The organism is Streptomyces sp. NPDC048290 (assembly GCF_040652095.1).
Taxonomy (GTDB): domain Bacteria; phylum Actinomycetota; class Actinomycetes; order Streptomycetales; family Streptomycetaceae; genus Streptomyces.
Map to the genome: position 1 here is coordinate 307,274 of NZ_JBEZLM010000009.1, position 53,473 is coordinate 360,746.

The 53,473-nt window shown below is 64.3% G+C and carries 48 protein-coding genes (1 of these 48 only partly in view); 27 read left to right on the plus strand and 21 right to left on the minus strand.

Translation table 11 applies throughout. From position 1 onward, the window contains the following. Both AB0D49_RS18415 and AB0D49_RS18420 read left to right on the plus strand, forming a co-directional pair. On the plus strand, window positions 1-156 hold the final stretch of the coding sequence (locus tag AB0D49_RS18415) for a terminase family protein (protein WP_362758277.1). It extends 1,275 nt beyond the left edge of the window; 156 of the gene's 1,431 nt are visible here — the last part of the coding sequence; its start codon lies beyond the left edge, outside the window; it ends in the stop codon at window positions 154-156. A gap of 224 nt (window positions 157-380) precedes the next feature. Continuing rightward, entirely contained in the window at window positions 381-2,147 is a 1,767-nt protein-coding gene (locus tag AB0D49_RS18420; protein WP_362758279.1) for a hypothetical protein, read from the plus strand. On the opposite strand, the gene AB0D49_RS18425 is transcribed toward AB0D49_RS18420, so the two are convergent. Beyond that, window positions 2,137-2,679 (minus strand): hypothetical protein, encoded by a 543-nt coding sequence (locus AB0D49_RS18425; protein ID WP_362758281.1) that lies wholly within the window; start codon window positions 2,677-2,679, stop codon window positions 2,137-2,139. The two genes, AB0D49_RS18420 and AB0D49_RS18425, sit on opposite strands and share 11 nt — an antisense overlap. A 63-nt stretch (window positions 2,680-2,742) precedes the next feature. After that, window positions 2,743-3,276, minus strand: a complete 534-nt coding sequence (locus AB0D49_RS18430; protein WP_362758283.1) for a VUT family protein — start codon at window positions 3,274-3,276, stop codon at window positions 2,743-2,745. A 484-nt stretch (window positions 3,277-3,760) separates the two neighbouring features. On the opposite strand from AB0D49_RS18430, the gene dpdE reads away from it, so the two are divergent. From dpdE to dpdD, 8 genes are read left to right on the plus strand one after another with little or no spacing between them, the layout of a single operon-like run. Further along, entirely contained in the window at window positions 3,761-7,045 is a 3,285-nt protein-coding gene (dpdE, locus tag AB0D49_RS18435; protein ID WP_362758285.1) for a protein DpdE, read from the plus strand. After that, window positions 7,035-9,635, plus strand: a complete 2,601-nt coding sequence (gene dpdF / locus AB0D49_RS18440) for a protein DpdF (RefSeq protein WP_362758288.1) — start codon at window positions 7,035-7,037, stop codon at window positions 9,633-9,635. Before dpdE ends, dpdF begins: the two co-directional genes overlap by 11 nt. Then, window positions 9,635-10,567, plus strand: a complete 933-nt coding sequence (gene dpdG / locus AB0D49_RS18445; protein ID WP_362758290.1) for a protein DpdG — start codon at window positions 9,635-9,637, stop codon at window positions 10,565-10,567. Before dpdF ends, dpdG begins: the two co-directional genes overlap by 1 nt. Next, window positions 10,560-13,655: a protein DpdH gene (gene dpdH / locus AB0D49_RS18450; RefSeq protein WP_362758292.1), complete on the plus strand. Its 3,096-nt coding sequence runs from the start codon at window positions 10,560-10,562 to the stop codon at window positions 13,653-13,655. The genes dpdG and dpdH overlap by 8 nt, the downstream gene beginning before the upstream one ends. Next, entirely contained in the window at window positions 13,652-14,338 is a 687-nt protein-coding gene (locus AB0D49_RS18455; RefSeq protein ID WP_362758294.1) for a hypothetical protein, read from the plus strand. The genes dpdH and AB0D49_RS18455 overlap by 4 nt, the downstream gene beginning before the upstream one ends. Further along, window positions 14,335-18,837 (plus strand): protein DpdJ, encoded by a 4,503-nt coding sequence (gene dpdJ / locus AB0D49_RS18460; RefSeq protein ID WP_362758296.1) that lies wholly within the window; start codon window positions 14,335-14,337, stop codon window positions 18,835-18,837. The genes AB0D49_RS18455 and dpdJ overlap by 4 nt, the downstream gene beginning before the upstream one ends. Further along, window positions 18,834-19,352 carry a phospholipase D-like domain-containing protein DpdK gene (gene dpdK, locus AB0D49_RS18465; RefSeq protein WP_362758298.1) on the plus strand — a complete coding sequence of 173 codons (519 nt, stop codon included), beginning with the start codon at window positions 18,834-18,836 and terminating at the stop codon, window positions 19,350-19,352. The genes dpdJ and dpdK overlap by 4 nt, the downstream gene beginning before the upstream one ends. Continuing rightward, window positions 19,349-21,388 carry a protein DpdD gene (gene dpdD, locus AB0D49_RS18470; protein WP_362758300.1) on the plus strand — a complete coding sequence of 680 codons (2,040 nt, stop codon included), beginning with the start codon at window positions 19,349-19,351 and terminating at the stop codon, window positions 21,386-21,388. The genes dpdK and dpdD overlap by 4 nt, the downstream gene beginning before the upstream one ends. Window positions 21,389-21,443: 55 nt before the next feature. On the opposite strand, the gene dbpB (AB0D49_RS18475) is transcribed toward dpdD, so the two are convergent. Genes dbpB (AB0D49_RS18475) through AB0D49_RS18490 form a run of 4 tightly spaced genes read right to left on the minus strand, consistent with a single transcriptional unit; the run spans window position 21,444 to window position 25,884 of the window. Further along, on the minus strand, window positions 21,444-22,541 hold the full coding sequence (dbpB, locus tag AB0D49_RS18475; protein WP_362758302.1) for a DGQHR domain-containing protein DpdB: 1,098 nt from the start codon (window positions 22,539-22,541) through the stop codon (window positions 21,444-21,446). Window positions 22,542-22,589: 48 nt separating this feature from the next. Then, a complete protein-coding gene (dpdA, locus tag AB0D49_RS18480) occupies window positions 22,590-23,834 on the minus strand; it encodes a tRNA-guanine transglycosylase DpdA (RefSeq protein ID WP_362758304.1) in 1,245 nt (414 codons plus the stop codon). Then, window positions 23,831-24,973: a DGQHR domain-containing protein DpdB gene (gene dbpB / locus AB0D49_RS18485; protein ID WP_362758307.1), complete on the minus strand. Its 1,143-nt coding sequence runs from the start codon at window positions 24,971-24,973 to the stop codon at window positions 23,831-23,833. Before dbpB (AB0D49_RS18485) ends, dpdA begins: the two co-directional genes overlap by 4 nt. Then, a complete protein-coding gene (locus AB0D49_RS18490) occupies window positions 24,970-25,884 on the minus strand; it encodes a hypothetical protein (protein WP_362758309.1) in 915 nt (304 codons plus the stop codon). The genes dbpB (AB0D49_RS18485) and AB0D49_RS18490 overlap by 4 nt, the downstream gene beginning before the upstream one ends. A gap of 109 nt (window positions 25,885-25,993) precedes the next feature. Here AB0D49_RS18490 and queC point away from each other — a divergent pair, with 109 nt between their 5' ends. The 14 genes from queC to AB0D49_RS18560 all read left to right on the plus strand — a co-directional run bounded on the left by queC (window position 25,994) and on the right by AB0D49_RS18560 (window position 36,628). Continuing rightward, on the plus strand, window positions 25,994-26,689 hold the full coding sequence (gene queC / locus AB0D49_RS18495; RefSeq protein ID WP_362758311.1) for a 7-cyano-7-deazaguanine synthase QueC: 696 nt from the start codon (window positions 25,994-25,996) through the stop codon (window positions 26,687-26,689). A gap of 2 nt (window positions 26,690-26,691) precedes the next feature. Then, a complete protein-coding gene (gene queE / locus AB0D49_RS18500; RefSeq protein ID WP_362758313.1) occupies window positions 26,692-27,327 on the plus strand; it encodes a 7-carboxy-7-deazaguanine synthase in 636 nt (211 codons plus the stop codon). Then, complete coding sequence (gene queD / locus AB0D49_RS18505; protein WP_362758315.1) at window positions 27,328-27,684, plus strand: 6-carboxytetrahydropterin synthase QueD; 357 nt, start codon at window positions 27,328-27,330, stop codon at window positions 27,682-27,684. It begins immediately after the preceding gene. A 2-nt stretch (window positions 27,685-27,686) separates the two neighbouring features. Then, on the plus strand, window positions 27,687-28,454 hold the full coding sequence (locus AB0D49_RS18510) for a GTP cyclohydrolase I FolE2 (protein WP_362758317.1): 768 nt from the start codon (window positions 27,687-27,689) through the stop codon (window positions 28,452-28,454). A gap of 176 nt (window positions 28,455-28,630) precedes the next feature. Then, window positions 28,631-29,308 (plus strand): hypothetical protein, encoded by a 678-nt coding sequence (locus tag AB0D49_RS18515; RefSeq protein ID WP_362758319.1) that lies wholly within the window; start codon window positions 28,631-28,633, stop codon window positions 29,306-29,308. Between the two features lie 109 nt (window positions 29,309-29,417). Next, window positions 29,418-29,849, plus strand: coding sequence for a head decoration protein (locus AB0D49_RS18520; RefSeq protein WP_362758321.1), 432 nt, complete (start codon window positions 29,418-29,420; stop codon window positions 29,847-29,849). Further along, on the plus strand, window positions 29,846-30,895 hold the full coding sequence (locus AB0D49_RS18525) for a major capsid protein (protein WP_362758323.1): 1,050 nt from the start codon (window positions 29,846-29,848) through the stop codon (window positions 30,893-30,895). The genes AB0D49_RS18520 and AB0D49_RS18525 overlap by 4 nt, the downstream gene beginning before the upstream one ends. Beyond that, entirely contained in the window at window positions 30,892-31,110 is a 219-nt protein-coding gene (locus AB0D49_RS18530) for a hypothetical protein (RefSeq protein ID WP_362758325.1), read from the plus strand. Before AB0D49_RS18525 ends, AB0D49_RS18530 begins: the two co-directional genes overlap by 4 nt. 67 nt (window positions 31,111-31,177) lie before the next feature. Further along, complete coding sequence (locus AB0D49_RS18535) at window positions 31,178-31,498, plus strand: hypothetical protein (protein WP_362758327.1); 321 nt, start codon at window positions 31,178-31,180, stop codon at window positions 31,496-31,498. 150 nt (window positions 31,499-31,648) lie between these two features. Continuing rightward, window positions 31,649-32,407 carry a methyltransferase domain-containing protein gene (locus AB0D49_RS18540; RefSeq protein ID WP_362758329.1) on the plus strand — a complete coding sequence of 253 codons (759 nt, stop codon included), beginning with the start codon at window positions 31,649-31,651 and terminating at the stop codon, window positions 32,405-32,407. 92 nt (window positions 32,408-32,499) lie between these two features. Next, window positions 32,500-34,224 (plus strand): arginine--tRNA ligase, encoded by a 1,725-nt coding sequence (argS, locus tag AB0D49_RS18545; protein ID WP_362758331.1) that lies wholly within the window; start codon window positions 32,500-32,502, stop codon window positions 34,222-34,224. Between the two features lie 61 nt (window positions 34,225-34,285). Then, a complete protein-coding gene (locus AB0D49_RS18550) occupies window positions 34,286-35,107 on the plus strand; it encodes a serine/threonine protein kinase (protein WP_362758335.1) in 822 nt (273 codons plus the stop codon). Between the two features lie 271 nt (window positions 35,108-35,378). Further along, entirely contained in the window at window positions 35,379-36,083 is a 705-nt protein-coding gene (locus AB0D49_RS18555; protein WP_362758337.1) for a nucleotidyltransferase domain-containing protein, read from the plus strand. 68 nt (window positions 36,084-36,151) lie between these two features. Continuing rightward, a complete protein-coding gene (locus tag AB0D49_RS18560; RefSeq protein WP_362758339.1) occupies window positions 36,152-36,628 on the plus strand; it encodes an NUDIX domain-containing protein in 477 nt (158 codons plus the stop codon). A gap of 86 nt (window positions 36,629-36,714) precedes the next feature. On the opposite strand, the gene gltX is transcribed toward AB0D49_RS18560, so the two are convergent. From gltX to AB0D49_RS18580, 4 genes are all read right to left on the minus strand, one after another. Continuing rightward, on the minus strand, window positions 36,715-38,094 hold the full coding sequence (gene gltX, locus AB0D49_RS18565; protein WP_362758404.1) for a glutamate--tRNA ligase: 1,380 nt from the start codon (window positions 38,092-38,094) through the stop codon (window positions 36,715-36,717). Window positions 38,095-38,193: 99 nt separating this feature from the next. Next, window positions 38,194-38,709 (minus strand): GNAT family N-acetyltransferase, encoded by a 516-nt coding sequence (locus AB0D49_RS18570; protein WP_362758341.1) that lies wholly within the window; start codon window positions 38,707-38,709, stop codon window positions 38,194-38,196. 124 nt (window positions 38,710-38,833) lie between these two features. Next, the gene (locus tag AB0D49_RS18575; protein WP_362758343.1) at window positions 38,834-39,820 is read right to left on the minus strand and encodes a phosphotransferase; all 987 of its coding nucleotides are present in this window, start codon (window positions 39,818-39,820) and stop codon (window positions 38,834-38,836) included. Window positions 39,821-39,824: 4 nt separating this feature from the next. After that, window positions 39,825-40,409 carry a hypothetical protein gene (locus AB0D49_RS18580; protein ID WP_362758345.1) on the minus strand — a complete coding sequence of 195 codons (585 nt, stop codon included), beginning with the start codon at window positions 40,407-40,409 and terminating at the stop codon, window positions 39,825-39,827. A 120-nt stretch (window positions 40,410-40,529) separates the two neighbouring features. Between AB0D49_RS18580 and AB0D49_RS18585 the strand changes: the two genes are divergently transcribed. Further along, on the plus strand, window positions 40,530-41,318 hold the full coding sequence (locus AB0D49_RS18585) for a phytanoyl-CoA dioxygenase family protein (protein WP_362758347.1): 789 nt from the start codon (window positions 40,530-40,532) through the stop codon (window positions 41,316-41,318). Between the two features lie 105 nt (window positions 41,319-41,423). Here AB0D49_RS18585 and AB0D49_RS18590 read toward each other — a convergent pair whose 3' ends face one another. The 3 genes from AB0D49_RS18590 to AB0D49_RS18600 all read right to left on the minus strand — a co-directional run bounded on the left by AB0D49_RS18590 (window position 41,424) and on the right by AB0D49_RS18600 (window position 43,937). After that, window positions 41,424-41,942, minus strand: a complete 519-nt coding sequence (locus AB0D49_RS18590; protein WP_362758349.1) for a helix-turn-helix domain-containing protein — start codon at window positions 41,940-41,942, stop codon at window positions 41,424-41,426. Window positions 41,943-42,144: 202 nt separating this feature from the next. Continuing rightward, on the minus strand, window positions 42,145-42,699 hold the full coding sequence (locus AB0D49_RS18595; protein ID WP_362758351.1) for a flavoprotein: 555 nt from the start codon (window positions 42,697-42,699) through the stop codon (window positions 42,145-42,147). 5 nt (window positions 42,700-42,704) lie between these two features. Then, window positions 42,705-43,937: a helix-turn-helix transcriptional regulator gene (locus tag AB0D49_RS18600; protein ID WP_362758353.1), complete on the minus strand. Its 1,233-nt coding sequence runs from the start codon at window positions 43,935-43,937 to the stop codon at window positions 42,705-42,707. A 452-nt stretch (window positions 43,938-44,389) separates the two neighbouring features. Between AB0D49_RS18600 and AB0D49_RS18605 the strand changes: the two genes are divergently transcribed. Further along, window positions 44,390-44,938, plus strand: coding sequence for a GNAT family protein (locus AB0D49_RS18605; RefSeq protein ID WP_362758355.1), 549 nt, complete (start codon window positions 44,390-44,392; stop codon window positions 44,936-44,938). Window positions 44,939-45,045: 107 nt separating this feature from the next. Here the strand turns inward: AB0D49_RS18605 and AB0D49_RS18610 are convergent, their stop codons facing one another. Then, window positions 45,046-45,606 carry a GNAT family N-acetyltransferase gene (locus AB0D49_RS18610; protein WP_362758357.1) on the minus strand — a complete coding sequence of 187 codons (561 nt, stop codon included), beginning with the start codon at window positions 45,604-45,606 and terminating at the stop codon, window positions 45,046-45,048. A 27-nt stretch (window positions 45,607-45,633) separates the two neighbouring features. Further along, window positions 45,634-46,533 (minus strand): hypothetical protein, encoded by a 900-nt coding sequence (locus tag AB0D49_RS18615; RefSeq protein ID WP_362758359.1) that lies wholly within the window; start codon window positions 46,531-46,533, stop codon window positions 45,634-45,636. Window positions 46,534-47,156: 623 nt separating this feature from the next. Between AB0D49_RS18615 and aspS the strand changes: the two genes are divergently transcribed. Then, entirely contained in the window at window positions 47,157-48,479 is a 1,323-nt protein-coding gene (gene aspS / locus AB0D49_RS18620; protein WP_362758361.1) for an aspartate--tRNA(Asn) ligase, read from the plus strand. Window positions 48,480-48,540: 61 nt separating this feature from the next. Here aspS and AB0D49_RS18625 read toward each other — a convergent pair whose 3' ends face one another. The 6 genes from AB0D49_RS18625 to AB0D49_RS18650 form a co-directional block, all read right to left on the minus strand. Beyond that, entirely contained in the window at window positions 48,541-49,281 is a 741-nt protein-coding gene (locus AB0D49_RS18625; RefSeq protein ID WP_362758363.1) for a restriction endonuclease, read from the minus strand. Window positions 49,282-49,357: 76 nt separating this feature from the next. Next, the gene (locus AB0D49_RS18630) at window positions 49,358-50,143 is read right to left on the minus strand and encodes a hypothetical protein (RefSeq protein ID WP_362758365.1); all 786 of its coding nucleotides are present in this window, start codon (window positions 50,141-50,143) and stop codon (window positions 49,358-49,360) included. Continuing rightward, on the minus strand, window positions 50,140-51,063 hold the full coding sequence (locus AB0D49_RS18635) for a radical SAM protein (protein ID WP_362758367.1): 924 nt from the start codon (window positions 51,061-51,063) through the stop codon (window positions 50,140-50,142). Before AB0D49_RS18635 ends, AB0D49_RS18630 begins: the two co-directional genes overlap by 4 nt. Continuing rightward, a complete protein-coding gene (locus AB0D49_RS18640) occupies window positions 51,060-52,361 on the minus strand; it encodes a radical SAM protein (protein ID WP_362758369.1) in 1,302 nt (433 codons plus the stop codon). Before AB0D49_RS18640 ends, AB0D49_RS18635 begins: the two co-directional genes overlap by 4 nt. A 5-nt stretch (window positions 52,362-52,366) precedes the next feature. Next, complete coding sequence (locus AB0D49_RS18645) at window positions 52,367-52,723, minus strand: hypothetical protein (protein WP_362758371.1); 357 nt, start codon at window positions 52,721-52,723, stop codon at window positions 52,367-52,369. Between the two features lie 186 nt (window positions 52,724-52,909). Then, window positions 52,910-53,146 carry a helix-turn-helix transcriptional regulator gene (locus tag AB0D49_RS18650; RefSeq protein ID WP_362758373.1) on the minus strand — a complete coding sequence of 79 codons (237 nt, stop codon included), beginning with the start codon at window positions 53,144-53,146 and terminating at the stop codon, window positions 52,910-52,912. Window positions 53,147-53,473: the final 327 nt, after the last annotated feature.

Genomic DNA, 53,473 nt, shown 5'->3' on the forward strand with positions numbered 1-53,473 from the left:
GCGCTGGAGCAGCAGATGGTGACGTGGGTCGCCGGCATGGACTCGCCGGACCGCATGGACGCCGCTGTCCACGCTCTCACGCAACTCGCGGCCCCCAGCGAGGCCGGTAGCACTCTGACCCCGTACGGCGACAATCGCCTGTCGGGTCGGCGATGAACACAGAAGGGTCGCATCGGGGAGTTCACGCCAGCACCCCACCGCAGGCAGCAGGTTCTGGGCGAGCATCACCGCCCACTGCTGGAAGGGCTCCGCAGCGTCCTCGATCCCGAGGCGGGTCTTGAGGAAGTACTGCGCCCCGGGCGATCCGACCGACGCAGGTCCTCGATCACCTAGGGTGAAGGAGGCGCGGGGCCGACGTTACGGACCTCAACCCTGTGGGCTTGCGCACCTTCCTGACCGACGCCTGGTCGTGGCTCAACTACAAGCCGATCATGTCCGCCGCGCACGACGGACGGCCTCACCGATCTCTGGCTCCTGAGCTCCACGCGACGTGGCTGCCCGATGAAGCAGTTCGGCGTCTCGCCGCGTACAAGCTCATGGCGGCCTACGACAACAACCAGGCCGGCGAGCTCGCCGCTCTCACAGGCAACGAAGCAGCCTCCGAACGGCGGGAGTTCGGTGATGCGTCGACGTTCGTCGACACGGCACTCGCACACTTGCTGGGCAAGTCTCAGCAGATCATCGTGCCCGGCGCCGAGCACGCCACCGATGACACCCCAGCGCCCGAGGCTGTGGCAGCCGCGGAAGTGCAGCAGCGCCTGCGAACGTGGGCGGAGGCCGAGCTGCTCCCGTTGCGTATGCAGGCCGCCGAGCGCAAGGCCGTGCTCCTCGGGGACGGCCTGTATCTCCTGGCCTGGGATCCGGACAAGCAGCGAGTACGCCTCAAGACGTATGACCCTGGCTTCTACTTCCCCGTGATCGAGGACGATGCCGACCCGGGCGACTATCCGCAGCGCGTGCACCTGGCTTGGGAGCTCCCTGAAGACCCCAAGAGGGGAATGAAGGCGCGGCTTCGGCGGATCACGTACGAGCTCGGCCCCATCACACCGTCCACACGCAGTCATGAGGGAGCAGATGGGCAGGGCATACGGCCGATCAGTGATGGGCCAGGAGGGCTCGTCGTGGAGCGCGGCGATCGCTACAACCCTGGCTCCGGCAGGATCGAACGGACGTACCCCTGGGCATCTGGGCAGACGTCGGCCGTTACGTGCCATCTGACCGATGCTGAGTGGCTCTTGGACGATCTGCGGCACGGCCAGTCTCTGGACGAGCTGCCGCTGGACAAGGCCCGCTTCCGTACCCGTGGGGACGGGGAGGTTCTACACCGGCTGGATCTGCGGCTGGACTTCATCCCGATCGTCCACATCAGCAACACGGTGTCCGACGGTGAGCATTTTGGGCAGCCGATGCTCGCGAAGGTCATGCAGGCCCTCGATGAACTGGCGGAGTCCGACACGGACTCCGCTCGTGCCTCCGCCACCACGGGCGCACCCATCATCGGCCTGGCCGGTGCACGCCCCGAGGTCGACCGTGTAACCGGCAGGCCCAAGCCTCTTGCGGTCGAGCCTGGAACGATCTTCGCGCTAGCCGACGGCGGCCGCATGGACGTCCTTGACACCTCACATCAACTCGCCGCACTTCGTGCCCGTGTTGAGGAAGTACGAGACAGGGCCGCCGTCAACGCCCGACTCCCGGCCGTCAGCTTGGGCACCGTCGATCCCTCCGACGTCCCCAGCGGATACGCCCTCCAGCTGTCCCTCGGCCCTCTCGACTCTCTGGTCGACTCCATGCGGCTCGCGCGCGCCCACAAGTACACGTTGCTGTTGAAGATGGTGCAACGGATTCACCAGGCTGGCCATGCCAAGGGCTGGGCTGCCGGAGCCCCGCTGTCAGCCCAGATCGTGTTCGGCCCGCACACCCCCACCGACCGGACGGCCATCTTGGAAGAGGTGGTGCGCGGCGTTACCGCGGGGGTCCTCTCGCTTGAGACTGGCATCCGCATGCTGCAAGACGCCGGATACCCCATCGAGGACGCCCGTCAGGAAGTCGAACGGATCAGAGCCGGGCGACAGTCCCAGGCGAAGACCAAGCCGAAGCCCATCGCGTCGGCTGCAGCCGAGGCGGAGGCGGGTGATGTCAGCGAGTAGATCCGGATTCCGTGTAGTACTTCTCTGACTTCACCTCTCGTATCTCCAGAGTGAAGTCCTTGCCCGTCGGACTGTCGACGTATGTCTCCTGCTCCGACGCCCCTGGCTCCCCGCTGCGTTCCCGCTGGGTGATTTCGTACTGGCCGCGGCTCCTGCTGTCGGGCTGCACCCCGGACAGAGTTATGGCATTACTGCTGGTGCGCACAGGGGCACCCGCTCGCGACACGTCGATTCTGATCGTGTACGTCTTCGCCTCGGTGGAATCGTTGTATGCCGTCACTGAGACGTGCGGCGTGTACGTGCGGTCCCCATAGTCCGGGATGTTCGACGACGCTTTATCTACGGATTGGTAGGTGACCTCGATGCGGCCGCCGTCGACAGGGATCGTCGTCTGCTCGGCGTAGGTGAGAGAGCGATCCCAGGTGCTGGTGGAGTCCCCCTTGGAGATCATCCACCAGCCACCCGAGGCCAGTGTGGCGGCGCACACGGCGCCGACACTGATGATCAGCTTCTTGTTCTGCAGGTTGCCCACGGTCCCCCCATGATCGTCTGGTCAAAGGGTAACGAACCGTCCACAGTTGTCGATCTTGCTGTGTTATGCGCGGGGCAAGGCTTCTGCAGTGGCGTTCTTCCGGCGACGCAGGAGCGCAAGGACCGCGACAGCGCCGAGGGTCATCCAGGCCTTTCCGAGGATCTGCCCGGGCAGGTAGTCGAAGGAGCCGAAGGCCATCCTGAGGAAGATCAGGCTGTCGGCGATTAGGCCTACCGCGTTCGAGGCGAGCATGGCGACAAGGAGCCCTCGTGTGCGGAGCGGCTCGTAAACGGCGAAGTCCATCAGTTCGGCGACGACGAACGCAGCGGCTGACGCGAAGGCCAGGGCAGGGTCGGCGAGGAAGTAGGAGACGACGGTGCCGACGGCGATCGCCGCGAGGATTGCCTTGCGGCCCGCGGCCTCACGGGCGAGGTCGCGGAGCACGAGGGCCAGGCCGACCATGTAGACGCCTGCTGGGGCGTCGTAGCCGAAGCCGACGGGCAGGGCCCCGATGTGCGTGACGGCCAGGTTGGCGGCCGGGATGGTGGCGATGTAGGCGACGAGCGTGGCTATACCGGCTGGAGCGGGGACCTTCACGATCTTCTTTCTGTCTTGGTGTGGCAGGAACTCGCCGTCCTGCGTTGAGCGGAACGAAGGCGGGAGGCGCCCAGACAGTACAGCTCACGCCACTGACACTTGCCGGGAGAACTAACAAACCGCAGGTCAGCACCTCTCTCCGGTTTCGGCTCGGGCTGGGCCAGACGGCCGGGATCGCTAGACCGAGACCTTGTGGGAGCGGTCAGTGGACTCGTCGGCCTCGGCGCGAGAGCCGGGTTCAGCCAAGAGCACGGAGGATTTCGGCCATCGTCGCGTGCAGTCCCGGTTTCCTCACACCTTCCACCTGCCCGTTTTGCCTGAGCTTGCACAGTTACGCCATACATCAACTGGCCGGCCAGCAGGCACCCCACGGCCATTCTCGAATGCTTATGCGAATCCAAGTCTGCCATCTTTGACGTTGTTGTCAGTGCCTCCGTTTAGGCTCATGAGGACTGTCATACGAGCAGGTGGGGGCGACCAGAAGATGGCTTCGGGCTTCGCAGTCGGACACCTCGTCGAGTTCCAGGGTGCCCCTGGAATCGGACGAGTCGGCGCGATCACCGACGGCTCGCTGCGCGTGGACTTCTTCGAGTCCATGGCCGAGCCCAAGATCGAATCCCAGACCGTCCCCGCTGTCGCATGCGCGCGTGTGCGGTTGAAACCTGAAACACGCGTGTTTCGCCACAACCCCAGCACCGACGAGTGGATGCCTGGTCGCGTCCTGGACGCGACCTCTGAGGGCTACTTCGTCCGGTTCCCTAACGCCGGTTACGACATGCCGGTCCGAGAATCCGAACTCCGTGTGCGTTGGAACAAGCCTGTACGTGACCCTCTTGAGGTTCTCGTGTCCGGCGGCAACGAGTCCGGGCACCTCTACAACGCGCGCATTCCCATGCTGCATAGCCTGGTCGCTCAACGCGCAGCGAGCGCGAGTACACCGGCCCTCCTGGCTGCCGCCGCCGAAATCTACCCGCATCAGGTCCGCGCCGCGCTGACCGTGCTCTCGGACCCCGTCCAGCGGTACCTACTCGCAGATGAGGTCGGGCTCGGCAAGACCATCGAGGCTGCATACGTGGCCCTGCAGACCTTGATCGACAGCCCGCAGGCACGCGTGACGTTCCTCGTTCCCGAGTCTCTGCGTCGGCAGTGGGTGGCCGAACTGCGCACGAAGTTCTTTACCGATGACTTCCCGAGTCGCGTAAAGGTCATCTCCCACGACGCTCCCGAGGTGTGGGAGCAGCACATCGGACGTGATCTCCTCGTGGTCGACGAAGCCCACCAGTTGGTCCAAGACCGCGATGACACTGACCCCACCTACTGCGCACTGCGCGATCTCGCGCACTCTGCGTCGAAGCTCTTGCTCCTGTCCGCGACGCCGGTCACCTCCCGGCACACCACACATCTGGGGCTCCTGCATCTACTTGATCCCGACGTATACAAGTGGAGCGAGCGGGAGGCGTTCGAGCAGCGGTACAACGACCGGGCTGAGTTGGCCAACCACGTCCTCGGCTTGAACGCAGACTTCTATCCGCTGCTGCCGTCCACGATCGGCATCATCGAGACGCTGTTGCCCCCAGAAGACGCCCGCTTCAAGCATCTGGCGGCCCAAGTGCGCGCCCTCTTCGGCGAGGAGGAGAACCTCCTCGACGAGTCGGAGGCGGGGGTGCGGGATCTCACGGCGCGCGTCGCTACTCTTCGGACACACATTAGCGAGACGTACCGACTGCACCGGCGCGTGATCAGGAACCGCCGGTTGAACGTAACCCGCCGCGACGACGACTCAGCGACCGTCCGTTACGAGGTGCGCGGTCGCGCGGAGCCGACAAAACTGACGGCCAAGTCCCACTCCCCGGCCGCAGATAGCCTCTTGGAATGGCAGACCCGGCTGTGGGGACATCTCCTTGATGAAGAGCTTGAGGGTCAGCGCGCCGACTACGCACTGGCCCTGGCCGTGCTCGCGTCCCGTCTCGGTGGCCCTTCCGCCGACCTTCTCGACGCTCTTCGCTGGCGGGTCCGCGGTGACGAAGCCGCCGCTCAGCGTGCCGGCCTGAGTGCCCGCGAGCGGGACCACCTCTCTAACGTGCCAGTGGCACCCCACGAAGCAGAGCGTCTGGACAGCCTCGAGTCAGAGATCACAGATGAGGGCCATGCGTCTGAAGTCGACGACCTCATCAACGATCTTCTCCCTGCCCTGCGCAAGGGCGGACACATTATTGTCTTCTGTGGCCCAGGTTCACTCGCTTCGGCGCTCACCGCGCGTCTGCGCGCACGGTTCGACAAGGTCGGCTTCTTTGAGCACACCCGCAGCGCGGGCCCCGACGCATCAGAGTCGGCCACTACTGCATGGCGGCAACCCAGCGGGAAGGCTGCCGTTCTCATTGCGGATGACTCTGCCGAGGACGGGCTGAATCTCCAGACTGCCCAGACCGTAATCCATGTGCGGTTGCCATGGTCGCCCAACCAACTCGAGCAGCGTCTCGGCCGAACCGACCGCTACGTCGAGTCCCGCAGGCAGCGCCAGGCACCACTCCAGTTCGTACTCACGGATGCTGAAGCGCACACCGAGGCGTGGCTGTTGCTGCTCACCGATGGATACCGCATCTTCGGCGGTTCGGTGTCCACGCTCCAGGACGCCATCGCGGAAGGTCTCCCTGACGTCTGGGCAGAGGCACTTGAGCACGGGCCAGAAGGCCTGCCTGGCTATTCCGAGACTGTGCAGGAGACGCTCGCCAAGGCCCTCCACGAGATCAACACCATGGACACCCTTGAGGCGATCTTCAGCACGTCCCCTCACGACATCGACTTCGCCGAGCGGCTGGCAGCGTTCGAAGCTGGCTGGGACGCCACCCGCAAAGCCATGCTCGGATACACCGGCGAAGAGAGTTCTGACGGGATCAAACTTCGCCACACCACCCGGAAGATCAAGGAGTGCATGTGCGAGGTCTTCGACCTCAAATCGCGCACCCTCATCTCCCCGCACCTCTACGACCGACGGAACCTCACCGAGGACGCGGCCAAGGGCACGTTCAGTAGATCCGAGGCGCTCAAAGCCCCCGGGACACGCCTGTTCCGTATCGGGAGTCCGCTCGTCGACATGCTCGCCAACGTTGTTTGGTGCGACGACCGCGGCCAGGCCACGGCCTTCTGGCGTGCAGACCCCAGCCACCAGGGCGAGCCGGAGCCCCACTTCGGCTTCGACTTCCTAGTCCAAGCCGACATCTCCTCGGCACTCGAACTGGCAGCGCCTCTCGTGCGGAGGCCCCGCGACGCTGAAGCAGCATTGAGGCGCCAAGCTGAACAGCTCCTCCCGCCCTTCACGCTGAAGGTGTGGGTGCCGGCAGGAGCAGCCGAGGCCCTGACCGACAAGAACACCCAGAAGTGGCTGGATGCCCCATACAGGACCACTGACCACAACTACAACTCTGGCAACATCCAGGAGTTGCTGGACCTGTTCGACGGCCAGCCCGGGTACGAAGCTTCCGCACGTGCCGCTGAGAAGGTCGCCCGAGCTGAACTCAGGCGAGTGACCAACTTGGCCGAACGGTCCGACCTGGCCCAGCAACAGGGGCAGGAACGCCTCGCCGTAGCGAAAGCGCAGGCCGAAGCCCGACAAGCAGCTGGCCGCCTCCTGGGAGGCGAAGAGAGCTATCTGCTTGATGTCGACATCACCGATGCGCTCGTGCAGGCACTGAGCGAACCGACGGTTCGGCTCGTGTCTGCGACCTGCTTGGTGAAGACGGGGCTCAGGAGGGTCCGTCGTGGCAACTGACAACTGGACCGGCGCCAAAACGCTCTTCGACCACCTGTCCAAGCACCGAAACCTCCAGCAACTCCCCGAACTCACTGAAGCAAAGGGGACGTTGCGCAGGCTCCGCGATGCTCTGGCCAATACGTCCAGCGGATGGAGGGACATTGCCTCGCTGACTCGACAGATCCTGCTCGAAGCTCAAGCACGTGAGAACACAACTGGATTCACGGTCCCACTACTTCCGCGGCTGCCTAGTCGCGAGCAGTGGGAAGAAATGCGCTGCCAAACCGCGATTCGCGATGGCGGCGCCAACTTGTGGGTGAGCGCGCTGCCGTGGCATCCACCCGTGACAGATGACGTCTCCCGCCAGGCGGCTCAAGAGGATCTTCGCCAGATCCATCTCGGCGAGGACTCACCGCACCGTCGCAAGCTGGAGTCGTATCCGGCTGACCCGTTCTTCGCGACCGCCCTCGGTGACGATCACAGTCACTATGTGTCGAGCGGCCAGAGGCAGGCAGCCAGAGCTATCGCGCTTGCCGAACCGGGGAGCACCACGATCGTCTGTCTCCCCACGGGACACGGAAAGACCGCCGTTGCGATGGCTCCCGCGCTCCTGGCGAGCATGAGCAGCGGCGTATCAGTGGTGGTTGTACCTACGAGCGTTCTCGCAGCAGACCTGGAACGGCGCGCCTTCAAGATCCTTGAACGGTACGGACATCACAGCCCCACACGCCGGTACGCCTACACCAGCGGGCTGTCGGAAGAAGACCGGCAACAGATGCGGGACGACATCGCGGCCGGCCGTCAACGGCTGGTATTCACATCGCCCGAGGCTCTAGTGAAAAGCTTGAAGCAGCCTTTGGAGGACGCAGCTGAGGCCGGCTTGCTCAACTATTTCGTGATCGACGAAGCACATCTGGTCGAGCAGTGGGGCAACAGCTTCCGCACCGCATTCCAGACAATGTCGAGCTACCGCCGCATCTGGCTCAGCAAGGCACCAGAGGGGCGGCAACCAGTGACCGTTGCGATGAGCGCGACACTCACTGGGCAACAGGTGGAGACGCTCGACTCGCTGTTCGCTTCGCCGCAACGGGCGAGGATCGTCTGGGCATCCCAACTCCGTCACGAGCCGAGCTACTACATCGACGTCTTTCGGAGCGAGGCCGACCGGGAGGCCGCCGTCCTCGATGCCGTCTCGTACTTGCCGAAGCCGATGATTCTGTACACGACCAAGGTCGTAGATGCGCAGGAGTGGGCGGGCCGACTTCGTGACCACGGTCTTCGACGCGTAGCTAGCGTCACTGGTGACTCCACAGACCCAGAACGTCGCGATGTCTTGGAAGGATGGACTGGTAGGACCGCTGAAGGCGATGTGGAGCAACGGTACGACGTCGTGGTCGGCACCTCTGCCTTCGGCCTGGGCGTGGATCTCGACGACGTCAAGACGATTGTGCACGCCTGCCTGCCGGAAACGGTGGACCGCTACTACCAAGAAGTCGGCCGGGCAGGGCGCAACGGAAGCCCTTCAATCTCCTACCTGGCCACCACTCGCAAGGACGAGGCCATCGCGAACAAGATGAGCGACGAGGTGGTCATCGGCGCCCCGCGCGCATGGCAGCGGTGGGAGGCGATGTTCCACGGCCGGGAGACGGTCCAAGGGCGTCACCGAGTGAGTCTCGATGCCTACCCCCCTGACATGAACGAGGGCTTTCAACGGAACCGGCAATGGAACATTCGGATCCTGAATCTCATGATGCGATCGGGGATCGTGGCCGTCCATCCACCACAGGCTCCCGCAAAGAATGAGGGAGAGTCGGATATTTTCTGGAAAGCGCGGCTTGATCTTTTCTATGCCACGGCTGACGGCTACGCAGACGTGGAACTCCTCGACTCGGACGCAAGGAACCCCGAGAGCTTTCATGATCGCTTTGAAGCTGAGCGTCACAAGTTGCTGGATGGTCGAGCTTCGGCACTCCGTGAACTGAAAGCTACTCTGCGAGGTGATCAGTGCATCGGCGACGTACTGGGCGCGTACTACCGCATCCCGCACGATGGTGGCTATCGCCGCACCGGTATCACCTGCCGTGGTTGCCCTCACTGCAGGACCACAGCCAAGCTGCTTCCGGCAGGCTTCTACCGACTTGCCGGAGAACCACAGCCCCTGCTCCCAGCGCCCGAGAGTCACGGGCATCTGCCCTTGGCGCCGTACTTTGGGGACCGTGAATGCTTGAGCCTTTGGTGGGAAGACACCAACGACCAGGCATTGGCGGCTCGGCTCGTGGAAAGCCTTGTCCGCCGCAGGATCTGCGTGGTCGGAGGGCCAGGCCTGGACGGGCGTCTCAGAAGCCAACTAAAGGCGACAGCACGCACCCGCACCGTGATCATCGACGATGACGGAGTCCTCCTGTCGGACTGGGCTGGCCCTGTTATCTGGATGGCGGACCTGAACACAGAAGCTCCAGGGCCTCAGATCGCTAGACGCTTCACCTGGGATGCACCGACCTACCTGATCCACCCCCGGGCCATGCATCACCCAGAACGCCGAGGTACACCACTCGTCGATGTCCACCCGGCGAACTTGTCGATCCGCCGTGCCTTGGAGGAACTCTGATGACTCTTCTGAACGTAGACGCCGCCATCCCCTCCCAGACCTGGGCTGTGGTACGTCTCCTCGCCTACTTGGGGAAGAGCATCGCCTTGGACGAAGCACGGGCTCTGGTCAGTCCCTCCTCATTGCGTACAGAGGACACAACGACCAAGCCCCCCTTCGACTGCGCTATCAGTTCCCTCCAGACCCTGGGTTTGGTTCACGTCGATGACGAGCAACAGGAACTCTCGCTGGCCGGGCCGGCTAAGGCTCTCCCCAGCAGCGACGATCTAGAGACGTACACCCGCATACTGCGTCGTGCAGTCCTTGAGACGGACTACAACAAAGACCTGGGCACTAACAACGACGCGACAGGCCCCCGAGACCTCACTCGCGCGCTCGCTTGGTTCCTCATGCACGACCCGATGGAGCAACCAATCGACAGCGTCGCCGCAGAGAAACTTCTGGACTACAAGGACAGCAAGGACCGTAAGGCGCTGAGGCCCGAAGTGCTTCCTATCTTCGCTAACCCCACCCGTTGGCTTCGCTTCGGCTACTGGGCGCCCGCTCTCGGCCTCGCCGCAGCCCCTGTCATCCGCACTGAAGGCCGTGGCCCACTAGTTCCGGACTGCACCTTGGCCGTCAAACAGACAGTGCTTGAGTTGTGGCAGCCAGGCCAACGCATCAAATCCCTTGAGGCACTACAGGTTCTGCGCGAGCACCTACCGGTGCTGCCTGGCGGCGCACACTCACTCGCAGTGGGGATCCCGAGCCCGGGCGACAGTGTGGCTGGCGCCGCCCTCTCTTTTGCTCTCCTGCGTGGCCACGACGAAAAGTGGCTTCGCCTGGAGCACGACGACGATGCTCGGAAGATTCTGCTCCTGAACGATCCTGAAAGGCCCGCCAGCCCACGCCCTGTTAGCGACATCACGATCCTGGAGCCCACCGATGGCTGACTTCCGCAGGATGCTCTGCTGGGAACCAGCAGTGGCAGCCTCCACGATCAACACTGAGGCGGTCAGCCCCTCGCGGGCGGTCTTTTTGGCCACTCATGCGCCATTGCGTATCAAGCGTGCGCGGATCATGGACGGGAGAGAACTCGTCATCGGAGGCGACCCGATCGATGAGCGGGCGGTCCTCCAAGACTTCCTGGCTCTCCGGGCGGACAGCGGGACGTTGCTCATGCCTGTCGTGGGTGAGTCCGGCTCAGGTAAGTCGCATCTTGTCCGATGGGTCCGCGAGCAACTTGCTGACGTAGAGGGATCGGACAAGAGGGAGGTCATCTACCTCGAGAAATCCAAGACCAGCCTCAAGGCTGTCGTCAGCACACTCATCGCGCAGGTGCAGAGCAAAGAACTGGCCCAACTCAAAGAGGACATCGAAAGGTTCACTGAGGACATCGACGAGGAGTCCCTGGCACGGCGCATCCTCAATGAACTGAGCGAGGCACTCGAGGCCACGTCCCCGAGTTCAGAGTCACTCCCTCTTGCTCGAATGCTTGTTGGCCCCGGCAAACTGGCCGCGGTACTCCTCGACCCCCATGTCCGTGCAGAGTTGCTCGCCCCTGGAAAATTTGTCCCCGAACTGGCCCATCAACTGATTCACAATCGCCGGGACGGCCAGGCAGACCGCCCTGAAGGCTTCAGCATCAGCGACCTTCCGCTCGACATTCGAGACATCCAATCCGCGTCAGGAATGGCACAGAGGCTGCTCGGTACGATCAGTACACGCGGCGATCTTCAGGGCATCGCGGTAGACCTACTCAATAGGCACCTCGAAGCTGCCATCAAGAGCGCCGCCAACCTTGGGGCAGGTCGGCTACTCGATGCGATGAAGCAAGTACGCGAGGAGTATCACCGGCAGGGCAAAGAGATCGTCCTACTCATCGAGGACTTCGCCCTCATCCAAGGTGTCCAGCGAGACCTCCTAGATGCCGTGGTAGAAGCAGCAAACCGTGAGGGCGAGACGACTCTCGCCCCCATCCGCACGCTCATGGCCGTGACGACGGGCTATTTCCAATCATTGGAAGAGACAGTCCTAACCCGCATCCAGGCCGCCACGGGCTACGTCTACCACCTGGACGTTCCTTTCAGCCCGGAGGAGACAGGACGTTCAGAGATTGCCTCGTTCGTCGGCCGCTACCTGAATGCTGCACGTTCGGGCCGCGACGAACTCGAGCGCGCACGCGACGAGGTTCCCAATAAGTGCGCGACCTGTCCGCTACGAACGGAGTGTCATGCGACTTTCGGAGCAACAGCAGACGGCTACGGTTTGTACCCGTTCAACGAGTCGTCTCTCGTAAGAGCCGTCCACTCAACGGCAGACCAGAGTAAGCCTTGGTCCTTCAACCCCCGTGCCGTGCTGGGAAGCGTCGTACGACCGGTCTTGGTTGAACACGCCACCGCCATGCGACAGGGCGAGTTCCCTGACCCCATGTTCCGGCAACGGTTTCGGCCGACCAAACTCGACAGGCCTGTCAGCCGCGACGTACTCGGCTTCGTAGCAGCGAATGATCACGACCCCGCCTCTGCGGAGCGACGCAACCTGGTGCTCGAGTTTTGGGGAGACGCCCCCGAGCATGCCAACAGCCTCCACCCCACCATCTTGGAGGCTTTCTCCCTGGAGCCGCTGGGCAACGAAGGAGGGCAAAGCCGTTCACCTGCATCTGTGGCGGTGCCAGGGCAGTCCAATCCCGGAGGGGCGAAGTCCGAGGCAGGAGCCAGCGGCAAACACGGCGAGTTCCCCAGAGAACTTCAGCGCATGCTGGAGACCGTGGACGAATGGCTCACGCGCGAAGGTGGCCTAGATACCGCCACCGCGACACGAATCCGAGGCATCGTCTCCACCGCAGTCGTCCAGCGGTACCAATGGAACTCACCTCTGATGCGGGCGGTGGGGAGTACCGAACTGCGAAAGGCTGCCTGGCCAAGCAAGGCGACCGTCGTGTCCATCGAGGGCGCGAAGGAGAACTTGATCGGCGTCGAGAATGCCCCCATCACCTTCTCTCGTCGTCCGAAGGACAGTTGGTTCTTCGACAGCCTGCTGAAAGCTGATCGGGATCTTCCAGCGCGAGCTGAAGACATCCGACGCCTGGCGTTCTTGGCGGAAGAGCACGGCCGAGACCTCACTGCACGGCTGCAGCAGCACATGGAGGTCACTGATGATCACCTCGTCGCGGGGTTCCGTGCATCCTTGATCGGAGCGGCACTCGCCGGCCGGGCATGGCCCGGAATGCCCACCTCGCAGCTTGTCGCTGCGGCGCTTGATGACGGGCAGGAGTGGCGTCGCGAGGATAGTGCAACCCGCTCCGAGAAGTGGATGGATTTGCTCCGAGGGCACCTCAGAGCGCGTCCCGATCTTGTGAAGCAGCTCCGTCACGCCGTCGGAGTCGCCCAGGGCATGGGTGCGGTGAACATGATTGATGCCGCACGCGTTCTTCCTCTACTCGACAAGGCCGCGTCATCGTGGAACTGGGATGCCGAGACGCTGGAAATCCCTAAATGGGTGAAGCCATCCATCACTGGGTTCGCGTCGTGGACAACCATCCTCGAGGACCAGCTCAGCCGCCACGAAGAACTACTCAACTCGATTCGAAGCTGTCAACCTCGGGGCACCACTGGCGTCCAGGCCATGGCAGCCATCCGTGACGTTCTCGGAGCCGCGCGAGAAGTGGGACTGCCACTGACGGCCGCGCAAACGCGTCAGTTCGATGCCCTGCTTCAAGGTGCCCAAAACGCAGATTGGAAGACCATCTCTGCGCTCGAAGATGACCTGGCCAAGGCCAGCGACGCCAGCCGTGATGCCTCAGATCGTAACGACGCCCAACTCGTTGCCGCTATCAAGGACCGCGGTGATTCGCTCAAGCTGATTCAACAACTACTCATTGTCAGTAACGACTGGCTAGACGCTGCTCTTGCCAGTGCCGAGTCACGGTCTAGTGGCTCCGCAGGAGACAGTGCCGCGGAAGACGTGGGGCAAATCTGTGTGGAGTGGCAGGCGCTCACCGCTGACCCGTCCGCCGAAGACGACGGGGAGGACTGGTGACCAACTTGTCTGTGTACGAGAAGGCCGTACAGCTGCAGAACCGGGCCCGCCAGATTGCTGCAGGTGCCGTCGGGGAGAAAGAGGCCGCTCGAGTTCTGAGCCGCTCGAAGGAACTCCGCGCGGCCCTGGCCGAACTCAGAACCCAAGTTGAGCTGAGCCATACGCTTGCGACCTTGGGGGCGGCGCACAAGCCCGACCTATCCGGCATCGACACGGCGCGCACAGCCTTCGAGCGGAAGGCTCTCAATGGGCTCCCCAGTGATGCGGTCTTCAACACGGCCAGGAAGAAGGTTCAAGACCTCGCGGGAAACCTTAGGGGTGAGAGCAACGCGGCATGGGTCACCTGGGCAACGGCACAGATCACCCTCCTTCCCTTGGCCCGGATCCCCATGCTCGCGGGTGACGAACGTGAGGCTGCACTTAACCGGGAGAGGGAGCTTCGGCAGGCGGTGGCGGCCAAGAGCCTGTCCAAAACAGATGTCACCCTCTTCACCAGCACGTATGCCCTCCTCGCCGAGTCCCTGAATGACAAGAGTGATCCCCCCAGCGAGCTGCTAGAGCTCCTGGAGCGGCTTGAGAAGCGCCCCAGCCCCACGCTCCGCGACATCACAGACGACGACATCGCGCTGCTGCGCCAGTTCGAGATGGACATCCACATCACCCTGCAGAGGACCGGAGCGTGACAGAGCAACTCGACGTTCGCTTTGCGAACGAACTCCTGAATCACCTGGAAAACCGCGAACTGCCGCTGCTGTCCTGGGGCGTCACGGAGACTGCGCTCTCCCAAGCCGAGGTGATAGAGACCATCGACAGTCTCTTGCACAGTCACGAGGACGCCCCGGCCGGCATGTCCGCTGAATCTGTGCTGGAGGAGTTCCTGCTCCGTGCCTTGCTATTCGAGGTGCCGGTGCCTGTGACGTCGCCGCCGCGGTATCGCACCCGGCTGGCGGAGTCACTCAGACTCACGACTGGTCTTCGACAGCTCTTTGCCCGAGGTGGGTGGGCGCAGGAGGAACGGCCTGGTTGGTGGCAGCATCAGCGGCGCCTCGTCGCTGACTATCGGCTGCACGTCGCGCCGCGACGCTACCCGCGCCGAAACATCCCGGCATCCGAAGCACTCCGCGTCCTCGCACAGCTTCCCCATTGGGGTGAGGTACAAGAACACGTAGCAACAGCCCAATTGCAGGGCCGCGAACTGGCACGCTTCCAGCTGGATGCCACCCGCTCCGTATTCGCCTCGCTCAACTCTGAGCGGTCCAAGGGGATCATCGTCGGAGCTGGTACGGGTAGCGGTAAGACACTCTCGTTCTACCTGCCGGCCTTCGCAGCGATGGCGGAACACGCCCGCCCTGGTGCGGCAAAGCGCGTTCACACACTGGCGCTCTATCCGCGCAAGGAACTCCTGCGCGACCAACTGCGAGAGTCAATCCGGTCTGTTGACGACATCGAGCAGGCGTTGCACGAGAGCAGGCGACGTCCCATCCGAGTCGGTGCGCTCTACGGTGACACCCCATGGAATGCTCGGGATCAGAGGCTGGAACCGAACTCACGTCACACCACTGCCTGGAAGCGCACCCCCCGGGGCGTCGTGTGCCCGTTTCTGCCATGCCCCACCCCGGACTGCGGCACTGGGGAACTCCAGTGGACAGACGAGGACCGCCAGCGAGGCCGTGAGCAACTGAACTGCACTAAGTGCGGCTACGTCCTGAAGGACGGGCGTCTTGCTCTCACCCGGGAATCCCTCAAGAAGAACCCTCCCGATTTGCTGTTCACCACGACGGAGATGCTGAACCTCTGTAGCGGCGACAGCTATCTGGAGTGGTTGCTCGGCTGGCGCGGCAGCGACTCTGCCCCTTCCCTCGTGCTCCTCGATGAGGTCCACACCTACAGCGGGCTTCACGGCGCGCAAGTGGCGCTGCTGTTGCGCCGCTGGCGTGAGGCAGCCCGCCGTCCCATGACGTTCGTCGGTCTCTCCGCGACTCTTCGTGACGCGGACAAGTTCTTCGCTCAACTCGTCGGTCTTCGTCCCGTCGATGTCGACCCGATTGAACCGGCCGACGAGGACATGACCTTCGAGGGCCGCGAGTACGCCGTGGCACTCCGCGGTGACCCCGTGTCGGGAACAAGCTTGCTCTCTACGTCGATCCAAACGGCCATGCTCCATGGCCGCTTGCTCGACCTGGACAAGAGGCAATATCTGTACGGCTCCACGGGCTTCCTGTTCACGGACGATCTGGACGTCACCAACCGCTTCTACAACGATCTCCGCGATGCGGAAGGCGGGCAGAACCGCGCCGGCCGCCGTAACGGCCGCAGGCCAGTGCTTGCGGGCCTGCGTTCCTCGGAACGTGACGAGCATGCTGCGCGCTACCTGGACGGTCAGTCGTGGGACATTGCCGAGAAGATCGGGCATGACCTCGACCCCACCCTGCAACTGCACCACCTGCATGTTGGCCGTACGTCCTCTCAGGACGTCGGGGTCGACCACGACGCGAACCTGACCGTAGCGACGGCCTCCCTAGAAGTCGGCTTCAACGACCCACGAGTGGGCCTGGTGCTCCAGCACAAAGCACCCCGTGACGCAGCAGCGTTCATCCAGCGCCGAGGGCGCGCTGGCCGAGAGCGCGGCACCAGGCCAATGACCGTCGTTACCCTCTCGGACTACGGCCGGGACCGACTCGCATACCAGGCGTACGAGACCCTGTTCGCGCCTCAGGTGCCTGCACGAAGCCTGCCGATCGGCAACCGCTTCGTACTCAAGATCCAAGCCACCCAGGCCCTGTTGGACTGGGCAAGCCGGAAGCTCCGTTCCAAGAAACTGTGGGCCAACCCCCGAAAGATCCTCAAAGCGCCCCCAGGCCATGTCGTGCGCAACGAGGACCGGCCGGGCCACGACATGCTGGCATCCCTGCTGCAGGCGATCCTCGATAAGCCTGATCTCCAGGACGAGCTTGCCCAGCACCTGGGGAGAGCTCTGCAGGTCAGCGCAGACGAGGTACAGGCGCTGCTGTGGGAGCAGCCCCGATCACTCCTGCTGTCTGTCGTTCCCACGGCGCTGCGGCGCCTGCGCAGCGACTGGTCATTCCAGCGCATCGATCCGGGCGCGAAGGAAGGTACTCTGCTCCCCGAGTTCATCACGCGCTCACTCTTCGATCCGCTGAATCTGCCGGAGGTCGAACTGCTCCTGCCGTTCAATACGAACGACACGTTGGAGCAACTGCCGATCGCCAGGGCGCTACGCGAGGCCGTCCCAGGGCGCGTCAGCCGACGATTCGGGCACCGCCGTGATGAGCACCGCACGTGGCTCCCAGTTCCCCCCGCTGGCAGCAGCACGCTGCCACTCCCCCAGATCGTGCAGCACGCTGATCCCGAGGGAACCTGGCATCCCGATGGGCATGGCCCGGAGGGACTTCAGGTCTTCCGGCCCACACAGTTGAAACTGGAGCAGCCAGGCCAGGAAATCTCCGACCGATCGCAGGGCCTCCCCATTTGGGGTACTCAAATCGTTGTGTCCGAGGAGGCGCCTCCGGCCCCGGCGGACATTCCTAACCCGTCTCTCTGGTACGAGCGCGTGCAGGCCGTCCACTTCGCCACGCACGCTGCCGGCAATCCCATCGAGATGCGGCGAATGACCATCGGCGCCGATTGTCAGGTGGCGCTCGAGCGCGGAGAAGTCGAGACACGCAAGGTCTACTACGAACTACACGGCAAGCCGGCTGCGCTCGGCTTCCGGCTGGGTGTCGACGCTGCACAGATCCTGCTCAGGCCCCTGAACACCTCGGAAGCTGTGGTCAGGGAGTACCTGTCGTCTCCGCAGTGGCGGTCACTCGCGTTCTCGTACACCTTCGCCGAGGATCCTGCTCTCGAGGACGTCGCGAACAAGTTCCAGCGTGCGTGGCTCAGCCAGGTCTATCTCACCGCCTTCGCGCTCGAAGGCCTCAAGGGGTCTCGTACTCCTGGGGAGATCCGAGCAGCACTCGCTAACGGAGCGTGGACTGGGGAGCTGCCTCGCATCCTGAGCGTCCTCTACCGCGACAACAGCGACCCCGACCACGCTGTCGAGAATGCGCGACTGGTTCAAGGGCTCACGGACTTGCTGCGCGACGCACGGATTCTCGCCGCCGTTGACCGTGCGGCCGAACACCTCGTCGATCCGGATATTGCTGCCCAGACTGAGGACCTGGCTCAGCGCGCCTATCGCGACACGGTGGCCGCGGCGATCCTCGCCGCCGCGCAGCGAGCCTGCCCCGACTCACAGGACGGGGACTTGATCGTCGACGTGGCGCCTGGTGCCACCAGCAGCGACCCTGCTGTCGTGTGGCTCAGTGAAACCTCTGTAGGGGGACTGGGCGTTGTAGAAAGCCTGGTGCGCTTCTACGGGGAAGACCCTCGCCGCTTCTGGGCGCTTGTCACCAGTGCGTTGGCCCCAAGCGACTACGAGTATGTAGACGCCACGCTCACCCAGTTGCTCCGTCACCTGTCCGACGAGCCGGGGGGAGATGCCGCAGAAGCCATGCGCGCACTGCGAGGAGCCGAGGATGCCGAAGCGGCCCAGGAGGCCCTGAACACTCTCCTATCCGCGTGGGAACAGTTGGACGGCCGTCCGCGTGTCACTGCGGTCTCAGCGTTGTCGGCCCGCCTTCTTCGGCCAGGGTCCGGACCCGACACTGACGCGCAGGCTCTCGCCATGGTGGACGCGTGGACGGAACTCGAGCAGAGGCTCGGTGTTGAGGTCGACGCGAACGTCATTGCCTTCGCGGTCGGCGACAAGCAACTGAACGTCGGCGGGAACAAGCGGCTGACAGCCGACCAGGCCTTCAGCATGCTTTGGCCCCGCGGACGGCAGGCTCGTACGCAAGACCTCCAGCACTACCAGCCCTATGCCGACACCCCGGTGCTGGATCGCCTCCTCGTGCGCGAGGCTCACAACGACCGTCTGCCCGAGGTGGACGTCACAGCGAGCGACTGGGTCCTTGCCTATCAGAAGGCCATGACCGACAACGGTGCCGCAGAACTCGTCTGTCCGGCAGGCGAGTCGCAGGCCCTGGCGGAAGCCCTGGTCCGCGTGCCGGCGCTGCCGGTGGACCGGGATGTCCTGCGCGTCCACGGGGAGGTCCGTGGCTACGCCAGGCATCGAGATGAGCTCCGTGTACGGGTGGAGTTGCGGGAGGCAACCCAGTGAAGGATCTGACCAGAACCATGCGCACAGGTGCTCGTACAGGGCTGCGCATCGACTCGGTACTGTCCGCGGCGCTGATGGCAGAGATGCTCAGCCCGAGCCACGACTTGTGGTTGGTCTCGCCGTGGATCACGGATGTCCAGGTCATCGACAACAGCCACGGCACCTACGACGCCTTCTTTGGCGACGTCCCGCCAAGCAGTTGGCGGCTTTCAGACGCCCTTCTCCGCATCGCTGGAGCCGGAGCCCACATCCACGTGGTCACGCGCCCGGACCCTCACAACGATGCGTTCCTGCGTCGGATCGAGGCCCCAGAACTGGACCGAGTCCATGTCCAGCACGACCCCGACGTCCATGAGAAGACGCTGTGCGGGCAGGAATGGATTCTCACCGGGTCGATGAACTACACGGTGCGCGGTATGGCGAAGAACGATGAGTTGGTCACCTACAAGGTGGGCGGGCCAGATGCCAGTCAGGCGCGGCTCGACCTGGCTCAGCGGTGGAGGAGCGGCTCGTGACACAGACCCAGAATCAGCAGCGAGAAGCCCTCGAAGGGTTCTTGCACCGATTCTTCGGCCCAGGAAACGGCGTCTGGCCGAACCTCGATCCGGACTACCGCCACAAGGACCGCACGCTACCGTTCGTCGAAGCCTTTCGACGCGGCGACGACGCGCCCGTAGTCCTTCCGCGCGTCTATACGGACCGCGATCGTTTCGTCGTGTACGTCATTGCCCAGGAACCTGGCGAGCGTGCCAAAACAGCCGAGTTGATCCGCGCCTTCGCAGGCCCGACGTACATCGCGTATGACGAGCAGGTTGGCATCCAGCCCGCCTGGCTGGACCCTGATGATCCCATCGAGCAGGCCATCCGCGAATTCGCTGGTGAGCGGACCACTTTCCGTCTGGAGACAGGGCGCACGCTTGAGCACCGCCGGAACCTGGCCGGGGCCCTGGAGTTGATGCAGAGGACCGAGGCTCGACGTCCTCCCAGGATGTGGCGGGTGGCCAAACCGATCGGCCGACTCCTCGCCGAGTTCGACGCGTCGCTCTCCGCGGGCGCTGAGGCCGCCTCGAACGTGGTCCTTGAGCATCTAGTGGCGGCTGGTGGTGTCACCGCAGCCAACCTCACAAACCTGAGGATCAAGCGGCTTGACCGGCTCGGCCGCAGTGAGGAGATTCTCCAACTCCCTGAACTGCCTGACGCCATCCGGCAGGACCCTCCCCGACCGGTCAAGGAAGCAATCTTGACCGCCGTGTACGCGGCGCTGGAGGAACCTCTCACAGAGGGCGACCTCTCATCGGCACGGGCGAAGCTCCAAGAACGGGGCCGCTTCGTCCCTGCCCTGCTGGATACCGATGCTGACAAGCTCGGCGCACAGGCCGTCGCTGTTCTTCTGATGGCGGCCACCATCCTTGAGGACCTGCCTGCTCTGCGTCGTCTCGTGAGAGCCGTTCGGAACGCAGATCGCATCGGCGAACTGCCCCCGCTGGTCTGGGAGGACGCTCAACGCGTTCTTGCTGAAGGCGTTGGCGAGGCAGTGCCTCCCGTCGAGGCAGAGCCCGTGCCACAAGTTCCTGAAGACGATGCGTCGAAAACGATTCCGCCGATCGACTCCTGGCCGGCCTTCCTCGCTGCCGTAGCCGCGGGCAGCCGTGCAGGCAAGTCAGCAGTTGAACAGCGCAGTTGGACTGCGTGGGCTCCACCCGCAGTCCATGATGCGTCCCTCGCCGGATTCCTGGACGGGCTAGAGAATCAAGCTGCTGAGGAGGCTTGGCGGGCGGTTGGAGCGTTCATTGACGCCGACGGATACGTTGCTCCGGCTGGTCTGACCGCCCATGCATTCATTCGAAACGCGGTCGCCTTCGACCGGTTCGGCCCCGGCGACCTCGCCGCGCTCCAGGCCCTCACAGAGATCGCACTCCGAAGTGGCCCTTCGGCGCACACCTACGCCGAACTTCTCGACGAGATCGGCGCCTACAGCAGTCGATGGGTCTCACCTGAACGGGCATCAATTGCGCTGGACTTCGTCGACCGGCTGTTCTTGGTCGCCTGCCCAGACGTGGACGCTCGCAGCAAGCTCGCATACAACTTGCTGGAGCCGCTCTGGCGGCACCAAGGGCGCCTCAACGAAGCTGATTTGGCGTTCGCCAAGCGTCTCTCAAGGGAACTTGGTGTCGATTTCTCTTGGCAGGACCGGGTCGGCTCCGACGACGATGAGCGTGAGCTGTCGCTCTCAGACCTTCCGCCCATGAAAGTGCTGCTGTACTCCCTGGACGACGCTGTGCTCTCGCGCTGCGCCGAGGAGATCAAGCAGCTTGCCCCCGCAGTGGACGCCGCAAAGGCTAGCGATCATGTCGGCAGTGCTCAGCTTCGACAGAAGGCACGCTCCGCTGACTTGGTCGTTATCGCGACGCGCTGCGCGAAGCACGCGGCGACGGGCTTTATTACGCAGCACGCCCGTACCGAGCACATCCACTACGCGGACGGCAGCGGATCGGCGTCCATGCTGCGAGCAGCAGTGGCCGGTCTCCGAGCAGCCGCAGTAGACCACTAACGCACTGGTGGTCTCCCTGATCTTTCCGGGGAGACCACCAAGGGCAAGGCTTCGGCTACTTGCTGACCAGGGTCTGCAGGTGAGTGGTGAGAAGCCGTACGTCTTTGGCCGTGTTCTGGAGGCCGTTCCAGTTGCGTTCCTCGCCATTCGAGAACTTCCACGTGCCGCCGGGAGTCCAGGCGACGTGCTTCTCGAGTCGGCGCAGGCTGATGCGAATCTTGTCCCAGTTGACCTTGTCGTAGTGGACGCCTGTGGTGAGCTGATCCATTACATAGCCCATGGCCTGGATGCCCACGCCATGAGTCAGCCTGGAATCCTTGGGAGGCTTGATCCACGCATCCTCGAAGACGTTCTCGACTGCTGTCCAGAAGCCCAGAAGGTGCGCCAGCATCGCCTCCTCGTCCGCGGAGCCGTCCTCGGCATTCCGGTACTGGAAGAGGGCGCCCTCGTAGATGCTGTGCTCCAGCATGCTCAGAATGCTGTTGTCCTTGATGTTGCCGGTAGGCGACGTGGGGCTGCTGATCCTTCCGCAGAAGGGGCCGTCTCCCATGTTCAGCATGACCATGATCTTCGCGGCGAGCTGGCGGCGCGCGTACGAGCGCGGCAACTTGGCGGTGGTCTCTGGCAGGAGTTCGTACACGAGCCCCTTGGGCAGTGGCTTGGTCGAGTTGACCAAGATGAACTGCGACCGCTGCTCTTCCTGAGACGCAATGAAGCCCACAGCCGCGACGGGGAACTCTGCCAGGTCGGCGTCCCTGATCGCTGCGCTGCGCTGCTGACCGTCCACGAGCCAGGCCGGCTTCTCGTCGTCAGCCAGTGACTCGTCGACCGGGATGATCAACTCACCGGGGATTGAGTAGCTCACGCTGCCGCCGCGAACCGCGGGTTCGAATGTGACGCGATCGTCGAAGCCGAGAACCAAGGCGTTGGGGAGCATCGCGCCCTCGGACTCAAGGTAGCGGCGGATCGAGCGGATGTGGCTCAGGACCTCAGGCCGCTGGTACCCCTGCAGCTTCCTCTGGCTGTCGCGGCGGATGCGCGAGACGGCTGCAAAGTCTTCCAACTTCTTGCCATCGACAGCGAAGCAGTAGATCTCCTTGTCGCCTTGGAGCACCTTGAGGGCGGGAACCTTCAGAACGTAGCGGTCGGCCACATCATCTCCTGTTTGAGTTACTTTGAGTGCTGTGCGCGGTCTGGGCGATTATGTGAGCGGCAGCTTGCGCATCTTAGCTTCGAGCACAGTCATGTTATGGAACCCGCGACGCTTGTTTCTCTCTGTTCCGCGGAAGATGACCATGTCGATCTTGTGCTTCTTGCAAAGGTCACACCGGCAGCGATCCCAAGGGCGGTCGACAAGAGTTTCCCTATAGTCGTCGACCTTCTTTAGTTTCTTGGGGTCACCGATGAGGGCGTGATAGGCGCGCAAAGCATCGATGACCTCCTGCACATCAAAATCCTCATCGTCTCTATACTGGCGCAGCAGTTTGAGGCATTCACGTTCAGCTTTGATTGCCGCCGACTGCGAAACCACACCCGCCAAGATCAGCCGCTTTAGAGTAGGGTTTCCATCAACTTGGGGAACCCTAATCGCAACGTACGAACCATCGGCGGTGTGATAGTTGTTCTTCTCATCCATGAAGGCTTGCCGGAATGCCGATGTGCTATCGAAACTAGTGACGTGATAATCGGCGAAGCGTTCCATGCTGTCGATACGGGTAATTCCGAGAAGATGGAACCCGACGTCACTCTTGCGAATCTTGGAAATTTCCTTAAGGCAAGCAATGATTTCCGGCGTCTTCAGCGGAACCATGCCCCCCAAGGCGATGCGCTTGTAGCCCATTTTCTGGAGTTGCACGACACTATCCGCGTAGCTGGCCGGACTCCAGCCCTGCGCTGCGCCGACTGGCTCCAGATGCAGTTTCCCGCCAGTGATCAGTCTATTGTGACTTTTAGTGGCCTTGAAGAACTTTTGCGCATAATCGAGTGACATATCGCGACGTGTTCGCCACGCCTCATCGACCTCGTCGTCGGGAGCATCGGGCCGGTACCCGAAGATCACGTGGTCGATACTGATTCCCGCATTGAATCGACACTCAGTGTAGTAGTGGAGAACTTCAGGAGTCTCGTAAGGTGGGCGCTCTTCGTTGATGTAAGTGAAGGATCCGCAGTCGCCTAGGCTCTCCATCGGTTCAGGCAGCCCGAAAAAGGTTCTCACACCGTCGCGATAAAGCCGCGCCCTCTGAGGGGCGCTGTACTTCCCGGCTCCCTTAATCGACCCATCTACGATGGCCTTGCTGACCAGTATCCCGTCGTAGGGGGCCGGCTTCACTGCCTGATGGGCATACAAGTCGTCCCGCTGACGATGGCGCTCATCGGGGTACTCATCGTGGATAAAGTCATACCTGGGATAGATCTGGTCTTGACTATCAGGGAAGTAGAACTTCACGACGCGCTAGTCCTTGACTGGAGGTAGATGCGAATCAAAAGGTTCGTTAGGTTGCTGATATGGCGCGGCAAGTTCTGGAGTTCATTCCACGGGGTGTTGAGTTCCGGCCAGCGCCCCTTGGTCCATCGACAGTGTGGCGCGATGAACGCCAACTCGGCCTTAGCCCTCTCATAGGCTTCCGGCGAACCTGGTGCTGCGTCGGCCAGCACGCGGTCCATGACTCGGTCCATCAGTCGCCCCATCGAGCGGATGCCGACGCCGTGCATGAGGCGGCTCTTGGTAGGAGACACGCCCCAGGCGTCAGGGAAGGTGTCTCGCACAGCACTCCAGTATGTGACAAGAATGTTGCGCATTGCTTCAGTGTCGACCGTGCCGTTCGAGAGATTCTTGTACGGGAACAATGCACCCGACGGTTTCAGGGACTCCTCAATAGCCGAGATCAGGCTATTGTCCTTCACCACAGCGTTGGACCGTTTATCCGTGACGGTTGACGCCTGCTTGATCAGTCCCTTGAAGGGAGAATCAGCGTCCTGGTTCAGAGCACTCACCAAGACGGAAGGCAGCTTCTTCGCGGACAGCTTCGTCGGGAGTTTGGTATGCACCTCGGGGAGGAGTTCCGTCACCAGACTGCCGGGCAGGGGCGACACGGTGTTCACGCGAAGGAACTGATCACGCTGTACTTGAATGTCCTCAGCCACGAAGCCAGCCACTGTGACAGGCAGCTTGGACCGCCGAGTACGTGCGAGGGCAAGGCTTCGCTGCTGACCGTCCACAATGAAGGCAGGCCTGGGCGCGGTTGACGAATCCGGCAGGGGAATCTCCAACGTCCCGATCGTGGAGAGGCCGTCTGTACTGTTCGGCCCGCGGCTCCCCCGGAACCGTACCGAGGTGGGCAGAGCAAGGATGAGGCCGTTAGGGAACAGAACGTTCTCGCTGTCGAGGTATTCGAGGATCTGCTGCACATGCTGCTTCTTTTCCGCCCTCTGGTACCCGAACAGTCTGCCTGCCTCGTCCCGAGAAATCCGGGCCACGTCGGCTACGCGGTCAATCTCTCCCGCTTCGAGCGCAAACACATACAGCGGGATACCCGGATTTTGCTCGATCCGAAGTGCCCTGCGGCGGATGACGTTTTCTGTCACCGTTCCCCCATGGTCCTCTTGTATAGATTCGCAAATCTGCTTTGCTCACAGGCTTTGCCGTCATCGCGCAAGGCTCGCAGTAGCCGTGTGCGGGAGACGCCTGGCAGCTTCGCTGTCTCCCGCTTGATGAAGACGATCACGTCTTCGTCCGACATGGGCTGTCGGTTGTACTGCTCTGGCTTCGTGGTGGCTGTCGCCCAGTCGTTCCACGCCTTCTGCGTGGCCGGCGAGGTGAGAGTGCCGTCCTTGGAGTGCTGGAGCCACGACTCGGCCATGCGCACATTCAGGCTCGTCAACGTGCCCCCCAGAGCATGGCGCAGCCCAGCGTCGGAACGAACTCGGTGGATTCCAGGGATCTCGCGCAAGCCGCCAATGAGAATCGCCTCACCCCCGAGGGCTCCGAGAGCTAGGAGTTCCTCTTCCATCGCGCTTGCATAGATTTCGGACAGCGCCATGAGCACCGGCCCCCGCTGGCCGAGTTCCTGGAGTTGGGCTTGGCCGGATCCCGCTTGAAGGTGGCCCCACCACTGGGCACTCTCCGCTGCAGATGTGGCTACGGAGTCGGCGTGCCGCGTGCTGAATGTCGCCGCATAGGCAGGCGCAGTCCGCGTCTTCGGCTCCACCGGCTGCAGGCCCAGCCCGGCCGATGCCACCCACAGTTGCGTCTTGAAACCCGCAGCCGAGGCAGCCACCGTCAGTCGGCGAGCTCGGGTCCAGTGATCACCGCGGTAGAGGTCCGTGAGCGAGGGCAGGGAGGCTCCGCCGCGTGCGGTCGCTGTCTGGATGCGCTTCTGCCAGTTACTGGAGCGTTGCTTCACGCTGCCCGTCGGCAGGTTCCTGGCGCACAGAGCTGCGTCCGGCGTATCGACCTTGCGGTCAGTGCACGTAACCACCAGCGATAGTTGCCTCACGCAGCTCGACTCCTGACAGCCATAACTAGTACCTGATGGCGGTTACTCTACCTGCCAGTTATCACGCTAGGCTGCACGCGTACATGACGGTCTAACTAGGGAGTAAGGCATGGGACGTCCTGCGATCGTTTTGCTGAGCGGTGGTCTGGACTCGACCACGGTGCTAGCCATCGCGAAGGACCAGGGCTACACGCCGTATGCCCTCAGCTTCCGGTACGGCCAGCGCCACAGCGTGGAGCTTGAGGCTGCGAAGCGCGTGGTCGAGGCCCAGGGTGTGGCCCGGCACGTCATTGCTGACATTGACCTGCGAGTTTTCGGTGGCTCCGCGCTGACATCCGACATTGACGTGCCCAAGCACGACTCCCTGGACCACACCGAGGAAGGCGGCGTGCCGATCACCTACGTGCCTGCACGCAACACGATCTTCCTCTCGTTCGCTCTGGCGTACGCCGAAACTGTCAACGCCAGTGACATCTTCACTGGTGTAACTGCGGTCGACTACAGCGGTTACCCGGACTGCCGCCCCGAGTACATCGACGCCTACACCAAGATGGCCAACCTTGCGACCCGCGCCGGCGTCGAAGGCACGCAGAAGCTCACTATCCACTCGCCGCTCATGGAGATGTCGAAGGCGGACATCGTGCGCGAGGGCCTGCGTCTGGGTGTGGATTACTCCATCACCTCTAGCTGCTACGACCCCGACGAGCAGGGGCGTGCTTGCGGTCACTGCGAGACCTGCCTGCTGCGCCTGAAGGGCTTCGCCGAGGCTGGTACCACCGACCCCGTGCAGTACCAGGACGCGTGAGAATGACCTATCTGGTCAAGGAGATCTTCTACACCCTCCAAGGCGAGGGCAGCCACGCGGGCCGCCCAGCGGTCTTCTGCCGCTTCTCACGCTGCAACCTGTGGACGGGACTGGAGAAGGACCGCCACCGCGCCATCTGCCAGTTCTGCGACACCGACTTCGTGGGCACCGACGGCGAAGGCGGCGGCAGGTTCGCCACGCCCGAGGACCTCGCTGACGCCGTTGAGAAAGCCTGGCCTTCGGAGTCCGCCGAGTATCGCTTCGTCGTGTGCACGGGAGGCGAGCCGCTCCTTCAACTCGATGAAGCAGCCATCGAGGCCCTACATGCCAGGGGCTTTGAGGTTGCTGTCGAGACGAACGGCACGCGCGTGCCGCCAAAGGGCATCGACTGGCTGTGCGTAAGCCCCAAGATCGGCTCCGAACTCGTCGTCACCAAGGGCGACGAGTTGAAGCTGGTCTACCCCCAACTGGGCGGAGACCCTGCCCAGTTCGAGGAGCTGGACTTCAGGTTCTTCCGCCTTCAAGCAATGGATGGCCCCGACTTGGAGGCCAACACCCGTGCAGTGGTCGACTACTGCATGAAGAACCCGCGCTGGATCCTCTCTCTCCAGACGCACAAGTATCTGGGAATTCAGTAAATGGAAATCTTTCGCGAGTTCAAGTTCGAAGCGGCACACCGTCTGCCGAACGTCCCGGAGGGCCACAAGTGCTCCCGGCTGCACGGCCACTCCTACAAGGTGATCGTGCACGTCGAGGCGCCCGTTGATCCCGAGGCTGGCTGGGTCATGGACTTCGGTGACCTCAAGCGGACGTTCAAGCCGATCGAGGCACAGCTTGACCACTACTACCTGAACGACATCGACGGCCTGGAGAACCCGACCAGCGAGGTCCTGGCCCGCTGGATCTGGGAGCGTCTCCAGCCCGATTTGCCGGGCCTCTCGGCTCTGACGGTTCGGGAAACGTGCACGTCGGGCTGCACGTACCGGGGCGAGTGAGCATGCACGACATCCAGAACGAGACCGACGCTCGGGGTATCGAACTCGACAGGGTCGGTATCGACGGTGTCCGTTACCCCGTGAGCTTCGAGGACGGTTACCTCCGTCAGGAGGGCATCGCCGACTTCGAGGTGACGGTGAGGCTCCAGCACGATCGGCGTGGCACTCACATGAGCCGCATGGTTGCTCTCGTGCACGAGCACCTGCAGCGGTTCGATCCTCGTCAGTTGCCGACTGTCCTCAAGACCGGCGCGGATCTCCTGGATGCGCCCGCCATCACAGTAGCGATGGCGTTGCCCATCAGCACGACCGTGGTCGCCCCGGCGAGTGGCCGTGAATCGAAGCAGGTTCACGACATCCGTATCGAAGGGCATTGGGACAACGGCGATGTGACGGTGAAGACGGCCGTCACCACGGAGGTGACCAGCCTCTGCCCGTGCTCCAAGGCCATCTCCGACTATGGCGCGCACAATCAGCGCAGCCAGGTCACGCTCACCGTGACCGGCCAGGGCGACACCCCGTACCCTCTGCCGGTTCAGAGCGCCGTGCGGTTGCTTTCGTCCTGCGCTTCGGCTCCGGTGGTGCCGTTGGTGAAGCGCACCGATGAGCGCGTCCTGACCATGCAGGCGTACGACAGTCCGGTGTTCGTCGAGGACATGGCCCGCACGATCAGCGCCTCCTGCCGGGATCGGGGCCTTCGGCACGCAGTGAGCATCCGCAACCTGGAGAGCATCCACAGCCACGACGCCATCGCCTTCATCGCTGGCTAGCCCCCAAGCCCACGGTATCTAGCCCGCTGCCTCTCTGGCCCGGCCCCTGTGCACCGCACGGGGGCCGGGCCAGTTTTCGTGCGCTCTGCAGTCTTGAACGCCCGTGCCGGGGAGCATCGGCTTGCGTTCCGTAGACTCGATCTTGGCGCGGGGCCGTCTGGGGAGCAGCACTCTTGATGACCCGTAGCCTGCCCGCACCGTCAACTGTGCTCGGCTACCGCCGAGATGGCCGTCCGATCTATCCCGTGCTCGGTGCTTCCGCCGATGACTCTTCGAACGATGAGACCTCTGTCAGCCTCAGCCAGAAGCATCTGAGCACGCTGATGGCCCGGGAGAAGGACCAAGGTGGGCGGGCTGCTGTCCGTAGCCTGGTCGACAAGCTGGGCTTCTCGAGTGCATCGGCGCTGGAAGAGTTCATCATTGGCGCCCGCGAGTCGGAGCAGGAGCGGCTCACTGAGGCGCAGCGGCGTGAGCAGTTGCTCGTGGAGCGCGAAGAAGCTGCAGCCGCTCGGGAGGCTGCGGCGCTGGCACGGGAGCAGGAAGCAGTTCGTCGGACGGTTCTGGCCAGCGCCGGTGTCGCCGGGCATGACCTCGATGACGCTGTGGCTCTGCTACGCGTACCGGAGGGCGCCGATGATGCTGTCCTCAACGATGCGGTCCAGGCACTGCAGGACCGTCGGCCCGAACTGTTCGCCCACCCGCCGTTCCACACGAGGCCCGGAACAGCTGCGGCCGCGCCTGGTGGTGCCCCTGCATCGGTCCCTCCTGCCCGTCCCGGAGGCGTTGAACGCAAGGCAGGCGCGGCGGGTCTGGAGATGGCCCGCCGGCGTGGGCTGCTCTCGGCAGCCGAATGATCCAGTCTGGCCTGACAGGCCACGTTCTTGGGGACCACGCCCCATCTCCTCGTGGACGGCTCCACCATCCGGTGAGTGCGCGACCGCACCGCATCACCAGGAGGACGGCTTGAGTATCCAGCCGTACACCACCTCCGTGACCGTCACTGCCAATCGGGACTGGCTTGCGTCCCGGCACGGCACCGACTCCACGGAAACCATCACCCTCGACCTGACGAAGCTCACCAAGAACACCCACTACGTCGAGCCGACTGCCACCCAGCCGCACGGCTACATCCGCTCAGGCGTCCCCGTCGGCCGTATCACCGCCTCCGGGCTCTTCGGCGCTTACGATCCCGCGGCGAAGGACGGCCGCGAGGTGTTCGCCGGCCTCGTGTACGCCGAGGCGCCGTTCACTCCCGGTGTCACCAAGGTCCCGGCCGCACTGTTCTGGCACGGCACCGTGAACGCAGCGAAGATCCCGGGCGGTATTGACCCGGCCAAGATCGCTCCGAGCCCGGCCGGGGCGCAGATCCGCTTCCTCGGGGCGGTGAGCGCGTGAGTGTCGCCGACCTCCTGAAGAATGTCTCCGTCGCCGACCTCACGGTCTACGCACGCACCATCCCGAACCCGAGCGACTTCCTGCTCACCCAGACGGTGTTCGCCGAGACCAAGGTGCAGGACGTGAAGTGGCGCATCCGGCAGAGCAAGCGCCGCGTGAACGCCGCCTCGTACCGGGCGTACGACACGAGCGTGCCGTTCGCGAAGCGGCAGGCCGAGTCCACGCAGACCGAAGGAACCCTGCCGGCGCTCGGTCAGAAGCTCCTCGTCGGCGAGATGGAGCAGCTCCTCCTGGACGCCTCGCGTGGCGCGGACGAGGACCGTCTGGTGGAGCTGCTGTACGACGACGTGGAGCGGCACGTCGAAGCGATCCGATCCCGCCTCGAACTCGCCGCCGGTGACGTCCTGTTGGACGGAAAGTTCACCCTCGCCGGGGAGAACGGCCTCACGGTCGAGGCCGACTACGGCGTCCCGCAGGCCAACATGCCGACGGCCCCGAAGCCGTGGTCTGACCCTGCGGCGGACCCGATCGCGGACGAGCTGCGGTGGATCGACTATCTCGACTCCATCGGCGCACCGGCACCGGAGATGGTGCTCACGTCCCGCAAGGCGTGGTCGCACCTGGCGTCAAACGGCGCGTACAGGGCGGCCTACTACGGCACCCCGGCAGGCGGCCAGACTCCAACTGCGACGCTGAACCCACAGCAGATCAACTCGGTGCGCGGCAACTACGGCCTGCCGCCGGTCACGTTCTACAAGGCTCAGGTGTGGCAGGACGACGTGTCCAAGCGGGTGCTGCCGGAAGACCGGTGGATCATGCTTCCGCCCGATCGTGCGAAGTGGGGCCAGACCCAGTACGGCACCACCACCGAGTCCCTGGCCCTGTCTCGCGGGACGAACCCGCAGATCGAGCGGGAGGACGCCCCGGGCATCGTCATCACCCGCGATGTCGAGGATGACCCGGTGCAGATTTGGACCAAGGGCGCCGCCGCGGCCATGCCGGTCCTGTACTCGCCGGACTGCCACATCACCGCCACCGTCCTGTGAGCGCCGCCGTGAAGTCGCTCGGCGTACTCGCCGCGAACGTCCATGTTCTCGATCCGGTCGAGCGCATCCCCGTGGTGCTGCTCGCCGGCGAGCCTGTGACGGACCCGGCGGTGGCCGAGCAGATCACCAACCCGCGCTGCTGGGAGGGCGGACAGCCGCCCTCGCGTGACGCAGCACCCGATAAGCCGTCTGCCCGGAAGGCGAAGCCCGCCTAGGGCCGACCCGCGCGGCGGGGAGGAGCAGATGCCGTGTCTCCTCCCCGCCGCTTCTTCGAGGAACTGTGTGAACAGCGATGTACTGCGCTGGCTCCAAGCCCAGCTCGGGCCCGACACCGATGCCCGCGACCTCACTAGCCGATACGAGCGGCTGAACTCCGCCAAGGCTGTCGCCCTGGAGGTGCTCCACGAACGCCTGGCCCTACTCGTCGCCGAGCCGCTCAAGGTCACTGTCAACGGCGTCGCCACCATCGACAACTCGGCCAACGTTGCTGCTCTGGAACGCCGCGCTGCGCAGATGCTCGACGAGACAGCCCCTGACGAGGCACCCGTCGCACGGCATGACCTTCTGACGACTGTGCAGTTGAGTGCCCGGCCCAGGCGGTGAAGACTCCGTCTCGCAGCAGCGTCGGCCCCGCTCCTACCAGCCAACTTCCTTACGTACGCAGGGTGTCGGCCTACAGCCATCCGCAGCGCATACGCCCTATGGTGTGTGCTTTGTGAGGCATGCACCGCGTGGTGCGTCGGGGAGGCGGTCATGTCCGAGACGAACGAGACGCTGCACGACCGGTTCATCGAACTGGCGGACCTCCCTGCGGAGGGCTCCGTCGTAGACTTTGGCTGCGGTGCCGGCCCTGCTCTGGCCGCCTTCGCACAGCGGCATCCCAAAGCACGGATCATCGGCTTCGACCGGCAAGCCGAGTCACTGGCAAAGGCTCGGGAGCGGCTTCGCAACCACAGCGGATCCGTTCAGTTGGCGTCCGCTGACCTGCGCAAGAAGCTGCCGCTTGATGACGCGAGTGTGGACGCGGTCATTTCCTCGAACCTCCTGGAGTGCCTACCCGAACCTGGTGCGCTGCTGCGCGAGGTGTGGCGAGTGTTGCGTCCCGGTGGCCGTGCCGTGCTGTCCCACTCAGACTTCGACGCGCTAATGATCTCCGGTGCCCCTATCGCCCTGGACAGGAAGATCGTCCACGCATTCGCGGATGATGCGCCACCGTGGATGGACAGCTCGGACGGCCGGATGGGCCGAAAGCTACCTGGACTTGTGCAGACTTCTCCGCTGGAGCGGACGCATGTGGAGACGCTGGTAACGCAGTCGACAGAGCTTGCTGGTCACGCGGCACGTCGGGTGGGCGACATTCGGGGAGCTTTGCGGGCTACCGCCAGGAGGGGGCTCGGGCGGGTGGACACCGTGGAGGTCGAGGAGTGGTTCTCTGCGATTCAGCAGGCAGCGGTTGAGGGAAGATTCTTCTTCGCGGAGACAGCGGTGGTCGTTGCCGCTCACCGTGTCTGATGAGTTGTGGGCTGTGTGTCCACAGCGTCTTGGAGTGCGTCGGTGGCTAAATTCCATGGACGGCCGCCGTTCAGGCCCAATAGCTTCGCTGGATGGCGAATCTGGAAGAGTTGCTGCATCAAAGGCTGGCTCCGGCGTTCGAAACGGTGGCGGGTGTCCCCGTCGATCCGGCCATCCGCCGATCCCCACGAGCGCACTTCCAGTCCGACGCTGTTCTCGCTCTCGTTAGCAAGATCGGTGGCAACCCCCAAGACATCGCCGCCCAGGTGGTGAAGGCTGCTCAACTCGACGACCTCTGCTCGTCGGTCGAGGTCTCCGGCCCTGGTTTCATCAACCTGACGATCGCGGACACAGCCCTGGGCCGACTGCTGGCCGTGAGCTGTAGCGACGAGAGGATCGGGGTTCCTCAGACCGGAGTGCCTGAGAGGATCACGGTCGACTACTCGGCGCCGAATGCCGCTAAGGAGATGCACGTCGGGCACCTTCGGTCGACGATCATCGGCGATGCGGCGGTGCGCCTGCTGGAGTGGCTGGGGCACACCGTCATCCGGCAGAACCACATCGGCGAGTGGGGCACGCCCTTCGGCATGCTTGTCGAGCACCTTCTGGACATCGGCGAGTCCGAGGCTGCCCACGAACTGTCCGTTGGTGACTTGAACGGCTTCTACCAGGCGGCCCGGCGCAAGTTCGATGCCGACGAGCAGTTCAAGGATCGCGCTCGCAGGCGGGTGGTGTTGCTCCAGAGCGGCGACGAGACGACGCTGCGTCTCTGGCACACGCTTGTCGATGAGTCGAAGAAGTACTTCATGATCGTCTACGGCATGCTTGGCGTGCGGCTCACCGAGGACGACTTCTTCGGCGAGAGCTACTACAACGATCATCTTCAGTCGGTCGTGGACGAGCTCGATGAGCTCGGACTGTTGCGGGAGAGCGATGGCGCTCAATGTGTGTTCCCCGAGGGCTATAAGAACCGCCACGGTGACCCGCTGCCGATCATCGTGAAGAAGGGCGACGGCGGATTTGGGTACGGCGCGACGGATCTCGCTACGATCCGTCACCGCCTGCGGAACCTGAAGGCGATCCGACTGCTGTACGTCGTCGGCCTGCCGCAGAGCCAGCACCTCGAAATGATCCATGCCATGGCCCGGGACGCTGGATGGCTCGTCTCCCCGGCGCGGGCTGAGCACGTGGGCCACGGATCGATCCTCGGCGATGACGGCAAGATGCTGCGCACCCGCGCCGGCGCCTCGGTGAAGCTGATCGATCTGCTCGATGAAGCGGTCAGCAGGGCGGCCGCGGTCATCGCCGTGAAGAACCCGCGGCTCGATGAGGAGACGCGTGCCGCTGTCGCGAGGGCCGTGGGCATCGGGGCGGTCAAGTATGCGGACCTGTCGACCGACCGGCTCAAGGACTACGTCTTCGACTACGACCGGATGCTGGCGTTCGAGGGCAACACCGCCCCGTACCTGCAGTACGCGCGGGCCCGTATCTGCTCCATCTTCCGGCGGTCTGGGGCTGAGCCGCCGCAGGACATCGCGGAGCTGGTCATCACCGAGCCCGCGGAGCGGGCGCTGGCACTGGAGTTGCTCGCCTTCGGCAGCGTGGTCACCGCGGTCGCCGAGACGCTTGAGTTCCACAAGCTCGCCACGTATCTGTACTCCCTGGCCAGCGCGTTCACCACCTTCTACGAGAAGTGCCCAGTACTTCGCTCGGAGGGCGAGACCCAGCAGAGCCGCCTGGTCCTGTGTGATCTGACGGCACGGACTCTCAAGCTCGGGCTGGGGCTGCTCGGCATCGAGTCTCCCGACCAGATGTAGTCGGAAGCCGAACGAGCAATGCCGGCACGGCTACGCACGTGTGCTGGCAGGATCGTCCACCATGCCGACGCATCCGCTGCTGGACGTTGATTTCGTCGAACTGCTGGAGCCATACCTGGAAGACGTGGGCCACGTCTTCCAGGTATTCCGGGAACAGGATTCGGGCTGCGTATCGTTCGGCGTCGCGCTCGGGAGCGAGCAGTGGTTCGTGAAGAGTGCGGCCACTTCGGCCGGAGTAGTTTCACTGCGCCGCGCTCTGGATGTGCACGGTGCGGTACGGCATCCGGCGATCGTGCCTCTGCGCCACCACTTTCCGATCAAGGACGGCTTGGCGCTGATCTATCCGTGGGTTGAGGGCGAGGTCCTGTACCACCCCACGGTCGCCCACCACGGCGGTCGCTCTGCTCCGGAGAGTCCGATGGCTCGGTTCCGCAGTCTGCCTGTCGCGGAGATTCTGCAGTCCCTGAACGCGATCCTCGACGCGCACCTGGCCGTGGAGAAGGCCGGGTTCATCGCGGTCGACCTGTACGACGGCTGCCTCCTCTACGACTTTGAGGCGCAGCGCATGGCCTTGTGCGATTTGGATGAGTACAGGCCGGGGCCGTTCATCCTCGAGGCCGATCGGCTGCCGGGCTCACGACGTTTCATGGCTCCGGAGGAGTTCTCTAAAGGCTCGGCCATCGATATCCGAACGACGGTGTTCGTGCTCGGCAGGATCCTGCGCCTGCTGCTGGATGCAGGTGATGACGAGCGGAAGTGGCGCGGTTCGCCGTCTCAGATGAAGGTCATCGAGCGTGCCACTGCGAGCGATCCTGCTGACCGGTTCGCGTCGGTTGCGGCTCTCGTTCGGGCCTGGCGTGGCGCATGCAGTGGGCACTGTTGATCTCTCTACTGTCGTGGTGAGACAGAACAGCGCCTTGTCTGCCGTGCCTGCGCGAGAGAGCTTGACCGCGATCAACGGTCACAGGAGGCAACGGACAACAGTGCACCCGCACAGGGTGCAGTCGACTGTGGGGGTGGGCCAGCAGCCATCCACAGCCTGTGGAAAACTTCGGCGACCAACACCTGCGCACATCAGACATAGCACACGACTGTCACGCGAGCAACGGAACAAACCACATGCGTGAGACGTCCCGGATACGGATAGTGGCTGCATGGACCCGGTTGTCGTTGCCCGCGCCGTTGTAGAGGAACGTCATCCTGCCGCTCGTGCGGCGTTTCTGGGCGGCAGCGTGCTGACGAAGCGCCGCACGGCTTTGTCCGACTTGGACATCGTGGTGCTGTTGCCTGGTCTGCCTGCTCCGTACAGAGAGAGCCTTCAGTACGGTGACTGGCCCGTGGAGCTCTTCGTGCACACCGAAGAGTCCTGGCACCAATTCGTGAACCGGGAAATCCGCAAGCGCCGGTCCCCGCTGCTGTGGATGTGCGCGGACGGCGAGCTGCTCTTCGACGTGGATGGGCTCGGCGCGAGTGTGGCTGCCGAAGCCAGGAAGCTGGCCCTCGCGGGTCCACCTTCGGCGACAGTGGAGGAGATCGAGGACTTCCGTTACGGGATCACGGATCTCCTGGACGATCTCGCTGGATGTACCGATCAGGGTGAGCGGCTGTTTATCGTGACAGAGCTGGCGAGACGGACAGGCGAACTGGCGCTGGCACTCGGCGGGTCATGGGGCGGCGGCGGGAAGTGGCTGGCACGTCGCCTCGAAGACACGGCACCCGGCCTCAATGCGCGCCTGCACCACGCTGTCCGTGAGGCGTTGAACGGGCAGACCGAAGCCCTTGCTGGCGTCGTTGAAGCCGTCCTGGCCCCTGCTGGCGGACGACTGTGGATCGGGTACCGGCGCAGTGGAACTCCGTGACTGGCGGGGACGGGCTGCGGTGACCCCGATCGACACCGTAGGCGGCTCGTCGGCTCTACCGTGGAGCGATGGCTGAAGCTGTGCAGGGTCGCGCTGCATTCCAGGTGTTGGTGCTGCCGTACCGGCAGACTGAGGCAGGGCTGCTCTACGCCTTGTTCCGTCGCCTGGACGGCGCCTACTGGCAGGGGGTGGCTGGTGGTGGTGAGGCGGGAGAAACACCGCTCCAGGCCGCCAGGCGAGAGGCAGCCGAAGAGGCATGCCTGGCCGGCGCCCGAGAGTTCATCTCGCTTGACTCGCGGGCGACAGTCCCGGCGCTGCACGTCACGGGTGGGTTCACATGGGGGCCTGACGTCCTGGTGATTCCCGAGTACGCGTTCGGTGTCCGAGCCGACTCGAAGGAGTTGGTGTTGTCCAGCGAGCACACCGAGTACGGCTGGTTCTCCCTCGACTCGGCTATGTCGGCGGTGCGTTGGGATTCCAACCGGACAGCGTTGTGGGAACTTGACCACCGTCTCCGCCGCAGCTCGGCGGCCCGAGAGTCTTGATGGCCATGGGGACGGCGGAGTAGCTCCGCCGTCCCCATGGCCCTGACGGATGTGGTTCCACCGCCCCGATGGCGATGCCGTGATCTTCAGGCGTGCAAGCAGCCCGTGATCTTCCCGATCGCGGTGTCGATGCGGGTCAGCGTGCGGTCACGGCCAAGAATCTCGACTGACTCGAACAGTGGCAGTCCGACAGTTCGGCCTGTCACAGCGACCCGCACTGGGGCCTGCGCCTTTCCCAGCTTGAGCCCGTGCTCGGCAGCGGCCTCCTCCAGCCCTGCTTTCAGCGCGTCAGCTGTCCACTCTGTCTTGGTCCAGCGGTCGCGGGCCGAGTGCAGGATCGCGTCCGCGCCCGGCTTCATTGCCTTAGCCCAGGACGCCTCGTCGTACAGCGGCTGGTCGAGGAACAGCCAGTCCACGTATTTGGTGATCTCGCCCAGCACTGTCAGCCGGGTATGCGCCAGGCCGACCACCGACCGGAACACCGACTCGTCGAAGTCGCCCTTGCCCCAGGGGACGTGCGGAGCCTGCAGCCATGGCCCGCATGCGGTGATGAAGTCTTCCGCGGTGAGCTTGCGAAGGTACTCGCCGTTGAACGCTGCAAGTTTCTTCACGTCGAAGAACGCGGAGGACTTGGTGACGTCCTCAAGCCGGAACAGGGCTTCGAGTTCCTCATAGGGGCGGATCTCGACGTTGCCGCCCGGCCCCCAGCCGAGCAGCATCAGATAGTTGACCATCGCTTCGGGCAGGTAGCCCTCAGCCAGGTAGTCCTCGAGCGCGACCTTGTCGCGGCGCTTGGACAGCTTCTGCCGCTTCTCGTTCACGATCACCGGCAAATGCCCCCACACAGGCGGCGCGGCACCGAGTGCCTCCCACAGCAGCAGCTGCTTCGGGGTATTCGACAGGTGTTCCTCGCCGCGGATGACGTCGGTGATGCGCTCCTGGATGTCGTCCACGGTGTTGGCCAGGATGAACACGGGGGTGCCGTCACTGCGGACGATCACGAAGTCCTCGATGGCATGGTTCGGGAACTCGGTGCGTCCCCGGACCACATCGTCGACGACCGTCACGCCCTCGTCTGGCGTCTGGAAGCGCAGGGCTCGCCCTGGGGCGAATGCGATGCCACGGGTGCGGCAGAACCCGTCGTAACCCAGGTGCTGCGAGCCGGTGCGCTCGATGACCTGGTCGCGGGTGCAGTCGCAGTAGTACGCGCGGCCAGCATCACGGAGGCGGCTCGCCGCTTCCCGGTGGGCATCGGCGTTACGTGACTGGAAGTACGGGCCTTCGAAGGCGGGATCCTTGTCGCTGATGCCGATTGCTGTGAGCGCGCTGATGATGCCGTCTACCCATTCGGGCCGGTTGCGCTCGGTGTCGGTGTCCTCGATGCGCAGGACGAAGCGGCCCCCCGGCTGCTGTCGTGCCAGTGCCCAGTTGTAGAGGGCGGAGCGGGCACCGCCAACGTGGAACATACCGGTCGGCGAGGGGGCGAATCGCACACGCAGGGGGCTGGACATGCCCGGCAGCGTAATTGGGTTATTCGTCAGCTCGCTCCTAATTTTTGCGGCGCTTCACGTCGCGGCAGCGCCGCGGGCCATGCGTATGTTCGGCAATCTTCCTTTCCAGAGCTCTTGCTCGCCGGTGGGCGTGAAGCCGTATCGTTCGTAGAAGCGGACGGCCCGCTCGTTGTAGGCCGTCACCCACAGGCGTATGGGTGCGCCCTCTGCCCAGTCGAGGAACTCGCTCATCAGCTGGCTTCCATTGCCGTGGCCTTGCGCTTCGTTCAGGAGGTACATGGGTCCGAGAGTGACCCACTCGTCTCTGCGGCCGCACATGAGCCCGACGATCTCTACCGTGGAGCGAACGGTACGGCAGAAGAGCCTGTCTGGCTGGTTGCTCGCTTCCTGAATGAACTGCCGCCACTGGGCAATGCCCTCAGCGGTGGTCGTGCAGCCACGGTGGTCTCTGATCCACGCCTCGTCGACCCCGGCCTCTTTGTTGGGGTATGTCTGGAGCCAGGCTTTCAGCTGGACCTGGCTGATCGCTGCGGCGTCACCGGTGTGGGGCGATTCGATCAGGTGAGTCATGCCCTCTGCCTCTCTTCGGACGGGACCAGGAGTGGGCCCTTCGCGCATCCAGCAGCCGTGAAAGATCGATTGGAGGGGGAGCTGACAACCTAGGGCTCGGCGGTTGTCAGCGAACGTCTTCCGATCAGAGCTTCCAGCCGCGCCGGTCGGCGAGCCAGCGCAGCGTGACCTCTCCGCACCAGGTCTGGTGCTGGCGAATGTGGGGCGACCAGTCCGCCGGGGGCTGTGCGCCGGAGACGATGAAGAAGCCTGCGAGGGCGGCCAGAGCCGCGTCGATCTGCTCGCCGTCGACTCCGTGGGCGGTGGGGTGCTCTGCGAAAAGAGTGGTGGCGTCGTGGCCGTCGGCGTGTGCGGTGGCCAGGAGTAGTACGAGGTCAAACCAACTCGCTCCGAGACAGGGCCAGTTCCAGTCACAGATCCAGGCAGCGCCTCCCGTGTCGATCAGGACGTTGTCCTGACGTAGGTCATGGTGGAGGACTGCATCGCCGGCCACGGCTTGTCGCCAGTGGGATTCCAGTTCGGCCAGGGCGTCGAGCCTGTCGGTCGGCACCCATTCCGGCAGGATGCTCGGGCTGGTGGCGCCGCCGGTGAGGTCACGCCAGTCCGCGAAGTCACTGCCGTCACCAATCGCCGTGAGCCCGACCTTCTGGAGTGCCGCCGAGGGCGCGGAGAGCGCCTCGGCCTTGATCGTGCAGGCGTCGAGGGTCGAGGCAAGCTCGTCAGGCTTCCAGGGAGCGGCGGGCATGCGTCCGCCATCGACCGCGTCGAAGCCAAGGACGATCCATCCGTCTTCCGTCACCTCGGTCCACCGCAGGCGGGGGGCCGGAACCTTGATCGGCAGGGCCTGGTTGATCAATGCCTCGCGCTCGTAGCAGTCGGCGATCACCACGTTGTCGTTGGCGTTGACCGCCTTGACGAACTCGGGCTCGCCAGCTCCACGGATCACGGCGGCGAAGCCGCTGGTGAACCCGCTGCCGGCACTCGGCCCTGCGTCCACCACGCCGCCCAGGCGTCGCAAGATGAGCAGGCGGATGTGCTGCGGAAGATCGTCCCAGCGTGGGCGCACGGCCGTGGCGCTGTACTGAAGGCGCGGGGTGATGATGTTCGGCATTCGGTCAGGGTGAGGGAACTACGCGGGTCTGCGCGACGGATTTCTGACGCGCATCTGGCAAGGTCCACCCGCTGGTGGCCAGTACCTCGCTTGCGATCTGGACAACGGATCGGCCGTCCGTCATCACCCGCACGGTGTCTGCCGGTGCGTGCTCGTCCAGGAGCCGCGCCTTGTAGGCGCTGCGTTCGCTCTCCTTCACGAGCTCCGAGCCGAGTTCACGGCCAGCCAGCCGTTCGTGGGCTGTGATGTCGGATGCGGTGAGCAGGACCCGCACGAGCCTCGGTTCTGTTCCCATGATGCGCTTGAACATGGCGGCTGCCTCGGGCAGCACGCTGACGGTGTGCGTGTAGATGAGCCGGCGATAGCCCAGCTCCTCGTAGTTGCCCCAGATGGAAGCGAGGTTGCGCTCGACGATGGCCGAGCGGTGTGGGTCGCCTTCAGGCGCTGGGTGTACATGACCGAGGAAGTCTCCTTCCAAGACCACGTGGGCGACCTTCGCAGTGCGTAGCTGCGCAGAGATCTCCCATCCCACCGTCGTCTTTCCGACGCCAGCGCGTCCCCCGATCAGCAGCACCTCGCATTGCTTCATGTAGGAAGAGTGCCAGAAGCGGCGCGTCGAACCCCGCCTTCAGGCCGATATTCATTCGACAGTCGTGACCTCAACCCGCTTTCCTAGCAGGGAACTTGTCCCCCATGGCGAAGGGCAGACATGTCCATCCGAGGGCTTTCCGCAACGCAGGTAGAGGAGTTTCTCGAGCACGGCTTCATTCGGGTGGAGGGAGCTTTCCCGGCTGAGGTGGCAGCTGAATGCCGTGAGATCTGCTGGCAGGAGACGGGCTGTGACCCGAACGATCCCGCGACATGGACGGAACCGGTGATCCGGCTGGGTTCCTGCGCCCAGGAGCCCTTCCGTACTGCTGCAAACACTCCCCGGCTCCTGCGGGCATTCGACCAGCTCGTGGGAGCGGGCAATTGGCTGCCGCGCACGAGCATCGGGTCCATTCCGATTCGGTTCCCCCATCCCGACGACCCCGGTGACGTCGGGTGGCACATCGACGGCGGCTACCACCCCGAGGACCACAGGAACGGCCCTCCGTGGGTGAACCTCCGTTCCCGGGGGCGCGCGCTGCTTATGTTGTTCCTCTTCTCCGACACCGCGGAGAACGACGCTCCCACTCGGATCCGCGTGGGCTCGCACCTGGACGTCCCCTCACGCCTGGAGGCCGCCGGGGAGGACGGGATGAGCACTGATGATCTTGCTACTGCCGGCCTGTTCGAGGCGACCGCTGGCCTGCCTCAGGTGCTGGCCACGGGCGAGGCGGGCGACGTCTACCTGTGTCACCCGTTTCTGGTGCACGCTGCTCAGCCTCACCGCGGGATGCCCCCGCGGTTCCTGGCGCAGCCGCCGCTTTACCCGGCTGAGCAGTATCGGCTCGAACGCCCGGATGGACGCTATTCGCCCGTGGAGCTCGCCATCCGGCGCGGTTTGGGAAAGTGAATCGTCGGAACCGGACAGATCCCGGTTGAGTGCTACGACGTTGTGTGGGCTGCGATGTTCCGGGCGGTGGTGCTGTCTTCGCAGGCGGCGACGAAGACGACGAGGTCAGCACCGCGGGAGAGCCGTCGACGCAGAGCCACGAGGCTGGTGATTGATGCTGGGCCGCAGCATCGGTCCGGTGAGTTCTGGTGGAGCTTGCAGGCCATCAAGCAGTTGAATGATCTTGTCGATGTTGGTCAGCTTGCGGGCTCCGGACTCGAGCATCGACAGGAAGGCTTGGCTCAAGCCGGTGATTGAGGCTATGTCGTCTTGGCGGATCCCACCGTGCTGTCTGATCAGCTGGCACATGCGCCCGAATTCGCGGTTGACCAAGGCTTGCCGGACATCGGGTAACTGCCAGATGTCCGTGGGGACGCTGCGCGCGGCCCCTGCCTGGTGCCGGGTGTCGCGGCTGCAACCGGCACACAGGTCTTCTCCGTTGTACCGGCTCAGACGGCATCGGCAGAGGCTGCACAGCCGGGTGCCGCCAGCGGGTGTGGGAGTGTCCGCGACGAGGCGTTCCGCGCCTGACGGCGATAGGGCGTCCTCTGCCGAGCGTCGAGACGAGGAGTCACTGCCAGCCATCCCATCCGTGCGTGCGCTCGGGCAGCTCCTGGATGCGTCCCCCCAGGCCTTCGCGCCGGGGAGTGCCGTGCTCAATCCCTGATCGGGCACCGGTTGCCTCCGTTAGTCCGTGATGCCCTCATGCTGGCGCCGGTCACGACAAAGGACCCGGACAGACTGTCCGGGTCCAATTTCTCTTGTGTTGGGGATTATTGATGCTTCGTCAAGAGACAGCTCTGCCAGCCTCATCCAGTACGGCTTCCCACGGGTACCGGCGCCCCGGCATCCCTGCCCGCGGCTCGGCGAGCGGCCACACCTCGTCTCCGTAGATCAACCGCACCCCCGAGTCGTGAAGGGCTTTGATGTGTCCCTCCCATGCGGGGTGGCGAGCATGCGCGGCGTTCACCTGGGGCCAGACGACTACCGGGAGATCTAGTGTCCCGATGGCCTCGTTGACCTGCGTCAACGCCTGGTTGTCTGAGATCCCCAGGGCGAGCTTGGCGACGGTGTTGGCACTCGCCGGGGCGACGACGTAGCAGTCGACTGGCGGATGCGGCCGGGAGTCACCCGGCAGGCGCGGTTCGGCCCGTACGGGGAGGCCGGTCAGCCCTTCGAGCTCCGCGATCTCCCCGCTCTCGCGGAGCCACTGACCCGCAGTCGGTGTGAGCGTGACTGCGACCGTCCAGCCCCGTTCGAGCGCCGGGACCACGAGCCCTGTACGCAGTTCCTCGACCCCGCCAGCGCTCGATCCCACAACGCCCAACACCTTGCCTCGCACCGGACTCACTGCACCGCCCTGCATCGTTGGGCCATGGCCAGCAGCTCGGATGAGTGGCTGCCGCCCGTGACCGGGGACTGTTTCCTCAGGTCGCGAAGGGTCTCGCGTACGCGTGGATTGTTCCGCACCAGCTGCGGCGAGGTGCATTCGGCCTCCCGCAGCTCGCTGAAGGACTCGTCGACGCGACCCCTGAGGCAGAGGCCGCGGGCGTAGTCGATGCGATGGGACACGGCGCGTTCCGCCGGCATATGGGAGACGTCGATGTCGCCATGCTCGACGACGTACGGGATGTTCTCCAGGTCAAGCTCGATCGACAGGCGGTGCAGCTCGACGTTCGTCGGACCGAAGCACGTCTGCCAGTGGTTCTCGTCGGAGCCGAGCCGATCGGCGAGCCGCTGTGCTTTCTCCAGCAGGGAGTTGGCAGTAGGGCGGTCCTGGTGACGTGCGGCGGCCACAGCAGCTCGCAGATGAATCATGCCAAGCAGGCTCAAGGCGGCCGGGTCGTCGTCGCGAACCTGACCCGCGAGCCAGGCCGCGGCGGTATCGCCCAGTTCGAGGGCGTCCTCGTATCGCCCGTTGGCCAGCAGTGCGTGCGTACCGGATCGGGCAGCGGACACGAGCGACAGGGGGTCCTCGGATTCGTCGGCGGCCCGCATGGCGCGTTCGGCCGCGAGCCACGACAGGTCGGACTCGCCGACCTTGGCGAGGGTGGTTGCCGCCAGGTGATGCGTACGGGCCGAGACGGCGAGGCCGCGGCGGCGCTGATCGCCAGGCGGAAGGTCTTCCAGCTCCTGGGCTGTCCTGAGCAGACCGGGCAGGGCGGCGATGACATCGCCAAGAGCGCCGGCCTGGTAGTCGCCCCAGCTGCGTTCGACGAAGACGTGCGCCTGATTCGGCTGAGGCAACTGTCGGTCCGCCGTACGACCGAACAGCAGCTTGGAGAGACGCCGGGGGCTCATCAGCGCATCGCGGACGGCCGGCACGTCGTCCATGTGCCTCTCCCCGTCCTCCAACAGGACGGGTTGCCCCATCAAGTCGCCGAGTGGAACCCGTAGTACGCGGGCGAGTTCGGCGAGCTTGTCGATCCTTGGCGGCTTGCGCACACCTCGCTCGATTTTCGACAGCCAGTCGGTGCTGTGCCCGACGAGGCCGGCGAGCACAGGCTGCGTATAGCCCCGACGCTCGCGGTAGAACGCGATCCGCTCTCCGACGCTGAGGTGATCCCCAAGACCACGCATGCGCGCTGCCTCCCCGACGGTTGGTCCGTCATCCACGTTAGCGGCCGAGCAGGACCTCGAGATCAGGGAGCGATTCGGGCTGCCGTGCCGTGCTCAACATCCGCTATCGCTCCTAGAACGGGCCGGACACTCTGTCCGGCTACACCAACGAGTCCACGAGGAGCCAGAGCGTTGTACGTCTGCCGCCTGAGCCCATGCTCGATGCCGTCGGGAACTACTTGGAGATTCCTGGCTTCGTGATCATCGTGATTGCCGTCAGGGTGATCATCGGCTCGTGCACGAGGGGTGGATGACCAGCGGGGCTGGGCGACAATGGACCCGAGCCGAGCCTGGCCAACTCCACCAGCAACGGCCTGTATCAGCGGATCGGATACCGCCCAGTGACGGACTTCGCGTTGTACGACTTCTCGTAGTGCTTGCCCGGATAGGGGCGCCGAGTAGAGTCCCCAGCCATGTATCCAGTCCAGCACTCCACCCCACGACTGTCTCTTCGGGAACTCACCGTGGACGACGTCGACGGCGTCCTGGCGATCTACAGTGATCCGGAGGCGACCCGGCACCTATCCTTCGAGCCTCGAACCCGCGAGCAGGTTGAGGCTCTCGTCAGGGGGGCGATCGCCGCGTCCGGTGCTGAGCCCCGCACGGAGTTCGCGCTGGCTGTCTCTCAGGAGACTGGTGGTCTGATCGGCTTCGCCCGTCTCGCCATGGACCCGCACCAGCAGCGGGCCGCAACGCTGGGGTTTGCTTTGCGTCCCGATGTGTGGGGCCAAGGTCTGGGCGTAGAGACGGTCCGGGCTGTTCTTGCTGTCGCCTTCGGCCCACTGGATCTTCACCGAGTGTGGGCTGCGCGGTCTCCTGCGAACACGGTGTCGGAGAAGACTCTGCTGCGCGCTGGCTTCGTGGAGGAGGGGCGCATCAGGCAGCACGTATTCGTTCATGATGCGTGGCGGGACTCTGTGACCTACGGAATCATCGAGGCGGAGTGGCGTGCGACGTTGTGAGTGAGCTGCTGTGACGTCGAGGCGACGGGCGCGACGCCAACCAGAGGCCCATGCGGAAGCCGGAGGGCACGGTCAGGGCAACGTCGAGCTGCTCGACGTCCAAGCTCTCACCAGGTGCGACGCATGAACGCTGCCCGATCAAGCCGCCAGATCTGGTGCACGCCGCTCTCTCCTGGCACCTGGGGCGCCCTCGTTCGCACATGGCTCCGAGCGAAGCCCAGCCGCTCAGGGATGCCGCGGCTGGCGTGGTTCAACACGTCGTGGTCAATCTCTACCCCCTCGATGCCGGGGAGTTCGAAGGCTTGGCATGTCAGGGCGGCGACCGCAGAAGTCGCCAGACCGCGTCCTGTGTACGGAGGGGCCAGCCAGTAGCCGGAGTCCAACCAGTCGCTGTTGGCCAGGCGAACAAGGCCGCAGCTTCCTACGATCACGCCCTTCGAGGTGATGGCGTACTCATAAGGACCGCCCGATATCCAGGTTCGTTCGCAGCGGGCGGTGAACTCTTTGGTCCGTTCAAGGCTGTGCCCCGCCACCCAGGGCATCCATGGACGCAGATGATCAAGTGCATCGTGCACCAGTCGGTACAGCTCATCAGCATCTGAGGTTCGCCATCGGTGTAAGACGACCGGGCCGTACGCCAGAGTCTCAGCGGGCACAGTCGCCCTCACCAAGATCGAGTCCGGGTGCCGCTCGCCTCACTGCCTTTGAGGGCTGGCTGGCGAGGCAATGTCCAGGAGCTCCGCACGCAGCTGCCCACAGGCGGCTGCGGTTTCCCGCCCTGCGGACAGATGGTGGGAGACGATCCAGCCGTTCAGCCTGTTGGAGAGCGCGTCGATGAATTCCTCTTCCCGCGGGCTTGGCCGGAGTGGACTCCCCTGCACGGGGTTGAGGCTGGAGGTCCTCAGAAGGACGAAACGGCCGGCGTACGGGGTGAGCAGCTCAAGCAACGCTGCCTCGTCCTCCGGCCTGGTGTTGTGCTCACACAGGACATAGTTCAGCACTACCGGACGCAGTTCCGCGACGGATGCCCACAGTGGCAGTACGGCCGATGGGGCGTCCGCTCGGGGAATGACGAGCCGCCTCTGATCTGTGGTGGCACCGTGCAGGGAGAACATGAACCGGTCGGGCAGCCAGGAATCGGGCTTCAGGAGTGTCCTGACCCACGATTGCGGGGCGATGCTGGTGACTTTCACTGAGCGGGCAAGATCGCGAGCCAGGATGGTCTTCGCGGCAGTGGTTACGTGGGCCCAGTTGGCGGCGACATCTCCGACCCCTGCGAAATCGACCCAGACGAGTGGGCCTTGATGATTGCGTACGTCCTCCAGGGACTCGACTGCAGCGACGATCTCCTCCGGCTGAAGGTTCCGGACGAAAGGAGTGGTCGCGAAGGTAGTCGCGCAATGCTTGCAGCCGTAATTGCATCCCGCCTGGGCTGACATACAGACGGAATAGGCTTTGTGTTCCCCCTCCCAGAGTTGCACGGCCTCGAACGTGGCCCTGTCTGAAGTCTTGAACACATACTTGACGCTGCGATCGAGTGCTCTGCTCGTGGAGACAACCTCAATTAAGCCGCCACTGCGGGTCGAATCGCCCATCATGCAGATCCCTTCCCGTGGAGTTCGTGCGCGCCTTACCGCCATCGACGGATGTGCGATTGCGTCTCAGAATGCCAATTCTCCGGCAGGCCGGAATGCCCCTGCCGGATTCTTGCTGGTACCAGTGAGAAATCACCCCAAAAGGGGGACAGGAATTACTTACACTGCACCAATAGGTTCTGGCTCGCAGGGCAGACTACAGCCCGAGAAACCGAGCTCAAATTACAGCAGTAATATCCGGCGGCTGGGGCGGTCGTACAGCGAGACCGGCGGAGGAGCTGAGCCACTGGGTCTGATGGCTTACTGGGAAATCTTGCTGCTCTGCGCTCCTGGACCGCTATGCTCAGGTCCAACGCGTTGACGGAGACAAGTAGCGACGGGATCCGCGAGCAGAGAGAGCTGCTGGTAGCTGTGAAGGCAGTCTCGCGCCCCACGTGAAGACCCTCCCGAGCGCGGGGAGGAACGGCCGATCGACTCGGCCCAATGCCCCGCCGGCTGGCCCCCGTGACCGGGCCTGAATGAGGCCGTCGCCGTCTGGTGGCGGCAAAGGCGTGGTGGCACCGCGAGTCCCCTTCTCGCCCACGCCCCCAAGGGATCATGACGACGCCCCGGGAGGGCCCGAGATGATCCACACGACTCCCCGTGTATTGGTCTCCGACCTGCGAGAACACGTTGGCGAGACCATTTCCGTCTGCGGCTGGGTGAACACCCTTCGGCTGCAGCGCAAGATGCAGTTTGTCATCGTCCGCGACCACACCGGAATGGTGCAGGTCACCCACAGGCGTGGCGGCGAGAGCGACAGCACCGAAGTCACCCTGGAGAGCCTGACCACCGAGTCCGCGGTCAGGATCACCGGCCGCGTAGTCGACAACCCGATCGTCAACCTCGGCGGCCTGGAACTCGTGCCCGAGCAAGTGGAGGTTCTGAACCGGGCCGAGACACCGCTGCCGATCGACGAACACACCGGCCTGGAGCACCGTCTCGACTGGCGGTTCCTCGACGTGCGGATGCGTCCGCAGGCACAGCTCCTGTTCGCTGTACAGACCACTCTCGAGCAGGGCATGCGCGAGTACGCCTACAGCCAGGGCTGCACCGAGATGCACACCCCGAAGCTGATGGGAACCGCGAGCGAGTCCGGGGCCGAGGTGTTCAAGCTCGGCTACTTCGATCGCTCCGCGTTCCTCGCGCAGTCCCCGCAGTTCTATAAGCAGATGGCGATTTCCGCCGGCATCGACAAGGTCTTCGAGATCGGCCCCGTCTTCCGCGCCGAGCCGTCGTTCACGTCGAGGCATGCGACGGAGTTCACCGGCGTCGACGTGGAGCTCGCCTGGATCAACGGCGTCGAGGACGTCATGGTCTTCGAGGAGCAGATGCTCACTCACGCTATCGCCAGGGTCGCCGACGTTCATGGTGAGGCGATCCGCGAGACCTTCGGCGTCGACGTCACGGTCCCCACGATGCCATTTCCTCGGGTGACCATGGCCGAAGCCCAAGAGATCCTGCGGGCGGGCGGCTGGGACCCGGAGGGCACGAAGGAGGACCTGGACCCGGAGGGCGAGCGGGGCATCTCCGCGCACTTCAAGGAGCAGACCGGGCACGAGTGGGTGTTCGTCACTCACTACCCGACGAGCATTCGCCCCTTTTATCACATGCGCCCCGAGAGTGACCCGGGCTTGACGCTGAGCTTCGACCTGCTTTGGAAGGGCCTGGAGGTCACCACCGGCGCCCAGCGTGAGCACAGGTACGACGTACTGCTCAAGCAGGCCGCCGAGAAGGGCATGAGCACCGAGCCGTTGCAGGACTACCTGAACGCTTTCCGCTTCGGCTGTCCGCCGCACGGAGGCCTCGGTATGGGCCTGGGTCGGGTGCTGATGGTCATGCTCGGACTCGACTCCATCCGCGAGGCCGCCTTCCTGTTCCGCGGACCGAACCGGCTCACCCCGTAGGACCTCGCTTCATGTGATTGGGGCGGTCAGCACTCTGGCTGACCGCCCCAATTTGGTCGGTTCAACGTGCTTCGCGTGTACGGCGGTTCGTCGGCTTCGGTCCTGGTGGCCGAGTGCCGCGCCCCGTCTTGCCCGTCCGGGAAGGCCCGCTGCCGGCGCCCCCGAGCGGTAGCAGAGAGTCCAGGCGTGCACCGTTGTTCCAGGAGCCGAACAGGTCCCGGTTGAGCGCGACGATGTTGTGCTTGGCGGCGAGGGTTCGGGCGGCAGTGCTGTATTCGCAGGTGGCGACGAACACGGCTACGTCTGCGTGGTGTTCAGCAAAGGCCATGCCGACGAACTTCTGCATGTCCCCGCTGGGAACGGTGCGATGCGGTGCGTAGTGCTTGACCTGGACGACGAGCCGCTGGCCGTCCGGCATATGACCGAGGACGTCGGCGGCGAGGTCCCCGGAGCCGCCCACCACGCGCACCTTGGTGCAGCCGTCCCTGCGGCACAGCTCCGCGATGTAGTGCTCGAAGTCCTGCCAGCTCATCGCGTCGATTGCCGTCATGGATCTCTCCATGGCCATACGACGGTCCTGCTCGCGCCAGGCCCTGTCACCGTCACGTGCGCGGCGATCGACTCTCCGTAGGGCCCAGACCGTGGCCCCGACTGCAGTCGCTAACAGCAACCCCAGCAGTAGCCACGGCACTTCGAGGAAGACGAACACCATAGCGACGATCGCCGCGGTCGCGAGAGTGACGCGCTGCTGGATGAGGCTCCGCCGTTGCGCCTTGGTGCGTCGACGCTTCCGTTTGGCCACGCCGCCTCCCCCTTGGTGAACCTGCCCGCAGTGTGGAACGACCCGTTGCTGGGGCCAAGAGCGGCTTTCCGGCCAGTCAGTAGCGGACGTTGCGGAGATCGTGCATCCACGCTTCGTCGGGATGCTTGTCCCAGTAGGCGCGCAGCGCCAACTCTCGGTCTGAGAAGCGGCCCTGATGGCAGAGCCCGCCGTGGGCAAGGGTGACGCTCATCGCGAGTGGCGACTCGGTGGTCACCCAGTGCGGGGTCAAGGCGTGACTCCACAGCCTTTCGCCCGGCTCCATACGAACCGAGAGCCGGTCGGCCGGATCGTGCTCGGGCGGCTCCTCAGCGGTGGTCTCGCCAACAACAGCAGCCTCGGCGGACAGGACGCTGCCGGGGTCGTGGTAGCTGTGGAACGTCTTGGTGCCCTCGATCTGCCACACCAGGCCGTGGGAGTTGTCGTTGTGATACGTCGACGCGGCACCGGCTGTGGACAGAAAGAGTAGGGGCGCACATCGCTGCCACGTGTATCCCCAGCCGGACATCCGGGTGCGCCAGGGGATCATGACCTGTTCTTGGAAGCCGGCGAGTATGCCGGAGTAGAAGCGGGTGAGGTTGAAGTGCACCAGCCGGAACGGCCACGTGACGATCTCGTCGATCGGAGCAGTGCGGAAAGCGGCGGTGCGATCCATGCGGAGGGCCCAGTCGTCGTCACCGAGGATCGTGAACCGTACTTCTTCGTCCTGCCGGACCGCAGCGAGAACGTCGACGGCGGGCGGGAAGCTGTAGTCGAAGCTGATCAGTTCGCTGTCGACCGGGAAGTTCGGCGGGATGCACCAGCGGTCGAGGAACTCGTCTCGGGTGGTGATGGGGTTCGTCATGGGCTGCTCCCAGGTGGGGGTTCGGCGCGGCAGATGGCCGCGCAGGACGGGGTGGTCCACTCCTGGGGCTCGGCGTTGAGGAAGTCGCGGATGGTCGCCCTGGGGGCGGTCACGCTCACCGAGGCTGTGCCGTAGGGGCAGCGGCGGATCTCACCTCCCGCGGACACGTACAGGGACGGGCCCTGGCAGCGTTGCCTCCCAGGTGGTTCGCGGTGCAGGGCCTGGAGGTCTTGGACGTGCTGGTGGAAGCGCGACGTGAGGCGGAAGCGGGTGCCCAACAGGGCGGTGTCCTGGCTCTGCTGATCGAGATAGTCGGGCAGGCTCCACCCTGCGCGAGTTCGGTCGGCTTCATCGAGCATGACCGGACTGAATTGGACCTCCGCGTTCGCTCCGGCAACCAGATCATGCAGGGCGCGGCACTCGGCATCGGTGAGCTGCCAGTAGGTGACGTGCAAGATCCTGCCCCGTGTGGCGCTGAGCTTGTCGAGGGTGGCGATCCCCGTGGCGGCGCTGCGGTGGGTGCGACCGAGCTTCATCGCGGCAGCTGAGTCCGCGGACACGGTTACGTTGGCCAGCAGGTGCGCCACTTCCTCCAATCGTTCCACGTCCTCGGGGGCGCGGGCGGAGGTGACCACGGAGATCGGCATGCCGAACTGGTGGGCCAGACGCACGAGTTGCCGCAGCTCTGGGTGGTGGGCGGGCTCGCCACCGGTGAGGCAGATCTCTTCGGCACCTGCTTCCTTCAGTCGGGACAGGCTGCGGGTGTAGAGGGGCAGGGGGAGGTAGCCGTGGGCTCGGTCGGCGCGGAAGCAGAAGCCGCATGCGATCTTGCAATGCCCGGCGGTGCTGATCAGCGCCGACCGAAACCGCCCCCGGCCAGTCCGTGGTGCGGGCGGCCTGGTCGCGGTGTGGGTGTTCACTGCACCCCCGTGCTGTCCCACACGGCGATCTCGACCGTGCTGGTGTAGAACGCGCACATCTGCGGGTCCGGCCGCTCCCCACCGATCAGCAGCTGCTCATTGCGGGAGGGGCCACCACAGATCGCCAACGCTGGGCACGTGCCGCACTCCGGCAGAGGCGCCACCTTCTTGGCGATGCCACCCAACAGACTTGTGTCAGCGCGGATTTCATCGAGGGTGTGGAGGAACTCGGGTTCGGTGAAGTTGATGTCGCACAGACTGACCCGCTGGCCTGGCAGCAGCGCCACGTTCAGGGTGCGGTCGCTCTGCATGTGATCCAGCAGCATGGGCCGACGCCGGTCGAGTGCCTGGAAGGCGCGGTCCAGGACAGAGAACATCATCCCGCCACGCCCCAGGGCAACAAGCCGCGCCTGGTACAGCTCCTTCGACAGGTCGGCCCCGTTGACGATCCAGCGGCCTCCGGCGGGGATGGGGGTGTTGGCGTAGATGAACTTCAGCCCGAGTTCCTCGATGATCCATGTGACGGTCTCAGCCAGGCGGCCGATGTTCGCCGGTGTCGGGGTGAGATTGCAGCCCACGTGGATGCCATCGATTTCCAGGAGCCGGCGTACGTTGCGGCGGATGCGGTCATCGGCTGCTTGCCCGCCGAGGAGTCGTCGGTGCGCGGAGTTGATGGAGGGCGGCCCGTCGATGGAGATACCGACCCCGTACCGGTAGCGGGCGAAGTGCTCGGCCATATCGTCGGTGAGGCGGGCGCCGTTGGTGACGACGGTCCGCCGCACCTGCTTTACGCCGTATTCGGCTGCGAGCTTGTCGGCGAGGTCGTCGCCGTATTGCATCAGGTCGAAGCGGGTTGTTGGTTCGCCGCCGAACCACTGGATGGCTACCTCGTCTTGGCCGGCGTTGGTCTCGAACAGGTAGGTCAGGCCTGCGGCGAGGTCGTCCTCGCTCATGTCCGGCTTGCCGGTGTTCGTGTCGACGAAGCAGTAGCTGCACGCCATGTTGCAGCGGTCGGTGAGCACGACGCGAAGGCCGCTGATCCTGACCGGGGTCGCATCAAGGCCGAGGTTGCTCAGGCGGGTATGGAGTGCCTCACGCGGGTCGACCTCGGGGGTGTCGGGCGTGAAGCCGAGCTCGGAGAGAGCTGTGTGCGTCGCGGTCGGGGGAACCGCGGAGAGGTCGTTGACCTCCCCGCGGTCGAGGTACACGCTTTCCAGCGTGACCGGGTCGAGGAGAGCAGTCCGCCCGTCCCGGTCGTACTGGATGTACTTCCCCCACAGGAGCTGTGAGGAGGCCACTGTGGTTACGCGGCTTCCTCGGCGACGATCCCGCGCTCGGCCATTACCTTGCGGACCAGTTCCTCGCCCGCGGCCTGCAGTTGCGCCGAGGCCTCCGGGGAGCCGCCGTCGGCGAGGACGATGACGCCGGGCAGGGTCGGGTTCGCGGCGATGAACGTGATTCCGGCGGGCTCGGTGCTGACCATCATGATCGCGTTCTCGACCGGGACCCAGTCGGTCTTGTCCTTGACCCCTTCCAGGATCTCGGCCTGCTTGGCCTGGAAGGCGTCACGCTCCCCCATCCAGACCCCTGCCTTGCTCTTCGAGTCGACGACGTCCGCGTAGATCAGATGGTCATTCTTGGCTCGGCGAGGTGTTGGCATAGCACTCATCTCCTATAGCTGGCTCGGTCTGTCTCGGATCTGACGTTGTGCTGTGCGGCCCCGATAATTCGCTGGGCCAGTCCATGAGGGTGCTACCGAAACCCCGTGACGTCATATCCCGGAGGTGATATCACTTGAGCGATATCTCGACGGTGAAGCACCTGAGCAGCTTTGATCTGCCTACGCCTACGCGTCGTCTGGGGCCGCGTCGAAGGGTCTTAGCATCGGTCCTGTCAGCTCAGGGGGCACATCTAGCCCTTCGAGCAGAGCAATGATCTTGTCGATGTTCGTGAGCCGACGGGTTCCGGACTCCAGCATCGACAGAAACGCCTGGCTAAGGCCGACCAGGGCAGCCAGGTCTTCTTGCCTTAACCCGCCTATCTTGCGCACGAGTTGACAGAGCGTGCCGAAATCTCGTTCCACTAATGCTTTTTGGACATTGAGATCCAGCCAGACGTGCGGAGGGACTGACGGATCCACCGGCAGAGACCCCCTGGTTCTTCGGCTGCAGACCGTGCAGCGCCCCTCGTTGTTGTACCTGCTCAAGCGACACATGCACCCGCCGCAGCGTCGGACCTGCCGTACAGCAGAAGGCCGGCTACCTTGTACCGCCAACTCGCCCGGAATCGCTGACACAATCCGCTCGCCTCTCGCCCTTAGAACTCCTAACTAAATGGCACTCAACCCCTTGGAATGTGTGAGTCTGACGGCTTGTTAGCCTGGGCATGAAGAGGGGTGAGCAGCGTCCGT

Excerpts from the sequence above, each read along its gene's own strand:
- queD (WP_362758315.1), top strand. The coding sequence starts at position 27,328 with ATGGAAATCTTTCGCGAGTTCAAGTTCGAAGCGGCACACCGTCTGCCG.
- queE (WP_362758313.1), top strand. The coding sequence starts at position 26,692 with ATGACCTATCTGGTCAAGGAGATCTTCTACACCCTCCAAGGCGAGGGC.
- queC (WP_362758311.1), top strand. The coding sequence starts at position 25,994 with ATGGGACGTCCTGCGATCGTTTTGCTGAGCGGTGGTCTGGACTCGACC.
- gltX (WP_362758404.1), bottom strand. The coding sequence starts at position 38,094 with ATGTTCCACGTTGGCGGTGCCCGCTCCGCCCTCTACAACTGGGCACTG.
- AB0D49_RS18510 (WP_362758317.1), top strand. The coding sequence starts at position 27,687 with ATGCACGACATCCAGAACGAGACCGACGCTCGGGGTATCGAACTCGAC.
- aspS (WP_362758361.1), top strand. The coding sequence starts at position 47,157 with ATGATCCACACGACTCCCCGTGTATTGGTCTCCGACCTGCGAGAACAC.
- AB0D49_RS18590 (WP_362758349.1), bottom strand. The coding sequence starts at position 41,942 with ATGGCTGGCAGTGACTCCTCGTCTCGACGCTCGGCAGAGGACGCCCTA.
- AB0D49_RS18615 (WP_362758359.1), bottom strand. The coding sequence starts at position 46,533 with ATGGGCGATTCGACCCGCAGTGGCGGCTTAATTGAGGTTGTCTCCACG.
- AB0D49_RS18555 (WP_362758337.1), top strand. The coding sequence starts at position 35,379 with ATGGACCCGGTTGTCGTTGCCCGCGCCGTTGTAGAGGAACGTCATCCT.
- AB0D49_RS18585 (WP_362758347.1), top strand. The coding sequence starts at position 40,530 with ATGTCCATCCGAGGGCTTTCCGCAACGCAGGTAGAGGAGTTTCTCGAG.
- AB0D49_RS18570 (WP_362758341.1), bottom strand. The coding sequence starts at position 38,709 with ATGACTCACCTGATCGAATCGCCCCACACCGGTGACGCCGCAGCGATC.
- dpdH (WP_362758292.1), top strand. The coding sequence starts at position 10,560 with ATGGCTGACTTCCGCAGGATGCTCTGCTGGGAACCAGCAGTGGCAGCC.
- AB0D49_RS18630 (WP_362758365.1), bottom strand. The coding sequence starts at position 50,143 with ATGACGAACCCCATCACCACCCGAGACGAGTTCCTCGACCGCTGGTGC.
- AB0D49_RS18645 (WP_362758371.1), bottom strand. The coding sequence starts at position 52,723 with ATGCCAACACCTCGCCGAGCCAAGAATGACCATCTGATCTACGCGGAC.
- AB0D49_RS18560 (WP_362758339.1), top strand. The coding sequence starts at position 36,152 with ATGGCTGAAGCTGTGCAGGGTCGCGCTGCATTCCAGGTGTTGGTGCTG.
- AB0D49_RS18540 (WP_362758329.1), top strand. The coding sequence starts at position 31,649 with ATGTCCGAGACGAACGAGACGCTGCACGACCGGTTCATCGAACTGGCG.
- AB0D49_RS18605 (WP_362758355.1), top strand. The coding sequence starts at position 44,390 with ATGTATCCAGTCCAGCACTCCACCCCACGACTGTCTCTTCGGGAACTC.
- AB0D49_RS18550 (WP_362758335.1), top strand. The coding sequence starts at position 34,286 with ATGCCGACGCATCCGCTGCTGGACGTTGATTTCGTCGAACTGCTGGAG.
- AB0D49_RS18600 (WP_362758353.1), bottom strand. The coding sequence starts at position 43,937 with ATGCGTGGTCTTGGGGATCACCTCAGCGTCGGAGAGCGGATCGCGTTC.
- dpdG (WP_362758290.1), top strand. The coding sequence starts at position 9,635 with ATGACTCTTCTGAACGTAGACGCCGCCATCCCCTCCCAGACCTGGGCT.
- AB0D49_RS18515 (WP_362758319.1), top strand. The coding sequence starts at position 28,631 with ATGACCCGTAGCCTGCCCGCACCGTCAACTGTGCTCGGCTACCGCCGA.
- argS (WP_362758331.1), top strand. The coding sequence starts at position 32,500 with ATGGCGAATCTGGAAGAGTTGCTGCATCAAAGGCTGGCTCCGGCGTTC.
- AB0D49_RS18580 (WP_362758345.1), bottom strand. The coding sequence starts at position 40,409 with ATGAAGCAATGCGAGGTGCTGCTGATCGGGGGACGCGCTGGCGTCGGA.
- AB0D49_RS18575 (WP_362758343.1), bottom strand. The coding sequence starts at position 39,820 with ATGCCGAACATCATCACCCCGCGCCTTCAGTACAGCGCCACGGCCGTG.
- dpdE (WP_362758285.1), top strand. The coding sequence starts at position 3,761 with ATGGCTTCGGGCTTCGCAGTCGGACACCTCGTCGAGTTCCAGGGTGCC.